General features: G+C 63.4%; 58 protein-coding genes and 1 tRNA gene (1 of these 59 cut by a window edge). 25 read left to right on the top strand and 34 right to left on the bottom strand.

Annotation, left to right across the window (positions count from 1 at the left end; all coding sequences use genetic code 11):
- From B6V75_RS11635 to B6V75_RS11605, 7 genes are all read right to left on the bottom strand, one after another.
- Nucleotides 1-487, bottom strand: the 5' portion of a protein-coding gene (locus B6V75_RS11635) for a trimeric intracellular cation channel family protein (protein ID WP_088719807.1). The gene continues 170 nt to the left of window position 1, outside the view; 487 of the gene's 657 nt are visible here — the first part of the coding sequence; the start codon lies at nt 485-487; its stop codon lies beyond the left edge, outside the window.
- On the bottom strand, nt 484-948 hold the full coding sequence (rnhA, locus tag B6V75_RS11630) for a ribonuclease HI (protein WP_075775464.1): 465 nt from the start codon (nt 946-948) through the stop codon (nt 484-486). The genes B6V75_RS11635 and rnhA overlap by 4 nt, the downstream gene beginning before the upstream one ends.
- Nucleotides 941-1,546 carry a glutathione S-transferase family protein gene (locus B6V75_RS11625; protein ID WP_088719806.1) on the bottom strand — a complete coding sequence of 202 codons (606 nt, stop codon included), beginning with the start codon at nt 1,544-1,546 and terminating at the stop codon, nt 941-943. The genes rnhA and B6V75_RS11625 overlap by 8 nt, the downstream gene beginning before the upstream one ends.
- Before the next feature lie 4 nt (nt 1,547-1,550).
- Entirely contained in the window at nt 1,551-1,979 is a 429-nt protein-coding gene (locus B6V75_RS11620; RefSeq protein ID WP_077701026.1) for a DUF3429 domain-containing protein, read from the bottom strand.
- Nucleotides 1,979-2,926 (bottom strand): 4-hydroxy-3-methylbut-2-enyl diphosphate reductase, encoded by a 948-nt coding sequence (ispH, locus tag B6V75_RS11615; RefSeq protein WP_088719805.1) that lies wholly within the window; start codon nt 2,924-2,926, stop codon nt 1,979-1,981. The genes B6V75_RS11620 and ispH overlap by 1 nt, the downstream gene beginning before the upstream one ends.
- Before the next feature lie 60 nt (nt 2,927-2,986).
- Nucleotides 2,987-3,433, bottom strand: a complete 447-nt coding sequence (locus B6V75_RS11610; RefSeq protein WP_075775402.1) for a YqaA family protein — start codon at nt 3,431-3,433, stop codon at nt 2,987-2,989.
- A 111-nt stretch (nt 3,434-3,544) separates the two neighbouring features.
- Nucleotides 3,545-4,108 (bottom strand): NYN domain-containing protein, encoded by a 564-nt coding sequence (locus tag B6V75_RS11605; protein WP_075775403.1) that lies wholly within the window; start codon nt 4,106-4,108, stop codon nt 3,545-3,547.
- A gap of 150 nt (nt 4,109-4,258) precedes the next feature.
- Here B6V75_RS11605 and folK point away from each other — a divergent pair, with 150 nt between their 5' ends.
- From folK to B6V75_RS11585, 4 genes are all read left to right on the top strand, one after another.
- Nucleotides 4,259-4,819, top strand: coding sequence for a 2-amino-4-hydroxy-6-hydroxymethyldihydropteridine diphosphokinase (gene folK / locus B6V75_RS11600; protein ID WP_088719804.1), 561 nt, complete (start codon nt 4,259-4,261; stop codon nt 4,817-4,819).
- Between the two features lie 98 nt (nt 4,820-4,917).
- Nucleotides 4,918-5,274: a DNA-directed RNA polymerase subunit omega gene (rpoZ, locus tag B6V75_RS11595; RefSeq protein ID WP_075775405.1), complete on the top strand. Its 357-nt coding sequence runs from the start codon at nt 4,918-4,920 to the stop codon at nt 5,272-5,274.
- A gap of 27 nt (nt 5,275-5,301) precedes the next feature.
- Nucleotides 5,302-7,434 carry a bifunctional (p)ppGpp synthetase/guanosine-3',5'-bis(diphosphate) 3'-pyrophosphohydrolase gene (locus B6V75_RS11590; protein WP_075775406.1) on the top strand — a complete coding sequence of 711 codons (2,133 nt, stop codon included), beginning with the start codon at nt 5,302-5,304 and terminating at the stop codon, nt 7,432-7,434.
- 34 nt (nt 7,435-7,468) lie between these two features.
- A complete protein-coding gene (locus tag B6V75_RS11585; protein WP_075775407.1) occupies nt 7,469-8,140 on the top strand; it encodes a DUF2062 domain-containing protein in 672 nt (223 codons plus the stop codon).
- Nucleotides 8,141-8,159: 19 nt separating this feature from the next.
- Here B6V75_RS11585 and B6V75_RS11580 read toward each other — a convergent pair whose 3' ends face one another.
- The 3 genes from B6V75_RS11580 to B6V75_RS11570 form a co-directional block, all read right to left on the bottom strand.
- Complete coding sequence (locus B6V75_RS11580) at nt 8,160-8,405, bottom strand: WGR domain-containing protein (RefSeq protein WP_075775408.1); 246 nt, start codon at nt 8,403-8,405, stop codon at nt 8,160-8,162.
- Nucleotides 8,406-8,509: 104 nt separating this feature from the next.
- Complete coding sequence (locus B6V75_RS11575; protein ID WP_075775409.1) at nt 8,510-9,220, bottom strand: response regulator transcription factor; 711 nt, start codon at nt 9,218-9,220, stop codon at nt 8,510-8,512.
- Nucleotides 9,217-11,121 carry a PAS-domain containing protein gene (locus tag B6V75_RS11570; RefSeq protein WP_088719803.1) on the bottom strand — a complete coding sequence of 635 codons (1,905 nt, stop codon included), beginning with the start codon at nt 11,119-11,121 and terminating at the stop codon, nt 9,217-9,219. Before B6V75_RS11570 ends, B6V75_RS11575 begins: the two co-directional genes overlap by 4 nt.
- Before the next feature lie 211 nt (nt 11,122-11,332).
- Here B6V75_RS11570 and B6V75_RS11565 point away from each other — a divergent pair, with 211 nt between their 5' ends.
- The 9 genes from B6V75_RS11565 to B6V75_RS11525 all read left to right on the top strand — a co-directional run bounded on the left by B6V75_RS11565 (nt 11,333) and on the right by B6V75_RS11525 (nt 21,860).
- The gene (locus tag B6V75_RS11565; RefSeq protein WP_088719802.1) at nt 11,333-13,309 is read left to right on the top strand and encodes a long-chain fatty acid--CoA ligase; all 1,977 of its coding nucleotides are present in this window, start codon (nt 11,333-11,335) and stop codon (nt 13,307-13,309) included.
- Nucleotides 13,306-14,127, top strand: a complete 822-nt coding sequence (locus tag B6V75_RS11560; protein WP_088719801.1) for an ABC transporter ATP-binding protein — start codon at nt 13,306-13,308, stop codon at nt 14,125-14,127. The genes B6V75_RS11565 and B6V75_RS11560 overlap by 4 nt, the downstream gene beginning before the upstream one ends.
- A 38-nt stretch (nt 14,128-14,165) precedes the next feature.
- Nucleotides 14,166-15,155, top strand: a complete 990-nt coding sequence (locus B6V75_RS11555) for a branched-chain amino acid ABC transporter permease (RefSeq protein ID WP_075775413.1) — start codon at nt 14,166-14,168, stop codon at nt 15,153-15,155.
- 148 nt (nt 15,156-15,303) lie between these two features.
- On the top strand, nt 15,304-15,486 hold the full coding sequence (locus B6V75_RS11550) for a hypothetical protein (protein WP_075775414.1): 183 nt from the start codon (nt 15,304-15,306) through the stop codon (nt 15,484-15,486).
- A 40-nt stretch (nt 15,487-15,526) separates the two neighbouring features.
- A complete protein-coding gene (locus tag B6V75_RS11545) occupies nt 15,527-16,603 on the top strand; it encodes a branched-chain amino acid ABC transporter permease (protein ID WP_075775415.1) in 1,077 nt (358 codons plus the stop codon).
- Nucleotides 16,604-16,676: 73 nt separating this feature from the next.
- Nucleotides 16,677-17,963 (top strand): ABC transporter substrate-binding protein, encoded by a 1,287-nt coding sequence (locus tag B6V75_RS11540; protein ID WP_075775416.1) that lies wholly within the window; start codon nt 16,677-16,679, stop codon nt 17,961-17,963.
- Between the two features lie 58 nt (nt 17,964-18,021).
- On the top strand, nt 18,022-18,846 hold the full coding sequence (locus B6V75_RS11535; protein WP_075775417.1) for an ABC transporter ATP-binding protein: 825 nt from the start codon (nt 18,022-18,024) through the stop codon (nt 18,844-18,846).
- 89 nt (nt 18,847-18,935) lie between these two features.
- On the top strand, nt 18,936-20,156 hold the full coding sequence (locus B6V75_RS11530) for an AMP-binding protein (RefSeq protein WP_088719800.1): 1,221 nt from the start codon (nt 18,936-18,938) through the stop codon (nt 20,154-20,156).
- Nucleotides 20,157-20,210: 54 nt separating this feature from the next.
- Nucleotides 20,211-21,860, top strand: coding sequence for a peptidoglycan-binding protein (locus B6V75_RS11525; protein ID WP_168174474.1), 1,650 nt, complete (start codon nt 20,211-20,213; stop codon nt 21,858-21,860).
- 95 nt (nt 21,861-21,955) lie between these two features.
- Here B6V75_RS11525 and ykgO read toward each other — a convergent pair whose 3' ends face one another.
- Together ykgO and B6V75_RS11515 are read right to left on the bottom strand one after the other, a co-directional pair.
- Nucleotides 21,956-22,081: a type B 50S ribosomal protein L36 gene (gene ykgO, locus B6V75_RS11520; protein WP_038074920.1), complete on the bottom strand. Its 126-nt coding sequence runs from the start codon at nt 22,079-22,081 to the stop codon at nt 21,956-21,958.
- 81 nt (nt 22,082-22,162) lie between these two features.
- A tRNA-Val gene (locus tag B6V75_RS11515) sits at nt 22,163-22,237 on the bottom strand.
- A gap of 179 nt (nt 22,238-22,416) precedes the next feature.
- On the opposite strand from B6V75_RS11515, the gene B6V75_RS11510 reads away from it, so the two are divergent.
- On the top strand, nt 22,417-23,283 hold the full coding sequence (locus tag B6V75_RS11510; protein WP_088719798.1) for an N-formylglutamate amidohydrolase: 867 nt from the start codon (nt 22,417-22,419) through the stop codon (nt 23,281-23,283).
- Nucleotide 23,284: 1 nt separating this feature from the next.
- On the opposite strand, the gene B6V75_RS11505 is transcribed toward B6V75_RS11510, so the two are convergent.
- Together B6V75_RS11505 and clpB are read right to left on the bottom strand one after the other, a co-directional pair.
- On the bottom strand, nt 23,285-24,547 hold the full coding sequence (locus tag B6V75_RS11505; RefSeq protein ID WP_088719797.1) for a DNA polymerase IV: 1,263 nt from the start codon (nt 24,545-24,547) through the stop codon (nt 23,285-23,287).
- Nucleotides 24,548-24,707: 160 nt separating this feature from the next.
- Entirely contained in the window at nt 24,708-27,329 is a 2,622-nt protein-coding gene (clpB, locus tag B6V75_RS11500) for an ATP-dependent chaperone ClpB (protein WP_075775422.1), read from the bottom strand.
- A 212-nt stretch (nt 27,330-27,541) separates the two neighbouring features.
- On the opposite strand from clpB, the gene B6V75_RS11495 reads away from it, so the two are divergent.
- Complete coding sequence (locus tag B6V75_RS11495) at nt 27,542-27,751, top strand: hypothetical protein (RefSeq protein ID WP_075775423.1); 210 nt, start codon at nt 27,542-27,544, stop codon at nt 27,749-27,751.
- 80 nt (nt 27,752-27,831) lie between these two features.
- Nucleotides 27,832-28,533, top strand: a complete 702-nt coding sequence (pyrF, locus tag B6V75_RS11490) for an orotidine-5'-phosphate decarboxylase (protein WP_075775466.1) — start codon at nt 27,832-27,834, stop codon at nt 28,531-28,533.
- 12 nt (nt 28,534-28,545) lie between these two features.
- On the opposite strand, the gene B6V75_RS11485 is transcribed toward pyrF, so the two are convergent.
- From B6V75_RS11485 to def (B6V75_RS11455), 8 genes are all read right to left on the bottom strand, one after another.
- Nucleotides 28,546-28,785 carry a hypothetical protein gene (locus B6V75_RS11485; RefSeq protein ID WP_088719796.1) on the bottom strand — a complete coding sequence of 80 codons (240 nt, stop codon included), beginning with the start codon at nt 28,783-28,785 and terminating at the stop codon, nt 28,546-28,548.
- Nucleotides 28,786-28,942: 157 nt separating this feature from the next.
- Nucleotides 28,943-29,266, bottom strand: coding sequence for a hypothetical protein (locus B6V75_RS11480; protein WP_075775425.1), 324 nt, complete (start codon nt 29,264-29,266; stop codon nt 28,943-28,945).
- Nucleotides 29,267-29,382: 116 nt separating this feature from the next.
- The gene (locus B6V75_RS11475) at nt 29,383-29,661 is read right to left on the bottom strand and encodes a hypothetical protein (RefSeq protein WP_077701024.1); all 279 of its coding nucleotides are present in this window, start codon (nt 29,659-29,661) and stop codon (nt 29,383-29,385) included.
- The gene (locus B6V75_RS11470; protein WP_075775427.1) at nt 29,658-30,539 is read right to left on the bottom strand and encodes an SPFH domain-containing protein; all 882 of its coding nucleotides are present in this window, start codon (nt 30,537-30,539) and stop codon (nt 29,658-29,660) included. The genes B6V75_RS11475 and B6V75_RS11470 overlap by 4 nt, the downstream gene beginning before the upstream one ends.
- Nucleotides 30,540-30,560: 21 nt before the next feature.
- Nucleotides 30,561-30,719 (bottom strand): hypothetical protein, encoded by a 159-nt coding sequence (locus B6V75_RS18700; protein ID WP_157771525.1) that lies wholly within the window; start codon nt 30,717-30,719, stop codon nt 30,561-30,563.
- Nucleotides 30,720-30,814: 95 nt separating this feature from the next.
- Nucleotides 30,815-31,711, bottom strand: coding sequence for a methionyl-tRNA formyltransferase (gene fmt / locus B6V75_RS11465; RefSeq protein ID WP_088719795.1), 897 nt, complete (start codon nt 31,709-31,711; stop codon nt 30,815-30,817).
- A gap of 3 nt (nt 31,712-31,714) precedes the next feature.
- Nucleotides 31,715-32,215, bottom strand: a complete 501-nt coding sequence (def, locus tag B6V75_RS11460; protein ID WP_075775429.1) for a peptide deformylase — start codon at nt 32,213-32,215, stop codon at nt 31,715-31,717.
- Entirely contained in the window at nt 32,215-32,760 is a 546-nt protein-coding gene (def, locus tag B6V75_RS11455; RefSeq protein WP_075775430.1) for a peptide deformylase, read from the bottom strand. The genes def (B6V75_RS11460) and def (B6V75_RS11455) overlap by 1 nt, the downstream gene beginning before the upstream one ends.
- 129 nt (nt 32,761-32,889) lie before the next feature.
- On the opposite strand from def (B6V75_RS11455), the gene B6V75_RS11450 reads away from it, so the two are divergent.
- Nucleotides 32,890-34,065 carry a MalY/PatB family protein gene (locus B6V75_RS11450; RefSeq protein WP_088719794.1) on the top strand — a complete coding sequence of 392 codons (1,176 nt, stop codon included), beginning with the start codon at nt 32,890-32,892 and terminating at the stop codon, nt 34,063-34,065.
- Nucleotides 34,066-34,111: 46 nt separating this feature from the next.
- Here the strand turns inward: B6V75_RS11450 and B6V75_RS11445 are convergent, their stop codons facing one another.
- Nucleotides 34,112-34,483: a hypothetical protein gene (locus tag B6V75_RS11445; protein WP_075775432.1), complete on the bottom strand. Its 372-nt coding sequence runs from the start codon at nt 34,481-34,483 to the stop codon at nt 34,112-34,114.
- A gap of 171 nt (nt 34,484-34,654) precedes the next feature.
- Between B6V75_RS11445 and B6V75_RS11440 the strand changes: the two genes are divergently transcribed.
- Nucleotides 34,655-35,833 (top strand): lytic murein transglycosylase, encoded by a 1,179-nt coding sequence (locus B6V75_RS11440; protein ID WP_088719792.1) that lies wholly within the window; start codon nt 34,655-34,657, stop codon nt 35,831-35,833.
- An 18-nt stretch (nt 35,834-35,851) separates the two neighbouring features.
- Here B6V75_RS11440 and B6V75_RS11435 read toward each other — a convergent pair whose 3' ends face one another.
- Both B6V75_RS11435 and B6V75_RS11430 read right to left on the bottom strand, forming a co-directional pair.
- Nucleotides 35,852-37,186, bottom strand: a complete 1,335-nt coding sequence (locus tag B6V75_RS11435) for an HlyD family type I secretion periplasmic adaptor subunit (protein ID WP_168174473.1) — start codon at nt 37,184-37,186, stop codon at nt 35,852-35,854.
- Nucleotides 37,183-38,946: a type I secretion system permease/ATPase gene (locus tag B6V75_RS11430; RefSeq protein WP_088719790.1), complete on the bottom strand. Its 1,764-nt coding sequence runs from the start codon at nt 38,944-38,946 to the stop codon at nt 37,183-37,185. Before B6V75_RS11430 ends, B6V75_RS11435 begins: the two co-directional genes overlap by 4 nt.
- Nucleotides 38,947-39,172: 226 nt before the next feature.
- On the opposite strand from B6V75_RS11430, the gene B6V75_RS11425 reads away from it, so the two are divergent.
- Nucleotides 39,173-39,937: a VacJ family lipoprotein gene (locus B6V75_RS11425; RefSeq protein WP_088719789.1), complete on the top strand. Its 765-nt coding sequence runs from the start codon at nt 39,173-39,175 to the stop codon at nt 39,935-39,937.
- Complete coding sequence (locus B6V75_RS11420; RefSeq protein ID WP_088719788.1) at nt 39,900-40,523, top strand: ABC transporter substrate-binding protein; 624 nt, start codon at nt 39,900-39,902, stop codon at nt 40,521-40,523. The genes B6V75_RS11425 and B6V75_RS11420 overlap by 38 nt, the downstream gene beginning before the upstream one ends.
- 92 nt (nt 40,524-40,615) lie before the next feature.
- Here the strand turns inward: B6V75_RS11420 and B6V75_RS11415 are convergent, their stop codons facing one another.
- Nucleotides 40,616-42,820 carry a transglycosylase domain-containing protein gene (locus B6V75_RS11415; protein WP_088719787.1) on the bottom strand — a complete coding sequence of 735 codons (2,205 nt, stop codon included), beginning with the start codon at nt 42,818-42,820 and terminating at the stop codon, nt 40,616-40,618.
- 270 nt (nt 42,821-43,090) lie between these two features.
- On the opposite strand from B6V75_RS11415, the gene B6V75_RS11410 reads away from it, so the two are divergent.
- Together B6V75_RS11410 and B6V75_RS11405 are read left to right on the top strand one after the other, a co-directional pair.
- A complete protein-coding gene (locus B6V75_RS11410) occupies nt 43,091-43,429 on the top strand; it encodes a P-II family nitrogen regulator (protein ID WP_075775438.1) in 339 nt (112 codons plus the stop codon).
- Nucleotides 43,430-43,453: 24 nt separating this feature from the next.
- Nucleotides 43,454-44,791, top strand: a complete 1,338-nt coding sequence (locus tag B6V75_RS11405; protein ID WP_088719786.1) for an ammonium transporter — start codon at nt 43,454-43,456, stop codon at nt 44,789-44,791.
- 72 nt (nt 44,792-44,863) lie between these two features.
- On the opposite strand, the gene B6V75_RS11400 is transcribed toward B6V75_RS11405, so the two are convergent.
- The 6 genes from B6V75_RS11400 to smpB form a co-directional block, all read right to left on the bottom strand.
- The gene (locus B6V75_RS11400) at nt 44,864-46,426 is read right to left on the bottom strand and encodes a DHA2 family efflux MFS transporter permease subunit (RefSeq protein ID WP_088719785.1); all 1,563 of its coding nucleotides are present in this window, start codon (nt 46,424-46,426) and stop codon (nt 44,864-44,866) included.
- 3 nt (nt 46,427-46,429) lie between these two features.
- Nucleotides 46,430-47,560 carry an HlyD family secretion protein gene (locus tag B6V75_RS11395; protein WP_075775441.1) on the bottom strand — a complete coding sequence of 377 codons (1,131 nt, stop codon included), beginning with the start codon at nt 47,558-47,560 and terminating at the stop codon, nt 46,430-46,432.
- Nucleotides 47,553-48,005 carry a MarR family transcriptional regulator gene (locus B6V75_RS11390; protein ID WP_075775442.1) on the bottom strand — a complete coding sequence of 151 codons (453 nt, stop codon included), beginning with the start codon at nt 48,003-48,005 and terminating at the stop codon, nt 47,553-47,555. The genes B6V75_RS11395 and B6V75_RS11390 overlap by 8 nt, the downstream gene beginning before the upstream one ends.
- Nucleotides 48,006-48,146: 141 nt before the next feature.
- The gene (locus B6V75_RS11385; RefSeq protein ID WP_088719784.1) at nt 48,147-49,328 is read right to left on the bottom strand and encodes an amino acid aminotransferase; all 1,182 of its coding nucleotides are present in this window, start codon (nt 49,326-49,328) and stop codon (nt 48,147-48,149) included.
- Nucleotides 49,328-50,185, bottom strand: coding sequence for a 3-mercaptopyruvate sulfurtransferase (gene sseA / locus B6V75_RS11380; RefSeq protein ID WP_088719783.1), 858 nt, complete (start codon nt 50,183-50,185; stop codon nt 49,328-49,330). Before sseA ends, B6V75_RS11385 begins: the two co-directional genes overlap by 1 nt.
- A gap of 83 nt (nt 50,186-50,268) precedes the next feature.
- A complete protein-coding gene (gene smpB / locus B6V75_RS11375; RefSeq protein ID WP_075775444.1) occupies nt 50,269-50,742 on the bottom strand; it encodes an SsrA-binding protein SmpB in 474 nt (157 codons plus the stop codon).
- A 104-nt stretch (nt 50,743-50,846) separates the two neighbouring features.
- Here smpB and B6V75_RS11370 point away from each other — a divergent pair, with 104 nt between their 5' ends.
- The gene (locus B6V75_RS11370) at nt 50,847-51,296 is read left to right on the top strand and encodes an ion channel (protein WP_075775445.1); all 450 of its coding nucleotides are present in this window, start codon (nt 50,847-50,849) and stop codon (nt 51,294-51,296) included.
- A 45-nt stretch (nt 51,297-51,341) separates the two neighbouring features.
- On the opposite strand, the gene B6V75_RS11365 is transcribed toward B6V75_RS11370, so the two are convergent.
- Entirely contained in the window at nt 51,342-51,794 is a 453-nt protein-coding gene (locus tag B6V75_RS11365) for a DUF302 domain-containing protein (RefSeq protein ID WP_075775446.1), read from the bottom strand.
- A 166-nt stretch (nt 51,795-51,960) separates the two neighbouring features.
- Here B6V75_RS11365 and msrP point away from each other — a divergent pair, with 166 nt between their 5' ends.
- Both msrP and msrQ read left to right on the top strand, forming a co-directional pair.
- Entirely contained in the window at nt 51,961-52,890 is a 930-nt protein-coding gene (gene msrP / locus B6V75_RS11360) for a protein-methionine-sulfoxide reductase catalytic subunit MsrP (protein ID WP_088719782.1), read from the top strand.
- Nucleotides 52,890-53,495, top strand: a complete 606-nt coding sequence (msrQ, locus tag B6V75_RS11355; protein ID WP_088719781.1) for a protein-methionine-sulfoxide reductase heme-binding subunit MsrQ — start codon at nt 52,890-52,892, stop codon at nt 53,493-53,495. Before msrP ends, msrQ begins: the two co-directional genes overlap by 1 nt.
- A gap of 140 nt (nt 53,496-53,635) precedes the next feature.
- On the opposite strand, the gene B6V75_RS18780 is transcribed toward msrQ, so the two are convergent.
- Nucleotides 53,636-53,932 (bottom strand): hypothetical protein (locus tag B6V75_RS18780; protein ID WP_206198490.1); only part of this gene is annotated, 297 nt, incomplete at its 5' end.

The following is a 53,932-nucleotide window of genomic DNA, read 5'->3' as shown; positions in this document are numbered from 1 at the left end:
ACAGGTAAAGCTCGCCCTGTTTGAGGACCAGCGGCACCTCGTTGCAAACCACGTCGCGCATCAGGCCCCCGAAGGTGCCGGTGGCGATGCCCATGATCAGGACGATCACTGGGCCATGTTCCAGCCGCATCGTGATCGCCACGCCCGCCGGTACCGCCACCGCCAATGCGCAGGCATCCAGCCACAGCAGTGCACGATATCGGCTTTCCAGAAGATGCGCGGTGAAGAACACGACCACCGCTGCCCCCGCCGCGATAAGCACATAGGTGGGATCGCCGACCCAGAAGACCGGGTCACGGCCGAGAAGCAGGTCGCGCAGGCTGCCGCCGCCGATAGCAGTCAGCGCGGCAACGAAGATGAAGCCCACGAGGTCGAGCTGCTGGCGCGAGGCGACCAGCGCCCCGGTCAGTGCGAAGACCAGCACCGAAGCGTAATCCAGCGCCGCACCCACGGGAAAATCTCCCAGCCATGCGGGCAGGGCGGTCATTTTTGCTTGGCCGGTTTGAAGGGCTCCATCCCGGCGCGGGCCAATTCATCGGCGCGCTCGTTCTCCGGGTGGCCCGCATGGCCCTTGATCCATTCCCAGGTCACGCGATGGCGGCGCTGCGCCTCGTCGAGCCGCTGCCAGAGATCGACGTTCTTCACCGGTTTCTTCGCCGCAGTCTTCCAGCCGTTGCGCTTCCAGCCGTGGATCCAGCCGGTCACGCCGTTCTTCACGTAGGCGGAGTCTGTGGTGATCGTGATCGCGGTGTCGCGGGTCAGGGCCTCCAGCGCGTTGATCGCGGCCAGAAGCTCCATCCGGTTATTGGTGGTCTCGGCCTCGCCCCCCTTGAGCTCGCGCTCCTTGACGACCGCTTCGCCGTCCATCGCGCGCATCAAGACGCCCCAGCCGCCGGGGCCGGGATTGCCGCTGCACGCGCCATCCGTCCATGCGTAAAGCTTAGCCATCGAGACCCACATAGCCGTCGAGCTTAGCGATCCGGTCGAGCCAGCGGCGCAGCGCCGGGAAGGGCTCGAGATCATAGCCGCCGCGCGTGTCGGCGGTGTGGGTATAGGCGTAGAGGCAGATATCAGCGAGGCTCATCTTGTCGCCTGCGAGCCAATCGGCCTGCTCCAGCCGCTGCTCCATGATGCCCAGCAGGACGTGGCCGCGCACTTCCAGCGCGTCAAGCGTCTCCTGCGTTCGCTCATGGGCGCGATGCGGATAGCAGAGGATCGCGGCGCGCACGGCGATGACGCCCTCGTGCTGGTTCTGCTCCCAGAACATCCAGGACAGCATCTGCGCCCGGGCGAAACGATCCTCCGGCACGAAGCGCGAGCCTTCGCCGAGATAGGTCAGGATCGCGTTGGATTCGCCCAGCACCCGCCCGTCATCGAGTTGGAGCGTGGGTGCTTTGCCGAAGGGAAGGGCCCCGCTTTCATGCGCCTGAGCCAATGCGTCGCTGTCATATTCCACATCGACCCGGTCACAGCTCTCGCCCAGCAGCGCCATCAGCAGACGCACCTTGTAGCTGTTGCCTGAGGAGGGCATCGAATAAAGCTTCATCTCGTTACGTCCTTACGATCGCGATCAGGCAGGCGACGACGACTGCCGTCAGGCCGATGCGCAGTTTCAGCCACCAGAGCGGCGTATGACCGAACTTCTGGAACAGCCAGTCGAGCGGCAGCAGGGCGAGGAAGCCGAGAAGCAGCACGAAATTCACCGGCATCCCGAGCGCCACGAAAGCGATGAAGAAGAGGACCGGGGCCACGGCGAGGAAATAGCCCGTCTCCCATTCCGCCCGCGCCGCGAAGCCCCAGAGGCTGCCTGCCATGAAGCAGAAGATCATCAGGCCATAGGCGAGCACGGCTACACGCGGATCGGCGACGAAGGCGAATTGCCCGGTCTGCACCACCAGCACGCCCCAAAGGAACGGGATCAGCCCGGCAAGGCCGAGGATCAGCGCGCCGCCGGGGATTTTCGGACCCATACCGCGCATCACGAGGCTTCCCGCAATACGCGCGGCACCTTGAACTCGATGTCCTCGCGGGCGGTTTCGATCTGGTCGACCGTCAGGTCAAAGCGTTGGCGGAAAGCGTCGATCACCTCGTCGATCAGCACTTCCGGTGCTGACGCGCCTGCGGTCACGCCGACCGTCTTCACGCCTTCCAGCGCGCGCCAGTCGATATCCTCGGCGCGTTGCACGAGTTGCGAATAGGCGCAGCCCGAAGCCTTGCCGACCTCGACGAGACGCCGCGAGTTGGACGAGTTCGGCGCGCCGATCACCAGCAGCGCGTCGATCTGATCGGCCATCGCCTTCACCGCCGCCTGACGGTTCGTGGTGGCATAGCAGATGTCTTCCTTGGCGGGGCCGACGATCTTCGGGAAGCGGTCCTGCAGGGCCTCGACGATTGCTGCCGTGTCATCGACCGAAAGCGTGGTCTGGGTGATGAAAGCCAGTTGGTCGGGATCGCGCGGTGTGATCTTGGCCACGTCTTCGACCGTTTCGACCAGTAGCACCTCGCCTTCAGGCAGTTGCCCCATCGTGCCGAGAACTTCCGGGTGGCCGGCATGGCCGATCATGACCATCTGCAGCCCCTCGTTCGAGTGCCGCTCGGCTTCCTTATGGACCTTGCTCACCAGCGGGCAGGTCGCGTCGACATAGATCATCTCGCGCCGCGAAGCCTCGGCGGGCACCGATTTCGGCACGCCGTGGGCCGAGAAGATCACCGGTCGGTCGTCGGGGCATTCGTCGAGCTCTTCGACGAAGACGGCGCCTTGGTCGCGCAGGCTGTCGACGACGTATTTGTTATGCACGATCTCGTGGCGCACATAGACCGGGGCGCCCCATTTCTCGAGGGCCATCTCGACGATCTTGATCGCCCGGTCGACGCCCGCGCAAAAGCCGCGCGGGGCTGCGAGATAGAGTGTCAGGGAGGGTTTCATCGCGCGCTCCTTTGTTCGGGTTCAGACGTAAAGCTCCACCAGCCTCGCGTCCAGAGGCGATCAGCTTGCAAGCCCGATGGCCTGTGCCGTCAGCCATGCCAGCACCGCGTAGCGTCCCGCCTTCGCGAGGAAGACCAGCGGCAGGAACAGCCACATCGACATCCGCAGGATGCCCGCGACGAGGCAGATCAGGTCGCCTCCGGGCGCCCAGCTCAGCAGCAATAGCCCGATCCCCCAGCGCTCGAACCAACGGTGGCCGCGCGCGAGCTGCGTCTCGTTCGCGGGAAACCATTTGCGATCTTTCCAGCGGGTCACGCCGAGACCGATCGCATAAGTGACGAGCGAGCCGATCGTATTACCCACGGCGGCGACGAGGATCATCAGCCAGATATTCTGGGTGCCGAGGGTCTGCAGCGCCACGAAAACCACTTCCGACTGGAAGGGGATCGGCGTGGCGGCCAGAAGGGCCGAGACGAAGAGGCCGAGCAGGGAGACGTTTTCGAGCATCAGGGCTTTCGTGAAAAGCAGCCGGGAGAACGATCCCGGAAAAGACGAAGGGCGCGCAGGTGATCCGCACGCCCCTTCAATCACGAATTACGGCCCGCGTCAGGCCCCGGATCAGCTCTCGCTGCCGTCTTCGCCTTCGCGCGGCTCGCGCGGCGGGCGCCCGATAACTTCGCGCAGCGCGTCGAGTTCGATGAAATTGTCGGCCTGACGACGCAGTTCGTCGGCGATCATCGGTGGCTGCGAGCGGATCGTCGAGACGACCGAGACACGGCAGCCCTGACGCTGAAGGCTTTCGACCAGCGGCCGGAAATCGCCATCGCCAGAGAACAGCACGATATGATCGAGGCGCGGTGCGAGCTCCATCGCGTCGACGGCAAGCTCGATATCCATATTGCCCTTCACCTTTCGGCGGCCCATGGAATCCGTATATTCCTTCGCGGGCTTGGTAACCATCGCGAAGCCGTTGTAATTCAGCCAATCCACTAGCGGACGGATCGGCGAATATTCTTCGCTCTCCAGGAGGGCTGTGTAATAAAACGCGCGCACGAGTTTGCCGCGGCGCTCGAATTCTTGTCTCAACAGCTTGTAATCAATATCAAAGCCAAGCGCCTTGGCGGCCGCATAAAGATTAGATCCGTCTATGAACAGGGCGAGTCGTTCGTCCTTGTAGAACATACAGTCCTCTTGCACAGGTGGGGTGGACCAGATCGCTCATGTGCCGATACGGAAAGGATTAACCGTATCTTAGTCTTGCACAGGCGGGGAGGGCCGACCAGATTTAACTAGGACATATCGCATTTCGCGAGGGAAACGGAATCTGTCTTTATGGACACTAACTATTTGGTCGCTTTAGGGGCGAATTTACCGAGCCAATATGGGTCTCCTCGCGAAACGCTCTGCGCCGCTTTGGAGCGCTTGGAGCAACTGGGTTTTTCCATGGTGGCAATTAGCCGCTTCTGGTCGACGCCCGCCGTTCCCGCTGGGGCCGGTCCCGACTTCGTGAACGCTTGTTGCAAAATGCGATGCAATTTGCAACCTCGCGATGTCCTCGCGCAACTTCATGTCTTGGAAGAAGAATTTGGCCGCGTGCGGGAAGGCCGCTGGAGCGCGCGGGTCATTGATGTTGACCTGATTGCATCAGAGGAGCGGGTTCTGCCGGATCGCGACGCCTTCTTGCGCTGGCAGAATCTTCCGCAGGACGCGCAGCAGCGCGAGGCCCCGAGCGAGCTGATCCTGCCGCATCCGCGCTTGCAGGACAGGGCTTTCGTGCTGATTCCCCTTGCCGAAATCGCGCCGCTCTGGCCCCATCCGGTGACGGGGCAAAGCGTGATGGAGATGCTTGCAGCGCTTCCGGAAGCGGGAAAATCGTCGATTTCTCCGCTATGAGGGGGGCAAAACCCTGCGGGCGGGGTGGATGGGCGCTTGTGTTTCCGCACTGCAAAGCCTAAGTAGGGCCCTCAATCCGAGTTCTTCTGGAGAGATTCATGGCCCGCGTGACGGTTGAAGATTGCGTTGACAAGGTTCCGAACCGCTTCGAGCTGGTAATGCTCGCTTCGCATCGTGCCCGCGAAATCGCTGCTGGCGCTCCCATCACGGTCGAGCGCGACAACGATAAAAACCCCGTCGTCGCTCTGCGCGAAATCGCCGAGGAGACCCAATCGGCCGAGGATCTGCGTGAGCGTCTCATCGAGAGCAACCAGACCCAGATCGAGGTCGACGAGCCCGAAGAGGACTCGATGGCGATGCTCATGGGTGGCGAATCTCCCGATCGTGCCGTCGAGGACGACATGAGCGAAGAGCGCATGCTGCGCGCGCTGATGGACGCGCAAGGGCGCGAGTAATCCACTGATTGGCCGGAACGAGCGCGAATGATCGACGTCGAAGACCTGATCGCGCTCGTCCGCAATTATAATCCCAAGACCGATGCGGATCTGATCCGGAAGGCCTATGCCTACGGTAAGGACATGCATGAAGGGCAGTTCCGGCATTCGGGCGAGCCCTATTTTTCGCATCCCGTCGCGGTGGCGGCGATTCTGACCGAACAGCGTCTGGATGATGCGACCATCGTCACCGCCCTTCTGCACGACACGATCGAAGACACGCGCTCGACCTATGGCGAGGTCGCCGGGATGTTCGGCGAGCAGATCGCCGAGCTGGTCGACGGCGTCACCAAGCTGACCAACCTGCAACTCTCGAACGCGGCCTCGAAGCAGGCGGAAAACTTCCGCAAGCTGTTCATGGCGATGTCGAAAGACCTGCGGGTGATCCTCGTGAAGCTCGCCGACCGCCTGCACAACATGCGCACGATCCGTTCGATGCGGCCGGAAAAGCAGGCTCAGAAAGCGCGCGAGACGATGGAGATCTACGCGCCGCTCGCAGGCCGGATGGGTATGCAGTGGATGCGCGAGGAACTCGAAGACCTCGCCTTCAAGGTACTCAACCCCGAGGCGCGCACCTCGATCATTCGGCGCTTCGTCAGCCTGCAAAAGGAAACCGGCGATGTGATCCCGAAGATCACCGCCGACATCCGTGCGCTGCTCGAAGACGAGGATATCGACGCCGACGTGTTCGGTCGCGCGAAGCGGCCCTATTCGATCTGGCGCAAGATGGAGGAGAAGCAGCTCACCTTCTCGCGCCTGTCGGATATCTACGGCTTCCGCGTTATCACCCGCACCGAGATGGACTGCTACCGGGTCCTCGGGCTGATCCACCACCGCTGGCGTGCGGTGCCGACCCGCTTCAAGGATTATATCAGCCAGCCGAAGACCAACGGCTATCGCTCGATTCACACCACGGTGTCGGGGCGCGACGGCAAGCGCGTCGAGGTGCAGATCCGCACCCGCCAGATGCACGAAGTCGCCGAGGCAGGCGTCGCGGCGCATTGGTCCTATCGCGATGGCGAGCGCGCGCAGAACCCCTTCGCGGTCGATCCGGCGAAATGGTTGGCCTCGTTGAGCGAGCGGTTCTCGGACCCCGATGGCGATGGCGATCACGACGAGTTTCTCGAGAACGTCAAACTCGAGATGTATTCCGATCAGGTCTTCTGCTTCACGCCGAAAGGCGATGTGGTGAAGCTGCCGAAAGGCGCCACTCCGATCGATTTCGCCTATGCGATCCACACGCGTATCGGTAATAGCTGCGTCGGCGCCAAGGTCGACGGCATTCGCGTTCCGCTCTGGACGCGCTTGAAAAACGGCCAGTCGGTCGAGGTGATCACCGCCTCGGGCCAGCGTCCGCAGTTGACCTGGCTCGATATAGTGGCGACCGGGCGCGCCAAGGCAGCGATCCGCAAATCGCTGCGTGAGGAAGATCGCGACCGCTTCATCAAGCTGGGTCAGGAATTGGCACGGGTGGCGTTTGAGCATGTCGGCCGCCGCGTGACCGACAAGGCGCTGCGCACCGCCGGCAAGGCGCTGGGGATCGGCGATCAGGACGAGGTTCTCGCGCGGCTCGGCTCTGCGGAACTGGCGGCCTCGGACGTGTTGGACGCGCTTTACCCGGAGCTCGCGCAACGCCGCGAAGGCGCCGAGATCGAGCCGACCCGCGCCGTTCTGGGGCTCGCCGCCGATCAGAGCTTCCGCCGTGCCGATTGCTGCCAGCCGCTCCCGGGAGAGCGGATCGTCGGCATCACCTATCGCGGTAAGGGCGTGGTGATCCACGCCATCGATTGCCCCGCTCTCGAAGAGTTCGAGGATCAGCCCGAACGCTGGGTCGATCTGCATTGGAAAACCGGGCAACACCCGCCTGCCTATACCGCGACGCTCAAGGTCACGATCTCGAACGACGCGGGCGTGCTGGGACATATCTGCACCTTGATCGGCCAGCAGAAGGCAAATATTTCGGACCTCAACTTCGTGGAGCGCAAGCCGGATTTCTATTCGGTGCTCGTAGAGGTCGAACTGTGCGATGCGGAACATATGCATCGCTTGCTTACCGCCCTTGAGGCGGAGAGCGACGTGGCGCAGGTGGAGCGGATCAGGAACCTGTCGCGCAAACCCTGACGCACACGGCGCAGGGGGGAGAAAGGACGGCGGCGTGGTCTTCAGGCGGCGCGAAAAAAGGGGGCTTCTGGCCAACCTGCGCGAGGCGATCTGGCCGCGTTCGGGCTGGTCCCGGGCTTTCCAATACGTCAAGCACCGCGTCAACCGACTGCCCGACCGCCCGCATCGCATCGCCCGCGGCGTCTGGGCCGGGGTCTTGGTCTCGTTCACGCCGCTCTTCGGATTTCACTTCGTCAGCGCGGCGGCCGTGGCCTGGATCATGCGCGGCAATATCCTCGCGGCGATCCTCGCCACCTTCTTCGGCAATCCGGTCACCTTCCCGATCATCGCTGTCTTCTCGACGAAGCTTGGGCACAAGATCCTGGGCGACCGGCTCGATCACGGCGGAGAGCCCGAAAGCCTGCTGCAGACCTTTCAGGCGGCGAGCCACGATCTGCTGCATAACTTCTGGGCGATGTTCACCCCCGAACATGCCGAATGGAGCGGTTTGGAGCGGTTCTTCACCGACGTCTGGCTACCCTACTTGATCGGCGGAATCGTTCCCGGCGTGATCTCGGCGACCATCTGCTACTACGTGTCCTTGCCGATCATCACCGCCTATCAGAACCGGCGGCGTAGTCGGCTCAAGGCGCGGCTCGAGAAGATGCGGGCGAAGATCAAGCGCGAGGAAAGGGCGGCGGCGAAGGCCGAGAAGTCCGAGGATTGAACCGATCCGGCTCGCCGCGTCAGCTTTGCGTGCCGCCTGCGTCCGCCGCGCTCAGCGCGTAGCCGCGCCGTTGCGCCCGGCGGCGAAACCGCTCGGCGGCATGGACCGCTTCGCGCAGGTTGGAGAACCAGCGTAGGCAGGAGGCGCCGGTCTGACCTTGCAGCCCCCATTCGCGCAGCACGGTATATTCCCCGAACAGGTTGTCGGAGACTTCCACGCGATAGAACCGTCGCGATGTCGGCGTGTGTAGAAGGAGATTGAGCATGGCAGTGCCCCTGTATCCCGATTTCGTGAAGTGAATCAGAGCGGAGCGGTTTTGGCCAGCAAAAAGAGGTTAATGCCTTGCTGCCCGCAGCGCGGGCTATGTCCTCAGCTCCAGCGGACTTCGCCCAGGAAGATGTACCCAGCGCCGTATATCGTTTTGATAAGGCGTGGGTTTTTTGGATCTTCGCGAAGCTTCGTGCGCAGCCGAGAGATCCGCACATCCATCGCCCGGTCGAAGCTCTCGCCCGCCGCGCCGCCCAAGCTTTCCTGCATCTGCGCACGGGTGATAAGCCGGTTCGGGCTTTCGAGAAACAGCCGCAGCACTTCCCCCTCGGCATGGGAGAATGAGGTTTCGGCCCCATCTTCCGCGACGAGGAGGTAGCGGTCGAAATGCGCGGTCCAGCCTGCGAAACGGGCGGTTTGCGCCTGCGCGGGACTTTCGCTCCGCCCCTTGCGCAGGCGGGCGCGGATGCGCGCCACGACCTCGGCGGGATCGAAGGGCTTGATGATGTAATCATCCGCACCAAGCTCCAGCCCAGTCACCCGGTCCTGCACCTGCGCGCGGCCCGAGATGATGATGATCGCAGCGCCGGATTCCAGCGCCAGCCGATGCACCAGCGCCAGTCCGTCGCGATCAGGTAGCCCCAGATCGACGAGGCAGACATCCGGCGAAGAGCGCTTCAGCCCAACTTCGAACTCGGTCGCGCGGGCATAGCAGGTCGTGCGAAACCCGGCCTCTTCGAGCGCATCGGAGAGCATCCGGCGAATTTCGGGCTCGTCGTCGAGGATCGCGACAAGGGGATGGTCGGCACTCATCGAGGCACTCCCGCAAGCAACGCCGCAAGCTGCGCGGCGGTAAAGGGTTTCTGAAGGACCGGGCAGGGGGCCTGCGCGCGCAGCGCATCGCCCGGTGGCAGCGAGGTCATCAGGATCATTGGAACCTGATCGCCGATACTGCGGGCAAGATCCACCCCGCTGCGCGGTCCGGGCAGCTGGATATCCGACAGGACCAGTTCAATGTCGGGCAGGTTCAGAAGCGCCTCGGCCTCGGCGATCGTACCCGCCTCTACGACCGTATGGTCGAGGGCGCGGAGCATGTCTCGGGTGCTGGCGCGGATGTCCTCGTCATCCTCGACCAGCAGAACCATCATCGGGTCGGCTTGCCGGGCGGCGGCTTTCAGCGGTAGCCGCATCGTTACGCGCGCTCCGTCCTCGGTGTTCTCCAGCCGCAGCGTGCCGCCCGCGAGCTTGGTCTGGTCATAGACCATCGACAGGCCGAGCCCGGAGCCCTCCTTGCCCTTCGTCGTGAAGAACGGGTCGAGCGCGTGTTCGAGCGCCTCGTCCGAGAATCCTCCGCCCTGATCGGTGACGATGATCTCGACCCAGGTGTCGCGCACTGCGCGGGCCTCGATACTGATCGTGCCGCCCTTCGCCCGCATTGCGTGATTGGCGTTCAGGATCAGGTTCAGAAGGCTGTCCTGCAGCGGCCCGGGATCAAGCAGGATCGGGTCGCTCAGACCGTTATTGGCGAAGTCGAGCGTCACCGGATCGTGCAGCGTCGGCCCCGCCATCGCGGCGAGATCGTCGAAGAGATCGTCCAGCACCACCGCCTGCGGGCGCAGCTCGCGCGGGCCCGAGATCGCGGCGATCCGGTCGAGAAGCGTGCCGCCGCGCCGCGCCGCGCCAAGGGTCGCGCGGATCGCCTCCTGCGCCTCCGCAGGCAGCCCCTCCATCCGTTCGAGCCGCCCCTGCAACCCGAGGATGATCGTCAGCAGATTGGCGAAATCATGCGCCAGCCCCGAGGACAGCTGCGCGGCCAATTCGCGCTTCGCCGTTTGCGCCAGCGCCGCGCGGACCTGCGCTTCGTGCGTGACATCGGTGGAGAGGATATAGATCCCGGTTACCTTGTCTTCGCCCGCGAGATCGGGGGTCAGCGCCACGCGGATGCGGCGGCCCGACGGGTCATGGGTGATCTCGACCACGCTCGCCTCGCCGGCAAGCGCGCGGCGAAAGCAGGGGGTGATCTTGCGATAGGTCTCGGGGCCGAGCGCCTCGCTCGCATGGTGGCCGACCGCATTGGCGAGCGAGCCGGGCATCACGGTTGACAGACGCCGGTTGGAATAGGTGTAGATCAGGTCGCGATCGACCCGCGCGATATGGGCAGGCATCATCTCGGTCACCTGCCGGGTGCGTGCCTCGGTGATGGCCAGTTGGCGCGAGGTTTCCTCCAGCGCCATGTTGGTCGCGGCGAGTTCGCGGTTCGCCGCCGCGAGCGCCTCGGCATGGTCGAGGAGCTGACCCGACAACTCTTCGGATCGCGCGCGCAACAGTGCCTCCTGCCGCTTCACCGGCGTGATATCGGTATAGACCGTGACCCAGCCGCCTTCGGGCAGAGGCGCGCCCTCGACCGAGATCGTGCGCCCATTCGCGCGTTGCCGCTCCATGTAATGGGCCTCGAAGGCGCGCGCGGTCTCGACCCGTTCGCGGACGGCGGCCTCGATATCATCCACCTCGCCGTACTCGCCCCGCGTCACGAGGAAGCGAATCGTATCCTCGAAGGTGGTGCCGGGTCGGGTCAGCGCATCGGGCAGGTCGAACATGAGCTGGTATTGCCGGTTCGACACGGCCAGCCGCAGATCGCTGTCGAAGATCGACAGCGCCTGTCCGATGAGGTTCAGCCCCGCCTGTGTCAGCCGCTCGCGGCTTGTTTCGCTCACCTTGCCCCTCCCGCTCCTTGGCTTTTGCTACCACCGGCGGACGGCGCGGCAAAGCGCGTTTCGCTGCGCAGCGAAGTCGTAAGAATTCGTTACAATCACGAAAAGATCACGAAAACTTTGACAGAGACTGTCGAACCATGCCGAACTGTGCGCGGAGGAGCGCCCAGAGCGGTCGAGGGACGCCGGACATACCGGCGCGAGGGAGGAAAATTTGGCTGACGCAGTCGCGAAGGGGCAGGACTCTGCCCAATCGATTCCTGCGCTATTGGCGCGGAACGTGGCCCGATACGGTGGCTACCCCGCCTATCGCGAAAAGGAATTCGGGATCTGGCAGAGCTGGAGCTGGGCCGAAGCGGCCGAGGAAATCCGCGCCATGGCGCTGGGTTTCCTGAGCCTCGGCGTGGAGCGGGGCGATCATGTCGCCATCATCGGGCGCAACCGCCCCATGCATTACTGGTCGATGGTCGCGGCGCAGATGTGCGGCGCGATTCCGGTGCCGCTGTATCAGGACGCGGCGGCCGAAGAGATGGCCTATGTGATGGAGCATTGCGGCGCGCGCTTCGTCGTCTGCGGCGATCAGGAGCAGGTCGACAAGATCGTCGAGATCGAGGACCGCATCCATGCGATCACCCATGTCACCTACACCGACAAGCGCGGCATGCGGAAATACGACCACTCGCGGATGAACGCGCTGGAGGACGTGCAGGCCGAAGGCCGCGCGGGCCATTCGCGCTACGAGGCCGAGCTCGACAAGCGCATCGCCGAGCTGACCTATGACAGCACCTGCGTGATGCTCTACACCTCGGGCACGACGGGCAAGCCGAAGGGCGTGGTCCTGTCGAACCGCAACATCATCGAGACCGCGAAGGCGTCCTCGGAATTCGATCACCTGAACCATAATGACGAGGTTCTGGCCTACCTGCCGATGGCATGGGTGGGCGATTTCATCTTCTCGATCGGGCAGGCCTATTGGTCGGGCTTCACCGTGAACTGCCCGGAAAGTCCCGAGACGATGATGATCGACCTGCGTGAGATCGGGCCGACCTATTTCTTCGCGCCGCCGCGGGTCTTCGAGAACCAGCTGACCTCGGTGATGATCCGCATGGAAGATGCGGGCAAGCTGAAGAAGAAGCTGTTCGACCATTACATGAAGGTCGCGCGCGATGTCGGCCCCGACATTCTCGACGGCAAGCCCGTCAGCTTCGGCAAGCGGATGTCCTATGCGCTGGGCAATTTCTTCGTCTATGGCCCGCTCAAGAACACGCTGGGCTTCTCGCGCATCCGCGTGGGTTACACGGCGGGCGAGGCGATCGGGCCGGAGATCTTCTCCTTCTACCGCTCGCTCGGGATCAACCTGAAGCAGCTCTACGGCCAGACCGAGGCGTCGGTCTTCATCACCCAGCAGCCCGATGGCGAAGTCCGCGCCGATACGGTGGGCGTGCCGTCGCCGGGCGTCGAGGTGAAGATCGCCGACAATGGCGAGGTTTTCTATCGCAGTCCCGGCACCTTCGTGGAGTATTACAAGAACCCGGAAAGTACGGCCTCGACCAAGGACCCGGAAGGCTGGGTCGCAACGGGCGATGCGGGCTTCTTCGAGGAAGACACCGGCCATCTGCGGATCATCGACCGCGCGAAGGATGTGGGCAAGATGGCCGACGGTCGCCTGTTCGCGCCGAAATATGTCGAGAACAAGCTGAAGTTCTACCCCTCGATCCTCGAGGCGGTGGTGTTCGGCGCAGGGCGCGATCGCTGCACGGCCTTCATCAATATCGACCTCACGGCGGTCGGCAACTGGGCCGAACGCAACAACATCTCCTACGCCTCCTACCAGGAGCTTGCGGGCCACCCGCGCGTCTACGAGATGATCCGCGAACACGTCGAAGAGGTGAATGAAAGCATCGCCGAAGACCCGATGCTCTCGGGCTGTCAGGTCCATCGCTTCCTGATCCTGCACAAGGAACTCGACGCCGATGACGGCGAGATGACCCGGACCCGCAAGGTGCGCCGCAACGTGATCGGCGCGAAATTCGCCGACCTGATCGCGGCGCTCTATGACGGGCGCGACGAGATCTACACCGAAACGGAAGTGACCTACGAGGACGGGCGCAAGGGCTCGATCAAGGCGACGCTGAAGATCGCCGACGCGAAGGTCGTGGCCCCGAAACAGATGGCGGAGGCGGCGGAATGAAAGACATGCAAGACGGATACGTCACCGCCGACGGCCGCCAGATCGGCGGGGTCATCATGGAGATGAAGAACATCACGCTGCGCTTCGGCGGGGTGGTGGCGATCAAGGATATCTCCTTCGACATCCGCGAGGGCGAAATCCGCGCGATCATCGGTCCGAACGGCGCGGGGAAATCCTCGATGCTGAACGTCATCTCGGGCTTCTATATCCCGACCGAGGGCGAGGTGTTCTACAAGGGCATCAAGCGCGGGCCGATGAAACCCTATCAGGTCGCGCGTCTCGGTATCGCACGCACCTTCCAGAACATCGCGCTGTTCGACGGCATGTCGGTGCTCGACAACATCATGACCGGCCGGCTGACCCATATGAAGAAGGGTCTCGTGTCGCAGGCGGGTTGGTGGTGGACCGGTGCCGCCGCCGAGGAACACGAGAACCGCGAGAAGGTCGAGAAGATCATCGACTTCCTCGAGATCCAGAATATCCGAAAAACGCCGGTGGGGCGTCTGCCTTACGGCCTGAAGAAGCGGGTGGAACTGGCGCGCGCGCTTGCCGCGGAGCCGAAGATCCTGCTGCTCGACGAGCCGATGGCCGGGATGAACGTCGAAGAGAAAGAGGACATGAGCCGCTTCATCCTCGACGTGAACGACGAATTCGGCACCACCATCGTCCTGATCGAACACGATATGGGCGTCGTGATGGATCTCTCCGACCGCGTGGTCGTGATGGATTACGGCAAGAAGATCGGTGACGGCTCGCCCGACGAGGTGCGCAACAATCAAGACGTGATCGACGCCTATCTGGGGGTGGCCCATGACTGAGTCCATCCGCTTCGCAATTCAGACATCGGAGGCGCGTCATGCCTGATATCGTTCTCTACGCCGCCGAGGTGACGCTGAACGGCCTGATGGCCGGGGTGCTCTACGCGCTTGTGGCTCTGGGCTTCGTGCTGATCTTCAAAGCTTCCGGCATCTTCAACTATGCGCAGGGCGTGCTCGCACTCTTCGCGGCGCTGACGCTGGTCGGCATCCAGAAGGGTCAGGTGCCCTTCGCCCATCTCATCAACGCGATGACGGGCAATCACTACACGAACTTCCCGTGGGAGATTCCGGCGATCGTCGCGATACTGCTTGCGGCGGGCGTGATGGTGATCCTCGCGATCATCATCGAAAAGCTGGTGCTCAAGCATCTGGTCAACCAGGCGCCGATCATCCTCTTCATGGCGACAATCGGGATGGCCTATTTCCTCGAAGGCTTCGGGGACGTGATGTGGGGCTCGGACATCAAGACGCTCGATGTGGGGCTGCCGCAGGGCATCAACGAGACCATCGACACCGTCACCTACAACATGTTCGGCTACGGCTTCTTCATCGACAATCTCGATATCGTCGCGGCCATCGTCGCGGTGCTGCTGGTGGCCGCGCTGACCGTTTTCTCGCAATACTCCAAGCAGGGCCGGGCGTTGCGTGCCGTGGCAGACGATCACCAGGCCGCGCTTTCGGTCGGGATATCGCTGCGCTTCATCTGGATCCTCGTCTGGTCCATCGCAGGCTTCGTGGCGCTGGTCGCGGGCATCATGTGGGGCTCGAAATCGGGCGTGCAGTTTTCGCTTTCGCTGATTGCGCTCAAGGCGCTGCCGGTGCTGATGCTGGGCGGCTTCACCTCGATCCCCGGCGCCATCGTCGGCGGTCTGATCATCGGTGTGGGCGAGAAACTGTTCGAACTGCTGATCGGGGCGCCCTTCCTTGGCGGCGCGACCGAGAACTGGTTCGCCTATGTCCTCGCGCTCGTCTTCCTCGTGTTCCGGCCGCAGGGTCTGTTCGGCGAGAAGATCATCGAGAGGGTCTGACCGATGATCACGATGCTGTCACGGCAAGGTGAGAAAAATCTTGATCGCGTCGCAGGGGTGCGACAAGCTGCCGCATATCGTGGCGTCAACGGGAGGGGAGCCCAGTGTCGTCGCGCTGATGTGACGATCATTGGGAGGACCGTTACCGATGAAGACCTGCGCAACCGTGTTCACGATTGGCTGGGGAGCTGCGCTCGCGTTCGGATGGATCGCGCTGGCCGCGCCGCCGGAAGAACCGACCACCTTGCAAACACTGAATATCGTGCTGGCCGCCCTGGGGGCGGGTGCCGGGCTCTGGGCCTGGGTGAGGATTCGGCGCGGCGACTGCTGACGGGGGACGACGCGCTCTCCCTGGCGAAAGGGAGAGGCTGATGTTTTACCGCGAAGCAGGTGATTTCAAGACATCCTACCGGGAGGACAGCCAGACCTTCCCGATCAAGTTCGACCGGCTGCGCTATTACGCGGTGCTGGTGGTCGCTTTCGGGATCGTGCCGCTGTTCATCAACGACTACTGGGCGAACGCGGTCGCGGTGCCCTTCCTGATCTACGCCATCGCGGCGATCGGGCTGAACATCCTCGTGGGCTATGCCGGGCAGGTCAGCCTTGGCACCGGCGGCTTCATGGCGGTGGGCGCCTATTCCGTCTACAAGCTGATGACGGCCTTCCCGGACATCAACATCTTCTTCCACGTGATCATCGCGGGGTTCATCACGGCAGCAGTCGGCGTGATTTTTGGCCTGCCGAGCCTACGCATCAAGGGTTTCTACCTCGCGGTGGCGACGCTGGCGGCGCAGTTCTTCCTCGTCTGGCTCTTCAACAAGGTGCCGTGGTTCTACAATTACTCGGCCTCGGGTCAGATCAACGCGCCCGAGCGCACCGTGTTCGGCGTCTTCGTGACTGGCGCGCAGACCTCGGCGATGGCGAAATACATGTTCTGCCTCGTGATGCTGACGCTGGTGGCGCTGGTCGCGCGCAACCTGACGCGTGGCACCGTGGGGCGAAAATGGATGGCGATCCGCGACATGGATATCGCCGCCGAGATCATCGGGGTGAACCCGCTGACGACGAAACTGTCGGCCTTCGCGGTCAGCTCCTTCTTCATCGGCATCGCGGGTGCTCTGTTCTTCGCGGTCTACCTTGGCGCGGCGGAAGTGGGCGAAGCCTTCGGCATCCAGAAGTCCTTCCTGATCCTCTTCATGGTGATCATCGGCGGTCTGGGCTCGATCTTCGGCTCGTTTGCGGGTGCTGCCTTCCTCGTGCTGCTGCCGGTCTTCCTCAAGAACGTGCTCGTCGGCACCTTCGGTTGGCCCACGGATCTCGCCGCGCATATCGAGCTGATGATCGTGGGCGGGCTGATCGTGGCCTTCCTGATCGCGGAACCGCACGGCCTCGCACAGCTCTGGCGCGTCGCGAAAGAGAAACTCCGGCTTTGGCCCTTCCCGCACTGAGGGCCGGGCCGCCCAACACAAAGAACCGGGAAACGCCCGGCGCAAAACTCGAACATTCTGGGAGGAGAACCGAATGAAGAAGACCCTAACCGCATTGGTCGCGGCGGCGATGACGCTGACCACGGCCCCGGCTTTCGCCGAACTGGTGGTGCCGAACCTCAGCTATCGCACCGGGCCCTATGCCGCGAACGGCATCCCCTACGCCGACGGCTTCAACGACTATTTCACCCTGCTCAACGAGCGTGACGGCGGCATTGGCGGTGAGATGGTCAAGACGCCCGAATGCGAAACCGCCTATAACACCGAGAAGGGCGTGGAATGCTATGAGTCCACCAAGGGCGAAGGCGCGCTGGCCTATAACCCGCTCTCGACCGGCATCACCTATCAGCTGATCCCGAAGGTCACCGCTGACGGCATCACGCTCTACACCCCGGGCTACGGCCGCACTTCGGCCGCGAACGGCAAGGTGTTCAAGTGGGTCTTCAACTTCCCGGCCAACTACTGGGATGGCGCCTCGGTCGCGATCAAACACATCATTGACCAGGAAGGTGGCGACATCAAAGGCAAGAAAATCGCGCTGGTCTACCACAACTCCGCCTACGGCAAAGAGCCGATCCGCACGCTCGAAGAGCTGTCCAAGAAGCACGGTTTCGAGCTGTCGACCCTGCCCGTGGACCATCCCGGTCAGGAGCAGAAGTCGCAGTGGCTGCAGATCCGTCGTGACAAGCCCGACTATGTCCTGATGTGGGGCTGGGGCGTCATGAACCAGGTCGCCATCCAGGAAGCCGTCAACATCCGCTTCCCGATGGATCACTTCATCGGTGTCTGGTGGTCGGGTTCGGAGAACGACGTGGCTCCGGCAGGCGACAAGGCCTCGGGCTACAAGGCGCTCTCGTTCCACGGCACCGGCATGGACTACCCGGTCTATGACGACCTGAAGAAATATGTCGTCGATGCCGGCAAGGCCTCGGGTGCGGGCGACGAGGTCGGCACGATGCTCTACTCGCGCGGCATGTACGCGGCGATGATCATTTCGGAAGCGATCCGCAAGGCGCAGGAAATGACCGGCAAGTCGAACGTCAACGCCGCCGAAGTGCGCGACGGTTTCGAGAACCTCGACCTCACCGAAGCCCGTCTGGAAGAGCTCGGCCTGCCGAACTTCGCCCAGCCGATCAAGGCGAGCTGTGAGAACCACGGGGGCCCCGGCTCCGCCAAGGTCTTCCAGTGGGATGCCGCTGCGAAGAAGTGGAACGAAGCCTCCGACTGGATCGAATCCGACAAGGACGTGCTCAACCCGCTGATCGAAGAAGATTCCGCAGCCTTCGCTTCGGAAAACGGCATCACCAACCAGTGTAACTGATCGAAAACGGCCTCCGGCGCGCGCCGCCGGGGGCCACCCCAACGTCCCGGAGAGAACCATGCTCGACGCTTCGAAATCCGACACGACCCTGCTCGAGGTCAACAATATCGAGGTGATCTACAATCACGTCATCCTCGTGCTCAAAGGGGTCAGCCTGAGCGTGCCCAAGGGCGGGATCACCGCTCTTCTTGGCGGTAACGGCGCGGGCAAGACGACGACGCTCAAGGCGATCTCCAACCTGCTCAAGTCCGAACGCGGCGAGGTGACGAAAGGCTCGATCACCTATCGCGGCGAACGGGTGCAGGACGGCTCCCCCGCCGATCTGGTCCGCAAGGGCGTGATCCAGGTGATGGAGGGGCGGCATTGTTTCGAACACCTGACCGTCGAGGAAAATCTGCTGACCGGTGCCTATACTCGCAAGGACGGGCGCGCCGCGATCCAGGACGATCTGGAGATGGTCTACACCTATTTCCCGCGCCTCAAGGAGCGCCGCAAATCGCAGGCGGGCTATACCTCGGGCGGGGAGCAGCAGATGGTCGCGATGGGCCGCGCGCTGATGAGCCGCCCCGAGACGATCCTGCTGGACGAACCTTCGATGGGTCTCGCGCCACAGCTGGTGGAGCAAATCTTCGAGATCGTGAAATCGGTCAACGAGAACGAAGGCGTCACATTCCTTCTGGCCGAGCAGAACACCAACGTCGCGCTCCGCTATGCGCATTACGGCTACATTCTGGAGAGCGGCCGCATCGTGATGGACGGTCCCGCAAAGGAATTGCGCGAGAACCCGGACGTGAAGGAATTCTACCTCGGCATGTCCGACGAAGGCCGCAAGAGCTTCCGCGACGTGCGCAGCTATCGCCGCCGGAAACGCTGGCTGGCGTGACGCTAACCTACTGATTCAATTAAATTGCTGCGCAGCATTTTCGGCGCGGCACAGGGGCGGTCTGTCCGCTGAACGGAAAGGGTCGAGAGATGCGCGAACATTTCGACGAATTGGAAACCCGCAGCGCCGACGCGCGTGAGGCCTCTCTGGCGGAGTGCCTGCCGGCTCTGATCGGCGCGGCGATGACGGCTCCGGGGATCGCGGCGCATCTGCAAGGCGTCGACCCGAGAGCTGTCACATCGCGCGAGGCGCTCGCGAAGCTACCGGTGCTACGCAAGTCCGACCTCGGCTCTGCGCAGAAAGGCGCGCCACCCTTCGGCGGGCTGGTCATGAAACCCGCACATGCCTTCGCCCATATCTTCCAGTCGCCCGGTCCGATCTACGAGCCCGGCGATGTCAGTTACAATTGGTGGCGGCTGGGGCGCTTCGTACATGCCGCAGGCGTGGGTCCGGGCGATATCGTGCAGAACTGCTTTGGTTACCACCTCACCCCGGCGGGGATGATGTTCGAAAATGCCGCGCGCACGGTCGGCGCCGCCGTCCTGCCCGCAGGCACCGGCCAGACGGAGCTGCAGGTCCGCGCCGCCGCCGATATCGGCTCGACGGTTTACGCGGGCACGCCCGATTACCTTCGCATCATCCTCGAGAAAGCCGAAGAGATGGGCGAGGCTCTGAAAATCACCAAGGCCACCGTGTCGGGCGGCGCACTCTTCCCGAGCCTGCGCCAGAGCTATGCCGACCGCGGGATCTCCTGCCTGCAATGTTACGCCACCGCCGATCTGGGCAACATCGCCTATGAGAGCGCCGCGATGGAGGGGATGATCGTGGACGAAGGCGTGATCGTCGAGATCGTCCGCCCCGGCACCGGCGATCCGGTGGCCCCCGGCGAGGTCGGCGAGGTCGTCGTGACCACGCTCAATCCCGACTACCCGCTGATCCGCTTCGCCACCGGCGATCTCTCGGCGGTGATGGAAGGCGTCAGCCCCTGTGGGCGCACCAACATGCGCATCAAGGGCTGGATGGGCCGCGCCGATCAGACCACCAAGATCAAGGGCATGTTCGTACGCCCCGAACAGGTGGCGAGCTTCGTCTCCGCCCATGCAGAGGTGCAGAAGGCCCGCGTCATCGCCACGCGCGACGGCGAGATGGACGTGATGACCGTGCAGATCGAAACTGAGGCCGACGACCCGACGCGTTTCGACGGCGGCGTGCGCGCGGCGCTCAAGATGAAAGGCGTGATCGAACTGGTGGCGCCGGGGTCGCTTCCGAATGATGGTAAGGTCATCGACGACCAGCGCAGCTACGACTGAGGAACCCAGCCGCGATCTCAGGGGTTTCCTCGCGTAAGAGAGATGGAGGACCCCATGCGTAAACTTCTTCTGACAGGTGCCGCGATCGCGGCGCTAGGCCTTCCCGCCCATGCCGCCGATCTGGCGTTGCTTCTGGGCAATTCCAATTACCAGCGGATCGACGATCTTCGCTCGGGCACCGCGCTGACAGATAGCGAAGCGAAGCTGCAGACGGCAGGTTTCTCGGTGCTGATCGAGGATGACGCCGACGCCGCCGAGATCCGCTCCCGCTTCCGCGACTTTGTGACCCGCGCGCCCGAGGCCGACCGGCTGGTCGTGGCGCTCTCGGGCCGCTTCGCCCATTCCGACGGCGACACGTGGTATCTGCCGGTCGATGTCCGCGACACCTCGCTGCCCGAAGCGGTGAGCGAGGCGTTGCCGCTGTCCGCCGTGATGACGGTTCTGGCCGCGCATCCGGGCCGCGCGGTGCTGCTGCTCGGCGCGGCGGATGACGCGGGCAACGGCAACGGCCTGACCCAACCCGGGATCGGCACGCTCGACATTCCGCAAGGTGTGACGGTGCTGCGCGGCAGCCCGAAAAACGTCGCGAGCCTGATGTCGGGCAATCTGACCGAGCCTGGCGCCTCGCTGATGCGGTCGGCGCAATCTGCGGACCTGACCGCCAGTGGCTACATCGCGCAAGATCTCACCCTGGTCACCGAGCCGACGGGGAAGAAACCCGCCCCGGTGAAGACCCCCGAAGCAGACCCGTCTGCCCCGTATTGGGACATGGCGCGCTCCGAGGATTCGATCACCGCCTATCAGCTCTATCTCGACCGCTACCCGAATGGCGCGAATGCCGCTCAGGCTAAACAGCGCATCCAGCAACTGCGTGACGAACCGCAGCAGAAAGCGAAGGCCGCGGAGGAGACGCTGAACCTTAGCCGCGACCAGCGCCGCGAGGTGCAGCAGTACCTGACGATCCTGAAATTCGACCCGAAAGGCGTCGACGGCATCTTCGGGCCGGGCTCGCGCGGGGCGATCGCGCGCTGGCAGAAGGCCAACGGCTTCGACGATACGAGCTACCTGACCCGCGCACAGCTCACCGCGCTCACGGCGCAGGGCGAGAAGCGCGCCGCCGAGCTGAAGGCAGAGGCCGAGGCGCGTCAGGCCAAGATCGACCAGCAGGACCGTGCCTATTGGGAGCAGACCGGCAAGGCGGGCGATGAGGCGGGGCTGCGCGCCTATCTCAAAAAATATCCCGACGGTCTGTTCGCGGAACTCGCGCAGGAGCGTCTCGACAAGATCGAAGCGGATCGCCGCTCCGAGGCTCAGGCTGCGGATCGCGCAGACTGGGACGCCGCGCGCAAAGCCGACACCATCGCCAGCTACCGGGATTATCTCGCAAGCCGCTCCGACCCGGCCTTCAAAGCCGAGGCCGAGGCACGCATTGCCGAGCTGCAGCAACAGAATCAGCAAAGCGACGCGATGGATGCGGCCGCTGCGAAAGAGGCCGCCCTCAACCTGCCCGGTGTCGCGAAATCGCTGGTGGAACAACGTCTTGCCCAGATGGGCCTGAAACCCGGCAAGGTCGACGGTGTGTTTGACAAGGATACGCGCCGCGCGATTCGCCGCTATCAGACCGCAGGCGGGCTGGAAGCCACCGGCTATCTCGATCAGGCCACCGTGGCGCAGCTTCTGGCCGGGGCGATCGGCGTGCAATAAGCGCCGATCCCGTTCAGCCTCGAAGCGCTGAACAAAGAAAAAGGCCGCGCCGGGAAATCCTTGGCGCGGCCTTTATTCGTTTCGGCTCGGCTGCCTCAGCCCTGACGGGCTTTGAAGCGCTTCTGCGTCTTGTTGATCACGTAGACGCGGCCTTTGCGGCGCACGACCTGGCAATCGCGATGACGCTGCTTGAGCGAGCGGAGCGAGTTGCGGACCTTCATCGGCCTTCTCCTGTATCGCGGCGCGCGGTGCGCCTTGAAAAACGAATGCCCCGGGCTTGCAAGCCGGGGGCGGTGAATAGATGGTGGGCGGTACTGGGATCGAACCAGTGGCCACTACGATGTCAACGTAGTGCTCTACCGCTGAGCTAACCGCCCACACCCGTTCGACCCCGTTGGTGCCTTTGATTCGCGCTTGCGGCTAGGCCGCGAAGGGAACCGAAAGGCGCGGTGTCGCGTCGGTCTGGGGGTCTATATAAAGAGTCGAAACGGCTTTCAAGAGGCTTTTGGCGCGAAAGCGTTCCGGTGTAGGATATTAAGCGATCATAAGAGGTTTCATGTCCGACATCCCAGCCCTTTTGCCGCCGTTCCGGCTGGATCGCCCCAAGGCGTTGCGGACCGCTGCGGTCTTCGCCTCGCCCCATTCCGGTGCACACTACCCGCATAGCCTGCAGGAACGCGCCGTTCTGGACATGCTGCGCCTGCGGTCTTCCGAAGACGCCTTCGTCGATGAGTTGCTGGCGGATGTGCCGCAATTCGGCGCCCCGCTTCTTTGTGCGCAATATCCGAGGGCGTGGGTCGATCTCAATCGGGCGGAGGACGAGCTTGATTCGGCGCTGATCGCCGGGCTGGACCGGGCGCATCCCGGACCGCGCGTCGCGGCTGGTCTCGGGGTGATTCCCCGCGTGGTATCCGGTGCGCGGGCGATCTATCGCGGCAAGATTCCGTTGATCGAGGCCGAGGCGCGGATCAACCATGTCTGGCGGCCCTATCACGCGCAGCTCGAGGCGCTGATGGCCGAGGCGCATGGCGCTTTCGGGCAGGCAATTCTGCTCGATATGCATTCGATGCCCTCCGAGGCGCTGGCCACGAGTGGCCCGCGTCGCGCGGAAATCGTGCTCGGCGATCGCTACGGCACCAGCGCCGACCGGGAGATCGTGCGCGAGATCGAACTGATCTTCGAAGGCGAGGGGCTGAACGTCGCGCGCAACAGCCCCTTTGCCGGTGCCTATATCACCCAGCGATACGGGCATCCGCGCGAGGGCTATCACGCGATCCAGATCGAGATCGACCGCGCCCTCTACATGGACCAGCACCGCATCGCGCCAAACGAGAATTTCAATGCGTTCGCTGCGCTGATGAGCCGGGCGGCGCGTCAGATTGCTGATCTAGGGGCACATCCGCTGCGCCACGCAGCGGAGTAAGTCACTCCCCGTCCCAGCCGCGCCCGTTGCGGATCGCATCCGCCCCGAATCGCGCCCGGATCGCATCTTTGGCCCGCTCCGCGCTTGCGCGCTTGCCCGCATAAGGGTCGAGCAGGTCGCCTGCCGGATCGCGCCCATCCGCCGCCATGAGGTCCGAGAACCCAATCCCGATCAGTCGGTAGGCCTGCCCCTTCGGCAGCTTGTCGAACAGCGTCTCCCCCGCCCGATAGAGCGTGTCGGCCAGCTGGCTCGGCTCTTCCAGCCGGGTCTGCCGGGTCACCGTCGCGAAATCCGCCTTTTTCAGCTTCAGCGTCACGGTCCGCCCCGCCAGATCGCGCGCCTTCATCCGGGCCGAGACCTTCTCGGCCAGATGCCACAGCTTGCCCATCAGTGCCTCGCGATCGGCGATGTCAGTGTTGAAGGTGGTCTCGTTTGACACGGATTTCATCGGCGAGTCGGGAGAGACCCTGCGGGCATCATGGCCGTTCGCCAGTTCGAACAGGCGCCGCCCAGACGCGCCGAAGCGATCCTCCATCCGCGACAGCCCCGCGCGGCGAATGTCGGCAAGCGTGCGGATGCCCGCACGCCCCAGGGCCGAGCGCGTTGCCGCCCCCACGCCCCAGAGGATCGACACCGGCTTGTCGCGCAGGAACTCTTCCGTATCGCCGCGCCCGATCACCGAAAACCCGCGCGGCTTGTCGAGATCCGAGGCGATCTTGGCGAGGAACTTGTTATGCGAAAGACCGACCGAGGCGGTGACCCCGATCTCCGTCTCGATCTCGCGCGCAAGCCGCGCCATCAGGAGGGCAGGGGGCGCATGGTGCAGCCGCTCCGTGCCGCCCAGATCGAGGAACGCCTCGTCGAGCGAGAGCGGCTCGATCAGCGGCGTCAGCTCCACCATTTTCGCCCTGATCTCGCGCGAGACGCTGGCGTAATGCTCCATCCGCGGCTTGATGATCACCGCATCGGGGCAAAGCTTGCGCGCCTGAAACATCGGCATCGCCGAGCGCACCCCTGAGATTCGCGCGATGTAGCAGCAGGTCGTCACCACCCCGCGCGTGCCGCCGCCCACGATCACCGCTTGCGAAGACAGCTCCGGATTGTCGCGCTTCTCGACCGAAGCATAGAAACTGTCGCAATCGATATGTGCGATGGGCAGGTCGAACAGCTCCGGATGCGCCACGATGCGGGCCTTGCCGCAGGCGGGGCAACGCTTCGGTGCCTCGTCAAAACTCTTCAGGCAATGGCGACAAAGGGCAGGCATGGGCTCTCGATCCGGGGGTGTATCCCTTAGATACTCTCTCTTCGCCTTGGCGGAAATATCCCGGGCTGAATTGGCGCAGCCAAGGGGGGGCAGCGCCCCTTGATGTTAACGAAAAAGGGGCGGATCGCTCCGCCCCTCTCAATCCGTCTTCAGGTGGCTCTTAGTGCAGCGGCACGCCATCGGCGGGTTTCGTGCCACCCAAGGGGGCCACGTGACCGCCGACGATCAGCCCGTTCGGGCCAGCCGTGACTTCGACCGTCGCGCCGTCCATAACTTCGCCGCCAAGGATCGCCTCGGCCAGCGGATCCTGCAGCGAGCGCTGGATCACCCGCTTCAGGGGGCGCGCGCCATAGACCGGGTCGTAGCCTGCATCGGCGAGCCACTTGTGAGCCGACTCGTCCAGATCCAGCGTGATCTTGCGCTGTGCCAGACGTTTCTCCAGCCGCTTGAGCTGGATTTCCACGATCCCGTCCATGTCCTTGCGGTTCAGGCGATCGAAGATCACCATCTCGTCGAGACGGTTCAGGAATTCGGGGCGGAAATGCGCCCGCACCGCATCCATCACCTGACGCTTGGCCTCGCCTGCATCCGAACCATCCGGCAGCTGGCTGAGCGCTTGCGAGCCGAGGTTCGACGTCAGCACGATCAGCGTCTGCTTGAAGTCGACCGTGCGGCCCTGACCATCGGTCAGCACACCATCGTCGAGCACCTGCAGCAGCACGTTGAACACGTCCGGATGCGCCTTCTCGACCTCGTCGAACAGCACGACCTGATAGGGACGCCGCCGGACCGCCTCGGTCAGAACGCCACCCTCGTCATAGCCGACATACCCGGGCGGGGCACCGATCAGCCGGGCCACGGAGTGCTTCTCCATGAACTCGGACATGTCGATCCGCACCATCGCCTGATCGTCGTCGAACAGGTAGTTGGCGACCGCCTTGGTCAGCTCGGTCTTACCCACACCGGTCGGGCCGAGGAAGAGGAACGAGCCCAGCGGGCGGTTCTCGTCGTTGAGCCCCGCACGTGCACGGCGCACGGCGTTCGACACGGCGGTGATCGCTGCATTCTGACCGACAACGCGCTTGTGTAGCTCGTCTTCCATCTTCAGCAGCTTCTCGCGCTCGCCCTCCAGCATTTTGGAGGTCGGGATGCCGGTCCAGCGTTCGACCACTTCGGCGATCTGCTCGGGGCGCACTGATTCCTCGACCATCAGCTCTTCGCCTTCGGCCTCATCGGCCGCGGCGAGCTGCTTCTCGAGGCTCGGAATGATGCCGTAGCTCAGCTCACCGGCGCGGGCGAGATTGCCTTCGCGCTTGGCCTGATCCAGTTCGGCCCGGGCCTTGTCGAGTTGCTCCTTGAGGTTGCGGCCCGATTCCAGCTTGTCACGCTCGGCCTGCCACTTGGCAGTCATTTCCGAGGCGCGATCCTGCAGATCCGCCAGTTCCTTCTCGAGCTTCTCGAGACGGTCCTTCGAAGCGGTATCGTCCTCTTTCTTCAGCGCTTCCGCTTCGATCTGCATCTGCAGGATCTGACGGTCGAGCGCATCGAGCTCCTCGGGCTTGCTGTCCACTTCCATGCGCAGACGCGAGGCGGCCTCGTCCACGAGGTCGATCGCCTTGTCGGGCAGGAAGCGGTCGGTGATGTAGCGATGCGAGAGTGTCGCAGCCGAGACCAGCGCCGAGTCGGAGATCTTCACCCCGTGGTGGAGTTCGTATTTCTCCTTGATACCGCGCAGGATCGAGATCGTGTCCTCGACCGTCGGCTCTTCCACCATCACGGGCTGGAAGCGCCGAGCCAGTGCCGCGTCCTTCTCGACATATTTGCGATACTCATCAAGCGTCGTGGCGCCCACGCAGTGCAGCTCACCACGGGCCAGCGCCGGCTTGATCAGGTTCGCCGCGTCCATCGCGCCGTCGGATTTCCCAGCGCCGACGAGCGTGTGCATCTCGTCGATGAACAGGATGATTTCACCCGCAGCGGCCTCGATTTCCTTGAGGATCGCTTTCAGACGCTCTTCGAACTCACCGCGATATTTCGCACCGGCGATCAGCGCGCCCATGTCGAGCGCGAGAAGCCGTTTGTCGCGCAGCGATTCCGGTACGTCGCCGTCGATGATGCGCAGCGCGAGGCCTTCCGCGATCGCGGTCTTGCCCACGCCGGGTTCACCGATCAGAACCGGGTTGTTCTTGGTCCGACGGCTGAGCACCTGCATGGTGCGCCGAATCTCGTCATCACGACCGATGATCGGGTCGATCTTGCCTTGCTCGGCAGCCTCGGTCAGATCGCGCGCATATTTCTTGAGCGCCTCATAGCCCTCTTCGGCCGAGGCCGAATCCGCCGTGCGGCCCTTGCGCAGGTCGTTGATCGCGGCGTTGAGCTTCTGCGCCGTCACAGCGCCCGCATCGAGCGCGTCCTTGGCGCGCGTGTTCACCATGGCCAGAGCCATCAGAACACGTTCGACCGGCACGAAGCTGTCGCCCGCTTTCTTGGCGATCTTCTCGGCCTCGTCGAGCACGCGCACGAGGCTTTGCTCGACATAGACCTGCCCGTCGCCGCCCGACACTTTCGGCAGTTTCGACACCGCCAGATCGACGGCCTCGAGCACGCGGGCAGGCTCGCCACCGGCGCGCTTGATCAGATTGGCCGACAGCCCCTGATCGTCATCCATCAATGCCTTCAGAAGATGCTCGGGCACCACACGTTGATGACCCTCGCGCATCGCGATCGTCTGCGCGGCCTGAAGGAAGCCGCGAGACCGCTCCGTGAACTTCTCCATGTTCATCGGCATTCTCCTTTTTTAAAGCCCCCGGGATGTGTCTGGCCCTGTATTAGGCGCCGTCCTGGCCGGGTCTCGCTATGAAAAATGGGATGTGGCATGCGCCGCTTCAAGTCTTTTCGATGGACCATTTCGCCGCAGGAGGAAACCAGATCGCAAGGTTTAGCGTTTACGTGAAGACAAGCATAGAGGACGACCACAGAGGAGGGTCCGGGTCCATGCACCATGGCAACGCCACGCATATCGCGCGCCTGATCTACAATGCCGCGCAACGCCGTTTCGAGGCGATCGTAGAATTCTTCATCCCCGGGGTCGCGCAGCCGCTGCGGGTGCCCGTCAGAATCGAAGCCAGCCAGAACATCCCACATCGACAGCTTACTCGCGCGCTGACCCGCGAAGCGCAGCGCCGTGGTATCGGCGGGCTGTGAACCCGCGAACGGCTTGACGTAGCGGTGATTGATCCGCATCAGGGGGCGATCTTGAAAAGGAGCGCTCCGCGATGACCGACATGACCCTGCCCGCCGACGACCGTCTCATCGTCGCCCTCGACGTGCCGAGCGCCTATGAAGGCCTCGTGCTGGCAAACCAGTTGGGCGACTCGGTGTCCTTCTACAAGATCGGTCTGGGGATGCTCACCGGCGGTGGCCTCGCGCTAGCGAGCGAGCTGAAGCAGGATCAGGGCAAGCGCATCTTCCTCGACATGAAGCTGTTCGATATCGGTGCGACGGTGGAAAACGCGGTGCGCGGTCTGGCGCAGTTCGACCTTGATTTCCTCACCGTGCATGGCGACCCCTATGTGGTTAAGGCCGCGAAGGAAGGCGCCGCGGGCACCGACCTGAAAATCCTCGCCGTGACAATCCTGACCTCGCTCGACCGGGAAGACCTGAACGGCGCGCTCATCAAGGAGGGTGCGATCAGCGATCTCGTCGCCGAACGTGCGGGCCGTGCATTCGACGCGGGTGCGGATGGCGTGATCGCTTCGCCGCAGGAAGCGGCGATGATCCGGGCGCTGCCCGAGGCAACCGGCAAGCTGATCGTGACGCCGGGCGTGCGCCCGACCGGGGCCGACCTCGGCGACCAGAAGCGGATCGCGACCCCGGCAGCCGCCGTGGACGCAGGCGCTGACCATATCGTCGTTGGCCGCCCAATCCACCGCGCGCCCGATCCGCGCGCCGCGGCGGAAGCGATCCTCCAAGAGCTTCGGGGCTGACTGGCGCTTAGGTCACTGGCCATCGCCGCCGGTGGCCGGGCCACTCGTCTTCGAGTCGGGCGCGACTTCGACCTTCGCGGCATTCGGATCTGACATCTGCTGTTCGCTCGGTGGATCGGTGGCGGCCTCGTCGCCGCCGTCAACCGGCGTATCCGCAACCAACCAGACCACGACACCCAGCGCCGCGACCAGCGCCACAAGGGTGAGTATCAGGCCGCCGATACTGCTTTGTCGGTTCGAATCCCTGGCCATTTCTGCTCGCCTCTTCGCTTTGGTCCCTCGGTAAAGGAAACGCGAGGCAATGGCCTGCGTTCCTCCTCCTGTCCTCAGATAGGCGGAGCGCGGCGCAAAATGAAACGGCGCCCCGCAGGACGCCGCTTCACTTGCGCGTGATCCAGAAGGGCGGAAATCAGTTCGATCCGCCGCTCTGCGTGGTGGCCTCGGCAGCAGCGCCGCTGGTGTCGGTGCTGCCGCTGTCGCTAGCCGCGGTATCGCCCGCCGCAGCATCGCCCGAGGCGGTCGCGCCCGACGAATCCGCCGGGGCAGCGGAGTCGCTGTTTTCGATCGTGACCGAAGTGGAGCTTGCGTCGCTTTCTGCGGGCGCGGTGGTGGCGCTTTCATCCCCGGGCGCCATCATCAGCCAAAGGACGATACCGAGCGCAACAACGACCGCGCCCAGAACGAAGTAGATGCCGCCCAGACCCGAGCGTTCGTGATTATGTGTGTCAGACATGATGATCTCCTGTCGATTTTCATCTCTCTCTGCGTATTGGCGAGAGAACATCGATAGGCCGCTTCCAGTTCCCGGGGTGCGCGGGAACCCGCCGGACGCGGTTTCGTCACACGGGGTCAGTTCTCGTTGATATCGTCATGCCAGTGCTTCACCTGACCGCGTCGCACGCCCATCAGCTTGCGCAGCGCGAGCCATGCGATGATCGACAGAATCGCGAAGGTGATCAGCGTGATCGGAACCGAATTTCCGACGATGCCGATCCAGACGAGCGCGCCCGTGACGACGGCCCCGATCGAGAAGCCGAGGAAGATGAAGCCGGGGATGATCATCTCTGCGACGCCCAGCACAAGACCGGCGACGACCCAGACCCACGGGAGTTGCCACAGGTCCATCATGCTTTCCTCAGCAGTTGGAAAGCGTCGGTGAAGGCTTCGAGGGCTGCGGCGGGCAGTATCACGGTCTGCTTGCCTTCGCCCTTGGCCACCTGCGCCAGCGCATCAACCTGTTTCAACGCGACCTGATATTGCGCGGCCTCGAGCCCGTTCTTGGCGATCGCCTGCGCAACCACCTCGGTCGCATAAGCTTCGGCATCCGCCGAGATGCGGCGGGCTTCGGCCTCTTTCTGCGCCTGGAACAGTTGCGCTTCGGCGGCGAGCTCGACCGCGCGCTTCTTGCCCTCGGCCTCGGTCACCTGCGCCCGACGCGCGCGTTCGGCGTTGAGCTGCTGCAGCATCGCGGCTCGGGTCGCCTCGTCCAGATTGACGTCGAGAATCTCGGCACGGGTCACCTCGATCCCCCAATCGTCGACCATCACGGCAACCTGCTCGCGGACCTTCTCGATCAGACGGGCACGGTTCGATTGCACTTCGTCGAGTTCGATCACCCCGATCTCGGAGCGCACGATCCCCGCCACCGTCGTCGCGATGGCCGCATCGACATCGCGGATACGATAGACGGTCTTCTCCGGCTCGGTAATTCGGTAGAAGACCGAGGTCTCGACCTTTACCAGCACGTTGTCGGCGGTGATCGCATCCTGCATCGCATTGGGCAGCTGGCGCTCGAGGATCGAGATCTTGTGCGGCACGCGGTCGAGGAAGGGCACGATGAAGTTGATGCCGGGGCCGAGCACCGCGCGCAGCCGGCCGAATCTCTCCACGACATGTTTTTCAGATTGCGGCACGATCCGGACGCCGAGGAAGACGGACAGGATCAGCAGCATCGCGATGGCGATCATCACGATATCGCTGCCGCTCAGGGAATTAACGAATAACATCTGGGCCTCGACCTTCTGAACTCAAACTTGGTGACCGGGAAACACGCGCAAGGCGAGCAGTGTCAGCACCACGAGCACGGCCCAGCCTCCCGGGCGCGCGAGCAGCCAGATGGCGAGTGCGAAGCCAATCCCGACGATGCGGCTGCCTGCCGTCGCGAGAAAGCCGAACAGAACGCCCATCAGGCGAACTCACTCATGCGGGGGGCCATCGACTGCTCCTTGTGGTTTTCCCGCAAGTCTGCCGCAAGTTGTGCGTTTTGGGAAGGTAGTTGCGCTCAGCTGAGGCGAGCGGGCAGGCGCAGGCCGCGCAAGACGTCGTCGCCCGACATCGGACGCTTGCCGGGGCGCTGCGCCTCGAGGATTTCCAGCGCGCCAGTGCCGCAGGCAATCGTAAACCCGTCGAGGATTTCGCCCGGCGCGGCACTGCCCTCTGCCGGGGCGGCGCGCAGCAGCTTGATCCGTTCACCCGCGATCTCGGTCCAGGCGCCAGGGAAGGGCGAGAGGCCGTTGATATGGCGGATCACCTCGTCGGCCGGGCGTGTCCAATCGACCTGCGCTTCGGCCTTGTCGATCTTCGCGGCATAGGTGACGCCATCCTCCGGCTGAGGCTGAAGGATCAGCGAGTCGATTTCGGACAGCGCATCGAGGATCAGCCGGGCGCCCATCGCGCTCAGCCGGTCATGCAACTCGCCGGTGGTCTCAGTCGCGCCGATCTCGGTCGCTTCGCGCAGCATAACCGGCCCGGTATCGAGCCCGGCTTCCATCTGCATGATGCAGATGCCGGTCTGGCTGTCGCCTGCCATGATCGCCCGGTGGATCGGCGCGGCCCCGCGCCAGCGCGGGAGCAGCGAGGCGTGGATATTCAGGCAGCCCTTCGCGGGCGCATCCAGAATGGCCTGCGGCAGGATCAGCCCGTAGGCCACGACGACCGCGATATCGGCATTCAGCGCGGCGAAGGCTTCACGATCCTCGGGTGCTTTGAAATTCCGCGGGGTGCGCACCTCGATCCCCAGTTCCTCGGCCTTGGCATGGACCGGTGAGGGGCGCTCTTTCTTGCCGCGACCGGCGGGGCGGGGCGGCTGGCTGTAGACGGCGACAACCTCATGCGCGCCGGCCAGCGCCTCCAGAACGGGGACGGAGAATTCCGGCGTTCCCATGAAGATGACGCGCATCGCTTAGCCTTTCGCGAGTTTCTTCGACTTCTGCACCAGCATCTTGCGGCGCAGAGGCGAGAGATGATCGACATACATCTTGCCGTTGAGATGGTCGATCTGGTGCTGGACGCTCGTCGCCCAGAGGCCCACGAAATCGCGGTCCTCCATCTCGCCGTCTTCATTGAGGAAGCGCACCGTCACAGCGCGGGGCCGCTCGATCGGGGCGAAAACGCCGGGCAGGTTCGGCGAGGCTTCTTCATGCTTGCGCATCTGCACCGACGCATGCAGCACTTCGGGGTTCGCCATCCGCACGGCCTGACCGCGCTTGTCCGACGCATCGACGACCGCAAGCCGCATCATGATGCCGATCTGCGGCGCGGCGAGGCCGACGCCGGGCATCGCGTCCATCGTCTCGACCATGTCGTCCCAGATCATCCGGACGGTTTCGGTGATCGTCTCGACCGGCTCGGCCGGGCGATGCAGGCGGCGGTCGTCATAGGGGATGAACGCGCGCGCAGCCATCAGAGGATCGGATCCTTGGCCGCGCCCGCACGGGCGCGCTCGCGCTTGAGCTTCTCCATCTTGCGGGTGATCATCTTGCGCTTCATCGGACCGAGATAGTCGATGAACAGCTTGCCGTTGAGATGGTCGAACTCGTGCTGAGCGCAGGTCGCCCAAAGCGCGTCGAACTGTTCCTCATGGCTTTGCCCGTCGAGGCCGAGCCACTTCATCCGCACCTCGGAGGGACGCGTCACCTCGGCATATTGATCCGGGATCGAGAGGCAGCCTTCCTCGTAGACATTGGTCTCTTCCGAAGTCCAGCTGATCTCGGGATTGATCAGGACCATCGGCTCGGGGGCCGCTTCCTTGTCCTTCACGCAATCCATCACGAAGATCCGCTTCATCACGCCGACCTGCGGCCCGGCCAGGCCGATGCCGGGCGCGTCATACATGGTCGCGAGCATGTCATCGGCGAGCTTGCGGATCTCGTCGTTAACTTCGGGCACCGGCTCGCAGACCTTTTTCAGGCGCGGATCGGGATGGATCAGGATCGGTCGTAGCGTCATGGGCAGGGATTTAGGCGAAGCAATGCCTCTGTGCAATGGCGGCGGTGATTGTGCCAGTGACAAAACGCCGTTTGTAACCCGGCTTCGCTTTTGCTCAGATGCGCCCAATCCGACCAGAGAGAGGCGCAAATGAGCAAACCCGACTTCGACGAAATCATCGACCGCGTAGGCACCCATTCGCAGAAATGGGACGCGATGGAAAAGGTTTACGGCGTGTCGCCCGAAGACGGGATCGCGATGTGGGTCGCGGATATGGATTTCCGCCCGCCCGTCTGCGTTCAGCGCGCGCTCGAGGAGATGGTCGGGCAGGGCATCTATGGCTATTGGGGCGGCGAGGACGAGTACCGTGCCGCGATCCAGTGGTGGATGCGCGAACGGCACGGCTGGGAGATCGAACCGGACTGGATCTTCACGACCCATGGGCTGGTCAACGGCACGGCGCTCTGCGTCGACGCCTATACCGATCCGGGCGATGCGGTCGTTCTGATGACGCCGGTCTACCACGCCTTCGCGCGGGTCATCCGTGCGGCCGGGCGCGAGGTGCGCGAGTGCCCGCTGAAGCTGGTCGATGGTCGCTACGAGATGGATTTCGACGCCTGGGACGGGCTTATGACCGGCTCCGAGAAGATGCTCGTCCTCTGCTCGCCGCACAACCCCGGCGGCCGCGTCTGGACCCGTGCAGAACTGGAAGCCACGGCCGAGTTCGCGAAGCGCCACGGGCTGGTGCTGGTCTCGGACGAGATTCACCATGACATCGTGATGCCGGGCGAAACGCATATCCCGATGGCGAACGCCGCGCCCGATCGGCCGCTGGTGATGATGACGGCCACCACGAAGACCTTCAACATCGCGGGCACCCACACCGGAAACGTGATCATTGCGGATCCGGACCTGCGCGCCCGATTCGCAAAGCGGATGGCTGCCTTGGGGATTTCGCCCAACAGTTTCGGCATCGCGATGGCGACGGCAGCCTACAGCCCCGAGGGCGCCGCGTGGGTCGATGCGCTGAACGCCTATCTCGACGAGAACCGGCGCATTTTCGATCAGGGGATCGCAGAGATTCCAGGGCTGCATTCGATGCCGCTCGAGGCGACCTATCTTGCTTGGGTCGACTTCTCCGGCACCGGAATGGAGCCCGAGGAATACCAGTCGCGCGTTCTGAAAGAAGCGAAGATCGCGGTGAATCTCGGTGCGACCTTCGGAGCCGGGGGCGAAAGGTTCCTGCGCTTCAACCTCGCCACGCCGCGGGCGCGGGTGCGCGAGGCGGTCGACCGACTGCAGGCGGCCTTCGCTGATCTGCAATGAAAAAGGGCCGGTTTTCCGGCCCTTTCCTTTGAAATCTCTAGCTCGCTCAGAGCTTCGTCAGGTAGCCCGAGAGCGTCGGCGCTTCCTGCACGAAGTCCAGCGCTGCGCGATCGCTGACCGCGGTTTCCCGCTTCACGGTGCAGATCAACTCATGTCCCTGAATCTCCGACGCCACGATCAGGCAAGTCGCGACATGGGTCTCGCCGTCGTAAAGATCGACATGACCGCGCAGATGCGTGACCTCGTCCGCGTCCAACGCGAATCCGCCTGGAACCCGGCGCAGCACCGGCCAGATCTGGCCGCCCGCGAGAACCCGCAGGCGCGCCTTTTTCGCCGCATCGCGCTTCTGCGCGGCGCGCAGTCCTTCAAGGACCTCCTTGGGCAGGAATTCCATGACATCCTCCAACAGCTTCCCCATGCTCCATGCTGATCACACCAATGTAAAAAGCAAGTTAACCATTTAGATGATCCGATGCTGCGTCTGCGAAGAGTGCTGAAATTGCAACGGCTTGCACGGCTGGCCCATCGGGTTGTCGCTCTGGGTCGCCCAAGATAGCGTTGAGGGTAACCGCGCAACCCGGAGGCTCCCATGCGTAAGGCTTTGCTCATTCTGACCCTCGCTTTCTCGCCCATGCTCACCCCCGGCTTGGCCCATGCGCAGTGCGGCGGGAGCTGGTCCGGTTTCCTGTCCGGAATTCGCAGCGATCTGCAGTCGGCTGGACTGAACGCGCAACAGGCTGATGCGTTCCTCGCCGGTGCGCGGCAGAGCCCGGCCGTGCTGCGGGCGGACCGGGCGCAAGGGGTGTTTCGCAAGACATTCCTCGAATTTGCGAGCGCGGTGATCAGCAAGAATCGGATGGTTAACGGGGCAAAGAACGCCAAGCGCTATGCGAAGACCTTCGACCGGATGGAGCAGACCTATGGCATCTCGCGCGGGGTGCTGCTGGCGTTCTGGGCGCTCGAGACGGATTACGGCGCGGTGCAGGGCGATTTCAACACCCGCGACGCGCTTCTGACGCTGGCCCATGATTGCCGTCGGCCCGCGCTGTTCCGCCCGCAGGTGATCGCTGCGGGCAAGCTTTTCCGGCGCGGCGATTTCGATCCCCAGCGAACCACCGGTGCCTGGGCGGGAGAAATCGGGCAGGTGCAGATGCTGCCGGACGACATCCTCCGCAACGGTGTCGACGGCGATGGCGATGGGCATGTGCGCCTGAAGACGTCCGCCCCCGATGCGCTGATGTCGGGAGCGAATATGCTGCGCGATATGGGTTGGCGGCCGAACGAGCCGTGGATGCAAGAGGTCACGGTGCCTGACGATCTTGATTGGTCCAAAACCGGGCTGACGACTGAATTGCCGGTCTCCGATTGGAAGGCACGCGGGGTGCGTGCGCGGCAAGGGCAGCTTGCCAGCAGCCTGCGCGGATCGGTCCTTTTGCCGATGGGGCGCAAGGGGCCCGCCTTTATCGTCTATCCGAATTTCCGCGTGCTGTTCGAGTGGAACAAGAGCTTCGTCTACGTCACCAGCGCGGCCTATTTTGCCACACGCCTCGAAGGAGCGCCGCGCCTCGATCCCGGCGCGCCGGAACCGGGACTGAGCGTGGCGCAGATGAAGCGGCTGCAGCAAAAACTCGTTGCGAAGGGCTATGACGTGGGTGCGGTGGACGGCATCCTTGGCGCGAACACTCGTAACGCAGTCCAGACGGCGCAGGAAAAGCTTGGACTGCCTGCGGACGGTTGGCCGACGCGCGCCTTGCTCGATCGGTTGTGACCGTGTCGGGGCGAACCTTCATCCTGCCGCTCCCCCAAGTGCGAAGAAATCGAGGAAGGGGCTGAGCAGGTAGCGGATCGGCGAGACCGGCTCGGTTTGCAGGAAGACCTCTGTGGGCATCCCGGGAACCAAGAGGGAGCTTTCCTCCGTGTCGAGCTGCCCAAGGTCGAAGGTGACCTGCACTTGATAATAGCTCTCCCCCGTCACCGGGTCGGTCAGAGTATCGGGGGAAATCCGGGTGAGCTTTCCGATCAAATCGCTGGATATTCGCCGCGACAAACCGGGGAAGCGCAGGATCGCGCTCTGGCCCGCTGCGACGCCATCGACGTTGATCGGATCGATCCTGGCATTGATAACAAGCGGCCGTCCGGTTTCGACGATCGCCATCGCCATTTCCGCCGGGCGCAGCACCGCGTGCGCGCCGCGCAGACGTACGTCGTGCACCGTGCCGTTGACCGGGGCGCGCAGGGTGCGCCGCGCCAGTTCGCGGCGCAGATGGGTCGCGCGCGCCGAGAGTTCGATGGCACGGGCGTTGCGGGACTCGAGTTGCGATTCGATTTCCTCCCGTCGTTGCGACTGCAGCCGCGACGCGGTGAGTACCACGCCGCCGCTTTGCACCGTAAGTTGCGTTTTCTGGGCGCGCAGCGCGCCGAGTTGTCGCTCCAGCGAAACCTGTTCGCGGGTGAGGGCGAGGATTTGCGCCGAGGTCGCAAGTCCACGATCCTTTAGCCGTTCGCGGAGGGACAGTTCCTTTTCGATCAATCGCTCCTCGCGTTCCAAGGCCGAGACCTGAGTGTCGATTCCGTCGCGCTGGGCGCTGATTTGCTGGATCTGCCGCGCCATATCCGCGCGTTGCTGGGCGAAAGATTGTTTGCGGGCCTCGAAAATAGCCTTCTGCCCCTCGACCAGCTTCGCGACATCTTCGCGGTGCTTGGCCGCCTCCCACAGGCTTGCCGGATAAGCGATCCTTTCGGTCCCGTCTCGTTCGGCCTGCAGACGCGCCCGCTGGGCCTGAACCGCGTACTCCGAGGCTTCCACGATAGCCAGCTCGGTGCGGATATCATCCGCATCGAGCCGTATAAGCACTTGGCCGCGGGTGACGTGATCGCCGCTTTTGACGTAGACTTTATCGATGATCCCACCCGTCGGATGCTCGATCACGTGTCGGGAACTATCGACTTCGATGCGGCCCGAGGCTTGGATCAGTCCGGCGAGCCGCGTGAAGGTCAGCCATATGGCGCATCCGATGAACAAGGCGACGATCGCCGCGAGACCGCAGCCGATCGGAACGCGATGGAGCGAAGAGGCCTGGCGTCGGCTCTCCTGTCCTGAAGGGACGTCCGCGTCACTCACGCCGCACTGTCCGCGGCGGGCACAACACGGGATTTGGTGGCCGAGGCTATCATGCGCTTGAGAACGTCGTCGCGCGCGCCGAGCGCGCGCTGCGCACCTCGATCGAGCACAAGGATACGGTCGCATTCAGCGAGTGCCCCGGGACTGTTGGTCATCACGATCGCCGCGCCGCCATGCGCTTTCAGATCGCTCAGCATCGCCTGCAGGCCCGGCCCGGCATCACCGTTCAACAACAGGTTGGGCTCGTCGAGAACGAGGAGTATCGGATCGTGATAGAGCGCGCGCGAAAGCGCGACGAGCTGGCGCTGACGATCGGAAAGCGATGCTCCCTCGAACTCGATCGGCGTGTCATATCCGGCGGGCAGTTTGAGAATCATCTGGTGCGCGCCAGCACGTTTTGCGGCGGCGATGACCCGGTCCTTGTCCGGCGCTGGATCGAGCCGGGCGATATTCTCGGCTACCGTGCCGGGGAAAAAGGAGATCGATTGCGGCAGATAACCGATCAGCCGCCCGAGGTTGTCGCGGTCGTATTGGTCGAGCGGCACATCGTCGAGGCGGATCGTGCCGGCGCTGGGACGGTGGAAGTTGCACAGGCTGCGCGCGAGAACTGATTTGCCCGCACCGAGCGGACCGATCACCCCGAGGGCTTCGCCGGGTTCGAGTGAGAAGCTGATCATGTCGAGCGTCGCGCGGTCGGACGTCGCATGGCGAATGGTGAGGCCTTCCACGGTGAGCTGGGGCTTCGGCGTGATCCATTCGGAGCCCTTTCGCTCCGGCGGGTGGGCGCCGAGAAGGGCGGCCAGCCGGTCGCGAGCAAGGCTGGCGCCCTGCCATTGCGTCCAGCCGCCCACGGCGAGTTCGACCGGCGCGAGCGCACGGCCCATCAGGATCGAGGCTGCGACCATCGCCCCGGCGCTCACCTCACCCTGCAGTACCAGGTAGGCGCCGAGGGCGAGCATCGAGGTTTGCAGGAGCAGCCGCAGGGCGCGCATCACGGCGTGGAAGCTGCCGCTGACATCCGTGGTGTGAATTGCGTTGTTCATGGATTCGTGCCGCGCCGCCTGCCAGCGCTTGAAACCGCTTTCGCGCATGCCAAGCGAAACGATGGTTTCGATCTGTCGAAGAAAGTCGTTTCCCAGGTAGCGGGCCTTGTTCTCCAGCTGCGCCGTCTCATCCAGCCGCGCGCGCGTGACGAATTGCGTCGCGAATGAAAGCAGGATCAGTGCGGCGCCCCCGGCGAAAGCCAATGCGCCGAGCCAGGGATGGAAGACGAACAGCACCCCGAGATAGAGCGGCGTCCAGGGCAGATCGAAAACCGCTGCCGCGACTGGGGAGGCATAGTAACGCTGTAGAATTTCCAGATCGCGCAGGGCGTTGTTGGACGACCGCTCCTGCGTGCTGACCGTCGCGTCGACGATGGCGGCGTCGAACACGCGCCTTTCGAGGCCGCGCTGATGATCCGCGCCGATCCGGGCGAGCAGGCGGCCCCGTGCCCAATCGAGCACGCCCATCATCATGAACAGAAAGGCCACCAGCAGGAACAGGTTGATCAGCGTCGGCAGCGACCGTGCGGGCAGCACGCGGTCGTAGACCTGCAACATGAACAGGGGCCCGGCGAGAACGAGTACATTGATGAAGGCGGCGAATATCGCGACCAGTGCAAATTGCCCACGCACCCCGCGCAGCAGGCGGGCCATTTCGCGTCGGCCCTTGATGATGTTGCGTTTGATGACCGCTTCTTCGGTGTTGGAATATGGCATCGTGCCCTCCCCGAGATGGGGGCGCTGCTTGGAGCGCCGCGCATGTCGAGAGTGGCGCACGCGCGCTGAACAGGGCGTTAATTCCCTCGATCTTTTTCGTTCAATTCTATCGAACGGGTCCGGAACTCCGGAGTTCTGCGTGTCTCGCGTTGCGACAAGGCCGGATGCGCTCTATCTATTTCAGGACTGAAGCCGCAACGAAGGGGGAGCGACTTTGGCGCAGTGGATGGAACAAAGAGCTTCGGCGCGTCCGCGCGCGCTACGGCCTGCGGTGGCTTTGATTGCGGCGCTCGCGCTGGGGATGGCCGCCTGCGCGCCTGCACCGCCCGCAACGGGTATTCACGACCCCTACGAGGCCACCAATCGCAAGACCCACGCGTTCAACAAGCAGCTTGATTCGACGTTCTTCCGGGGCGATCCAGCCGATACGAGCCCGCCCGGTCCGCTCACGAAGACGCTTTATAACGTCGGCAGCAATCTCAGCCTTCCGGGCAAAGTGCTCAACTCGCTCCTGCAAGGGCGCCCCGAGCCGGCCGTGAAGAACACTTTCCGCTTCTTCATCAACTCGACGATCGGGCTGGGCGGCATCTTCGACCCGGCGGGGACTGATTTTTCGCTGCCCGAGACGGATACCGATTTCGGCGAGACGCTGCATGTCTGGGGCGTGGGCGAAGGAAATTACCAGGAATTGCCGATCTTCGGCCCGTCCACGACGCGCGATACGGTCGGGATGGTGGTCGATTTCGTGATCGATCCGCTGAACGCACTGCCTGACAAGGAGCGGATCGCCGCGGGCGCGCTGCGCTTCGGCGGCAAGATCGCGAAGCGCGACACGTATGGCACGACTGTCGATTCGATCCTGTACGATAGTGCCGACAGCTATGCCCAGAGTCGGCTTCTGTATCTGCAGAACCGGCGCTACGAACTCAACGGCGAGGAGGCCAGCGATGCGAATGCCTACGATCCCTACGAAGACTTACTGCCGCAGTAGGCGACATGTTCTGGGCCTCGGCGCGGCGGGTGTCGCGGCGGCGCTGTTGCCGGAGTCGGCTTTCGCGCTGACGGATGCACAGGCGCGGTCGCTGATCCAGAAAGCGGTGAACGATGTAAATGCGGCCATCGCTTCTGGTCGCACCGGTTCCGCCCTCTACGCGATGTTCGAGCGGATTTTCGCGAGATATGCCGATGTGAACGTCATCGCGCGCTCGGCGCTGGGTGTCGCGGCGCGGCAGGCGAGCCCGGCGCAGCTCTCGGCCTTCACAAAGGCGTTCCAGGGCTATCTCTCGCGCAAATACGGCAAGCGCTTCCGAGAGTTTCAGGGGGCGAAGTTCCAGATACAGGGCGCGCGTCCGGTCAAGACCTTCTACGAGGTCAAGACGCTCGCGAGCTTGCCGGGGCAGGCGCCGTTCGAGGTGCTGTGGCAGGTCTCCGATCGCTCGGGCAGCGACAAGTTCTTCAACCTGATCGTCGAAGGGGTGAATATGCTCGCCTCCGAGCGTGCGGAGATCGGTGCGATGCTCGACCGGCGCCGCGGCAATATCGACGCGATGATCGAGGACTTGAAGCGGGCCGGGTAAGCGGTTCGGGTTTCGGCCCGGCTGAGCGCCTGTCGAAAAGAAGAACGCCCGGGCCAGCGGTCCGGGCGTTCTTCTTTTTCGGGTCTGCTCGCTCAGTTGCTGCCGAAGATGTTGAGCAGCTCGTTCAGGATCGACTGAGACGGGTCGCGGCGTTGCCGTTGCGGCTGTCGCTGGGCAGGGGCTTGCCCCGCACTCTGGTTTTGGCCCTGATATTGCTGATCCGGCACCTGCCAGTCGCCCGGATGGGCCATCGGCAGCGGCTTGGGATCTTCGCCGTCGAGCACGCGCTTCATCGTCTCGTGGAAGATCTCGGCGGGCAGGCCGCCTCCGGTGGTGCCTTTCAGCGGCGAGTTGTCGTCATTGCCCATCCAGACGCCGACCACGTAGTCGGAGGTGAACCCGATGAACCAGGCATCGCGGGCGCTCTGCGTGGTGCCGGTCTTGCCCGCGATCTCGTAGCCGTCGATATTGGCGCGGCGGCCGGTGCCGTGCAGCACGACCTGGCGCATCATGTAGGTCAGCTCCTGTGCGGCTTTTTGCGAGATTACCCGCTCACCGATCCCGCCGGGTTTGCCGAAGAGCGGTTGGTCGTCGCCCTTCAGTGTCAGCGAGGTCAGGCCATAGGGTTGCACCGAGGAGCCGCCGTTGAGGATTCCAGCATAGGCCCCCGTCATGTCGAGCAAGTCCGATTCCCCGACGCCGAGCGCCACCGAGGGCAGGTTCGGCAGGTCCTGCGCGAATCCGAGGCCTTCCGCGACCTTGATGACGTTCTCACGGCCAACGGCCTCGGAGACGCGCACGGTCGCGACGTTCACCGAATGCTCCAGTGCGGTCGTCAGCGTGATCGGCCCCATGTAGCTGCGCTCGTAGTTGCGCGGGCTCCAATCGGGCGAGCCGGGCATCTTCACCGTGACCGGCGCGTCATCGACCATCGAATCCGGCGTGTAGCCCAGATCTAGCGCGGTCGCGTAGACGAAGGGCTTGAATGTCGAGCCGGTCTGGCGTTGCGCCATCGTGGCGTGGTTGAACGCTCCCGAGACCTTCGTGGCCCGACCGCCAACCATGCCCCGCACGGCGCCATCCGCGCTCATCACGACGATCGCGGACTCGGCTTTTGACCCCTTCGAGACCTTGTTCTCGTAGACCGATTTCATCGCGTCTTCGGCGGCAGACTGGATGCGCTGATCGAGCGTGGTGTTGATGACCACGTCCTCGGTCGTGTCGCGCGACAGGAAGTCGGGGATGGTGTCCATCACCCAATCCGCGAAATAGCCGCCTGCGCGTTTCTGCGCCGCTTGGCTCAGCGTCGCGGGGTTGTTCTTCGCGTCCAGATATTGACGATCCGTCAGGTAGCCCTGCTCATGCATCAGGCTGAGCACGGTCGCGGCCCGCTCCTGCGAGCGCTTCAGGCTGGAGGTCGGGGCGTAGTAGCTCGGCGCTTTCAGAAGGCCCGCCAACATTGCAGCCTGCTGCGGATCGACATTCGCTGCCGAGATGCCGAAATAGCGCTCGGACGCGGCCTCGAAGCCACGCGCGCCGGCCCCGAGATAGGCGCGGTTGAGATAGATCGAGAGGATTTCGTCCTTGGAGTATTTCAGCTCCAGCGCGAAGGCGTAAGGGACTTCCTTGATCTTGCGGCGCAGACCGCCCGACCGGCAGTCGTTTTCGTAGGCGGCTTCGTTCTTCCACTTCTTCGGGTCGAACTTCACGCCGAGGCAGAGAAGCTTGGCGGTCTGCTGCGTGATGGTCGAGCCACCGTTGCCGTCAAACGGGCCACGCCCTTCGCGCATGTTGATGGCCATCGCCGAGGCGATGCCGCGCGGCGAGATGCCGAAATGATGGTAGAAGCGGCGGTCCTCGGTCGCGACCACGGCGTCGCGCAGATAGGGGGAGACGTTCTTCGCGTCGATCTGCCCGCCGAAGGTTTCGCCGCGCCAGGCGAAGACCTTGCCCTGATCGTCGAGCATAGTGACCGAGCCGCGCGTGCGGCCGTCGAGCAGCTTCGTGTAGTCTGGCAGGGTCGAGTAGAAATACAGGGTCGCCGCGCCCACCACGAGCGCGACGATCATCGCGAGTCGCCAGCCGATTCCCCAGATCACGCGCCAGATCAGCCGCGCGAGGCCGATGATCAGGCCGGTGACCGGTCCGTGCCGCCGGGGAGGCTTGCCACCGCCGCCGCCGCCACGGCGCGCGGTCTTGCGCGGCTTGGCGGGTTTCGATGCCTTGGGTTTCTGCTTCGAAGAGGAATAGCGTTTGTCGGCCACGAGGCGCCCGCGCCCTCCGCCTTTCTGAGTCATCTGCCTGTTCCGCTGCCTGCGTTTTAATTTCGCGCAATCTACACGGGCCGACCCGAGATGTGGACCCGCGAAAAATCACGTTTCAGATTTGCAATGTGGCTAAAAATTAGGCAACGCGCACAAATTGTGCAAATTAGGGCCGGAATCCGCTGAATCTGCCAGTCGGACGGAACCTCGTTTCCTTGTGCGAAAGGGGCGCAGAGGGCCTCTTATCACCGTGCGATGTCGCCAAGCGGGCATCGAAAGGGCTGAACAAGGAAGGGATGTCAGGTGAAACTCATCATTGCAGCAATCAAGCCGTTCAAGCTGGAGGAGGTGCGCGAGGCGCTCACCACCATCGGCGTACGCGGAATGATGGTGACCGAGATCAAAGGCTTCGGTGCCCAGTCGGGTCACACGGAAATCTATCGTGGCGCCGAATACGCCGTGAACTTCGTGCCGAAGGTCAAACTGGAGATCGTGGTCGCTGACGGCCTCGCCGACGAGGTGGTCGACACGATCATGAAAGCCGCGAAGACCGACAAGATCGGCGACGGCAAGATCTTCGTTCTCGATGTCGGGCAGGCGGTTCGCGTGCGCACCGGCGAAACCAATGACGACGCGCTTTAAGACGCGACAGGGGAAAGTAGGAAAATGAACAAGCTTTCGAAAATCACCGGCCTTGCGGTCGCACTGACCGCGGTGGCTCTGCCGGCGCTGGCCCAGGATGCCGCCGCGCCTGCGGCGATGGATCCGCCGGCCAACGAGATCGGCTTCATCCTGAACACTTTCATGTTCCTCGTCACCGGTTTTCTGGTGATGTGGATGGGCGCGGGCTTCTCGATGCTCGAGGCTGGCCTCGTGCGCTCGAAGAACGTGACCATGCAGTCGCTCAAGAACATCGCGCTCTTCGCGATCGCGGCGATCATGTACTATCTGATCGGCTACAACCTGATGTATCCGGGCGACGGCTGGTCGATCAACGGCGTGCTCGGCGCTTTCTCGACGACCTCGCTCGAGCCTGTCGGCGTCGGCGCGGATTCGGTCGACCTGACCTACGCCTCGGTCGGTTCGGACTTCTTCTTCCAGCTGATGTTCTGCGCCACCACGGCGTCGATCGTTTCGGGTACCCTGGCCGAGCGCATCAAGCTGTGGCCGTTCCTGATCTTCACCGTGATCCTCACGGGCTTCATCTACCCGATCCAGGCTTCGTGGAAATGGGGCGGTGGCTTCCTTGACGCCGATTTCGGCTTCCTCGACTTCGCCGGCTCGACCGTCGTGCACTCGGTCGGTGGCTGGGCAGCTCTCGCTGGTGCTCTGATCCTCGGCCCGCGCATCGGCAAGTACAAGGACGGCAAGGTCCAGGCGATGCCCGGTTCGAACCTGACGCTCGCCACGCTCGGTACCTTCATTCTGTGGCTCGGCTGGTTCGGCTTCAACGGCGGTTCGCAGCTCTACATGAACACCGTGGGCAACGTCGCCGATATCTCGCGCATCTTCGCCAACACCAACACCGCAGCAGCCGGTGGCGCGATCGCTGCGCTGATCCTGACCCAGATCCTCTACAAGAAGCCGGATCTGACCATGGTTCTCAACGGCGCTCTGGCTGGCCTCGTGTCGATCACGGCCGAGCCGCTGACCCCGAGCCTCGGTGCTGCGACTATCATCGGCGCGATCGGCGGTATCATCGTGGTCCTGCTGGTTCCGATGCTCGACAAGCTGAAGATCGACGACGTCGTGGGCGCCATCCCGGTCCACCTCGGCGCGGGTATCTGGGGCACGCTGGCGGTTCCGATCACCAACCCCGACGGCACCTTCTACGGTCAGATCGTCTCGATCATCATCGTCGGCATCTTCGTCTTCGTGGTCTCGGCAATCATCTGGTTCATCCTCAAAGCCGTCATGGGCATCCGCGCTCCGGCCGAGGACGAGATGATGGGTCTCGACAAGGCGGAACTCGGCATGGAAGCCTATCCGGAGTTCGTCAACTAAGACGCCGCATCCAAGACAAGCGAAAGGCCCGGGAGCGATCCCGGGCCTTTTTCCATTGCGTCTGATGTCGGCTTACTCGGTGACCGGAGCGCCTTGTTGCGTCTGCTGTCCGCCTCTGTTCTGGTAATCCGGCTTGCGCAGGAAGAAGACCAGCGGGATGGCCGCGAGTGTGACCCACATCATGAACTTGAAATCGTCCACGTAAGAGATCATCGCCGCCTGTTGCGTCGCGAGGTTGTTGAGCACCTCGAGCGCGGCCTCTCTCGAGATGCTGCCTGCACCGTTCATCACGCCCGAAAGGTTCTGCGGATTGATCGCAGAGACGATCTCGGCATGGTTCACCGCGATGTTGTGCGTCAGCAGCGCGGTCACGATCGAAATCCCGATGGACGAGCCGATATTGCGCAGCAGCGAGAACAGCGCCGTGCCGTCGCCGCGGTACTTGGGGTCGAGCGTGGCAAAGGCCAGCGTCGAGATCGGCACGAAGACCGAGCCCAGCCCGAAGCCCTGGATCACGCCTGAGACGATGATCCATTTCGGACCCATCTGCGGCGAGAAGGTCGACATCATGTGCAGCGAGTAGGCAGTGAAGGACAGCCCGACGACCACGAGGATGCGGAGGTCGATGACCTTCACCAGCCGCCCGATCAGCAGCATCATGATCATCGCCCCGACCCCGCGCGGGGACATCACCAAGCCCGTCGTCAGCGTCGGATAGCCGAAGATATTCGACAGCATCGGCGGCAGCAGCGCCAGCGAGGCGAGCAGGATGATCCCGATCACGAAGATGAACAGCAGCCCCATCGAGAGGTTGCGGTCGAGGAACATCTTCGGTTCGAGGAAGGGCTTTTTCGCGCTGAGAATCCAGACGATGAAGACCCAGAACCCGCTGATCGCTAGCGCCGCCTCGATCCAGATTTCGCGCGAGGCGAACCAGTCGAGATCGGAGCCCCGGTCGAGCATCATCTGCAGCGCGCCGATCGCCACCGCCAGCGCCGCGAAGCCGAAGAAGTCGAAGCCGATCTTCTTCTTGGGCGTTTCAGGCAGGAAGAAGAGCGACCCCGCGATGGCGATCATGCCGAGCGGCACGTTGATGTAGAATACCCAGCGCCAGTTGATCACCTCGGTCAGGTAACCGCCGAGCGTCGGGCCGATGATCGGGCCGAGCATGATGCCCGCGCCGAACATCGCCATCGCCTGCCCGTGCTTCTCGCGCGGGTTGATGTCGAGCATGAAGTTCTGCGCGAGCGGCACGATGGCCGCACCGAACACGCCCTGCATGAGGCGGAAGATCACCATCACGTCGAGCGACCACGCGATCCCGCAGAGCATCGAGAAAACCACGAAGCCGATCACCGCGACCATGAAGATCTCGCGCCGCCCGAAGCGATTGGCGAGCCAGCCCGACAGCGGCGTCACGATGGCCGCGGCCACGATATAGGAGGTCAGCACCCAGTTGATCGTGTCGCGCGACGCGCCGAGATCGGCGCGCATGTCGGGCAGGGCCACGTTCGCGATGGTGGTATCGAGCACCTGCATGATCACCGCCAGCATCAGCGACGCCATGATCAGCGCGCGATGCGGGACGTTATGCGGGTCGATTCCCTTGGGTTCCTTTTCGGCGGCGTCAGCCATGGCTTACTGCCCCTGTTCGGTCGTGCCCGCCACGGCGGCCGAGCTGTTGGCCTTGTCGAGGATACGCTTGTAGCGCGGTTGCGAGGCGGTATCGACGGTGACGCTGGCCGAGAGACCCGCGCGCAGGCCATCGAGGTTTGCGCCATCGTCGAGCCGCAGGCGCACCGGCACGCGTTGCGTCACTTTCACCCAGTTGCCGGTCGCGTTCTGCGCCGGAAGGATCGAGAACTCCGCCCCGGTGCCTGCGCCGACGGCCTCGACCGTCGCGTGATATTCGCGATCGGGGAAAGCGTCGAATTCGACGGTGGCCGACTGGCCTTCTTGCATGTGGGTCAGCGCGGTTTCCTTGAAGTTCGCGATCACCCAGACATCGCTGGTGTCGACCAGCGTGAAGAGGCTTGTCCCCGCGCCGACCATCTCGCCCGCCTTGAAGGAGGCGGCCTGATAGATGATGCCGTCGGTGGGCGCATCGACCTCGGTCTGCGAGAGATTGTATTTGGCATCGTTCACCGCCACGATCGCCGATTTCACCGAGGGGTGTTCGTCGACCGGGATCTCGGGATTGCCGTCGAGGGCGACCTTGGCTGAGGCCACCTTCTGCTTGGCGGCGGCCAGCGTGTTCTGCGCGGCTTGCGTGGCCGTGCGCTGCTGGTCGAGCGCCTGCTGCGTGGTGGTGCCGGATTTGATCAGCTTCTCCTGACGGGCGAGCTGTTTCTCCTGATAGGCGGCATTGTCGGCAGCCTGTTTCTCGTCGGCGAGCGCGGCCTTGTAGGAGGCGCGCAGCTGCTCGACCTGCAGGCGGGCTTGCGAGAGCGCGGCCTGCGCCTTGGCCAGTGCCAGCTCGTAGGGTTTCTTGTCGATCTGGAACAGCGGCGCGCCTTTCTCTACGTGCTCGTTGTCATGCACGAACACCTCGGTCACGCGGCCCGAGATCTGCGAGGCTACCGGGATTCGCGCCATCTGATAATTGGCGTTGGCGGTGCTTTGCGAGCCACCGGCGCTGAGCCAGTACCACGCGCCACCCAGTACGATCAGGGCGGGCACGAGAATGAGGAGCCAGAATTTCGGCCCCTTCTTCTGTTTCTGTTTCGATTGGGTTTCCGCGCTCTCGGCGGTCGGGTTCTGGTCACTCATGATGTGTCTCTGACGTGGAGGAGGTGTCTTCGGAGAGGTTACGGATGATCTGGCGCAGGGTGTTCAATGCGGTCGCGATTTCGTCATCGCTCAACCCGGCCAGCGCCTGTTCATAGATGTCGTCCGCGATCGAGCGCGCATCCTCAAAGGCGTTGCGCGCCTTGACCGAAGGGTGCACGAGCTTGACGCGGCGATCATTCGGATCAGCTTTGCGGCAGACCCAGTCGGCTTCTTCCATGCGGTCGACGAGGCGCGAGACCGAAATCGGTTCGATCTCGAGCAGCTCGGCCAGCCGGGCCTGCGCCAGCGCGCCTTCCTTCTTGAGGTAGACGAGCAGCCGCCACTGCGCGGTGGTCAGGCCGAATTCGTTGGCGCGTGCCTCGAAGCGACGGCGGATCAACCGCGTCGCGTCGTGCAGGAGAAAACCTAGGCTCTGATCGGGCATCCGGAGCTCCGTTGAAATTAAAGTAAGCCTCTATATTATGAGCCTGCTTATTATTTCAAGGGCGCAAGGCGGAAAATTCCGCTACGAAAAACGGCGACCCGAAGGGGCCGCCGTTTTGAATTTCTATTCTGTGGTAGGTGCTTAGACGCCTGCGTCGATCAGTGCGCGGGCCAGCAGCGGCACGCTGTTCTTGTTCAGCCCCGCGATGTTGATCCGCGAGTCGCCGACCATGTAGATCGCGTTGCCTTCCTTCATCGCGGCGACCTGCTCGGGCGTGGCGCCAAGGCGCGAGAACATGCCGCGATGCTCTGCCACGAAGTCGAAGCGGTCCGAGTTCGACAGCTTGCGCAACTCGTCCGCGAGTTGCTGGCGCAGTTCCAGCATGCCGGTGCGGACATCTTCCAGCTCGGCTTCCCAATCGGCGCGCAGTTCGGGATCGGTGAGCACGCGGGTGACGAGCGCCTGCCCGTGATAGGGCGGAAAGGAGTAGGTCTGACGGTTGAGATAGGCTAGGTTGCCCTGCACGGTCTTCTTGGTCTCTTCCGAGCCCAGAACCATCAGGCAGCCGGTGCGCTCGCGATAGATGCCGAAGTTCTTCGAGCACGACGCCGCAATCAGCACTTCCGGCAGACGCTCGGCGATCAGGCGGGTGCCTGCCGCATCCGCTTCCAGACCGTCCCCGAAGCCCTGATAGGCGAGGTCGATCATCGGCACGGCGCCGGTTTCCTGAAGCAGATCGGCGACCTTGCCCCATTGCTCGAGCGTCAGGTTCGCCCCGGTCGGGTTGTGGCAGCAGCCGTGCAGCAGCACGATGTCGCCTTCCTTGGCGCCCTTCAGGTCTTCAATCATCGCGTCGAAATCGACCGAGCGGGTCTCGGAATCGAAGTAGCGATAGGTGGTGAAGTCCTGATCCATGAATTTCAGGATAGAGAGGTGGTTCGGCCAGGTCGGATCGGAGACCCAGATCTTGGTGTCGGGATTCGCCATCCGCGCAAGCTCGAAGCCCATGCGGCAGGCGCCGGTGCCGCCCACGGTCGACAGGCAGGCCAGACGGTCGGTCGGGTAGCCCTTGCCCAGAACCATCTCGGCCATCGCCGCGTGGAATTCCGGCTGGCCGGCGAGGCCCGCGTATTTCTTGGTGGTCTCGTTTTCCCAGACCTGCTTTTCCGCCTTGTGGACGGCGCGCATGATCGGGGTTTCACCTTCGGCGTTCTTGTAGACGCCGACGCCGAGATCGACCTTCTGGTCGCGCTCATCGGCGCGGTATTCTTCCATCAGCGCGAGGATCTTGTCCGGCGCCTGCGGCTTGAGATTGTTCAGCATCATGCTTCTCCCGTTGCGACCTTGAGGTCGTTATACATGCCCCATTCCGACCAGGACCCGTCATAGAGCGACCAGTCCGACTTGCCGATGATCTCGAGCGCGAGCGCGAGAATCGCGGCGCTGACGCCGGAGCCGCAGGTCGTGATCGCGGGCTTCGACAGGTCGACACCGGCGGCCTCGAACAGGGCCTTGATCTCGTCGGGGGATTTGAAGGTGCCCTCGGGGGTCAGCAGTTCGCCGAAGGGCAGGTTGCGCGAGCCGGGGATGTGACCCGAACGCAGTCCCGGGCGCGGCTCGGTGCCGTTGCCGAGGAAGCGATCGTTCGGGCGCGCGTCGATGATCTCGTGATCGCCAAGCTTGCTGGCATGAGCGACTTGTGTGACGTCCTTCACCAGACCGGACTGGCGCTGCACCGTCATGTGACGGTCGCGGACCATCGGCGGCATGTCTTCGAGCGGACGGCCTTCGGCCTCCCATTTCGGCAGCCCGCCATCGAGGACCGCCACATCCGTCTTGCCCATCAGGCGGAAGGTCCACCAGACGCGCGGCGCGGAGAAGACGGAGTGCTGGTCGTAGATCACGACCTGATGGCCGTCGCCCACGCCCATCGCGCGCATCCGCGAGATGAATTTCTCGGGCGGCGGCGCCATATGCGGCAGGTCCGAGCGGTTGTCGGAGATTTCGTCGATGTCGAAGAAACGCGCGCCGGGGATATGCTTGGCCTCGTAGGTCGCCTTTGCATCTCGCTCCATCTGCGGCAGGAACCACGACGCGTCCAGAATGCGCAGGTCGGGATCCTTCAGATGGGCTGCGAGCCAATCCGTCGATACGAGCGTTTTCGGGTCATCCATCGTCATGCGCCTCTTTTGCCGGTCGGGATTGCTTAGACTCAGCGGTGCGCAAGACGCAAGGGCAGGGCGGGCAAATCCGCCCTGTGTCCCTAGTAATTCTGCTTGAGAAGGCGCTGTTTCTGGCGGTTCCAGTCGCGTTTCGCCTCTGTTTCGCGCTTATCGGCCTGTTTCTTGCCCTTCGCGATACCGATCAGGATCTTCGCGATGCCCTTCTCGTTGAAGTACATCTTCAGCGGCACGATGGTCATTCCCTCGCGCTGGGTCGCATTCCAAAGACGTGAAAGTTCGCGCTTCGACACGAGCAGTTTGCGCTTGCGGCGCTCCTCATGGCCGAAATGCGAGGCCTGGTTCAGGCTCGCGATATAAGAGTTGATCAGCCACAATTCGCCATCCTCGACGGAGGCATAGCTTTCCGCGATGTTCGTCTGCCCGACGCGCATCGATTTCACCTCTGAGCCTTGCAGCACGATGCCCGCCTCCAGAGTATCCTGGACGGCGTAGTGATAACGGGCCTGCCGGTTCTCGGCGATCAGCTTGGAATTGGGGTCTGAATGCTTTGCCATGGTCGCATCGAGATAGGGCAGGCAAGCGGCTGTGTCCAGTGCGGCACCGCTGCGCTTGACGTGGGTGCGGCGGCGCGAAATAGCTAGGGCAGGAGGAGACGCCCATGACCATTCAGATCGCGATCGGTTCGGTGATGATGCTCTTGACCGTATGCATCGCCGCGCTCAGCGCCTGGGCGATCGAGGCGACATTCGCGCGGCTGCACTGGTGGATGCTGCGCGAGCCGCACCGTCCGAAACTGATGCTGATGGTCGTCGTCGCCGCGCTCTGGGCCTTGGCGATGGTCACTGCCGGCGTCTGGCTCTGGGCTTTCTGCTTCCGCCTCCTCGGCGTGTTCCACACGATGGAGCAGTCGGTCTATTTCTCGCTCGTGAGTTTTACAACGCTGGGCTATGGCGACATTCTGCTGACCCATCAATGGCGCATCCTTGGCGGGATGGCCGCGGCGAACGGGCTGCTGAACGTGGGGCTTCTGACCGCGCTGCTGGTCGAGGTGATCCGCCATGTCCGCAAGAGCCAGCTGGAGGCGCGGGCCGAGCGAGGCGCGAGTTGAGCGGAGCGCTCGCGCGCGCGAGTGCGCACGCGGGCTATATATCGGTCAGTCGAGCATCAGCGCATCTTTGACGATCCCGGTCAGAAGATCGGTCACCGGTTGCATTGATTCCTGCTCGTAGGAGCGGAAGCCGACGGTCACGTGATCGGTGTCCTCGGGGGTCTGGTAGACGAAGATCGTGTAGGGGCAGAACTGAAAGTTGGTGATGTCCGCCTCCATGACCTCGCGCGAGGTCTGCGCCGAGCAGAAGGAGAAGACGTCCGCGCCGGTGAACAGCGTCTTGGTGCCGCCCACGGCGTCTTTCGTGCGTTCCAGCATATCACCAGTATGGCTGACGTGATCGACCACGAGCCCCGCCCCGATGATCGCGTTCTGCACCGCGAAGGTGACGTTGTCGAACGTGTCTTCGGTGGTCCAGGTGTGGGCTTCCTGAGCCGTTGCCGCGCTCGCGCCCACGGTGATGACCGCCGCGAGTGCGGCGCCGATGAAGCGTTTCATCTCTCTCTCCCTTGTCTCCCGATCGGGCGCCTTGGCGGCGCCCGTTGATCCAGTCTCGATAGTGGCGCGTATTTTTATACGTGCCTAGAGGTAACAATGTCGCTGTAAGTTCCGAAGTGTAAGCGACGGGCACCGCTCCATATGTAGGGGCAGAGAGGAGATTTCCATGCGCAAGACGAGACCAACCGACCCGAGCTGGGCCGATGTGACTCCCAAGGCCGACTTCCTGAACCGCCGCCAGATCATGGCGGGTGCCGGGGCAATGGCACTTGGTTCGATCGCCGGACCGAGCTTTGCCAGCATCGACGCGAAACCGTCGAAATTCTCGACCGACGCCAAGCCGAACACCCTCAAGGAGATCACCTCCTACAACAATTTCTACGAGTTCGGCTGGGACAAGTCCGACCCCGCGCAGTATGCGGGTCAGCTGGTGACAGACCCGTGGTCGATCGAGATCGACGGCATGGTCGACAAGCCCGGCTCCTATCCGCTCGACGATATCCTCAAGCCCGTGACGCTCGAACAGCGCATCTACCGCTTCCGCTGCGTCGAGGCATGGTCGATGGTCGTGCCTTGGATCGGGTTCGAGCTTTCGAGCCTGCTGAACCGCGTCGGCGTGCAGCCGTCCGCGAAATACGTGGCCTTCCAGACGCTCTACCGTCCCGAGCAGATGCCGGGCCAGAAACAGGGCGGCATCGACTGGCCCTATGTCGAAGGCCTGCGCATCGACGAGGCGATGAACCCGCTGACAATTCTGGCGACCGGCCTCTATGACGAAGAGATGCCAAACCAGAACGGCGCGCCGATCCGTCTGATCGTGCCGTGGAAATACGGGTTCAAGTCGATCAAGAGCATCGTGAAGATTTCGCTCACGGATAAGCAGCCGCCGACGACCTGGAACAAGTTGCAGCCGCGCGAATACGGCTTCTATGCCAATGTGAACCCGAAGGTGGATCACCCGCGTTGGTCGCAGGCCACCGAACGGCGCGTGGGCGCAGGTCTCTTTGCAGGCCGTCAGGAGACGCTGATGTTCAACGGCTACGGCGAAGAGGTCGCGCAGCTCTACAAGGGCATGGACCTCGCGAAGTACTATTGATGAACAGCGCAACGCTCTCCGCCCCGATCAACACCGCGCTGCGTCGCGTGCCCAGCTGGTTGGTCTATCTCGCCGGGCTGATCCCGCTGGCATGGGTGGTCTGGCTGACACTGACCGGCGGCATCGGTGTCGATCCCGTGAAAGGGATCGAGCATCGTCTGGGCAAGATCGCCTTGTGGTTCCTGATCGGCGGGCTGGCGATCACGCCCGCGCGCCGGTTCCTCGGTCTCAACCTGATCAAGTATCGCCGTGCGATTGGCTTGCTGGCCTTCTTCTACGTGGCGCTGCACCTGATCGCCTGGGCGGTGCTGGATATGGGCATGCTCTGGGGGCAGGCGGCGCGCGATCTGATCAAGCGCCCCTACCTCTTCTTCGGCATCTCCGCCTTCGTGCTGCTGATCCCGCTGGCGATCACTTCGAACAACGCTTCGGTCCGCAAGCTGGGCAAGACGTGGCGGCGGATTCACATGCTGGTCTATCCGGCCGTCGCGCTGGGTGTGATCCACTACCTCTGGCAGATGAAGGTCATCTCTAATGAGGGTTGGCTCTGGCTCGGGGTGTTCGCCGTCCTCATGGCTGTCCGATTTCGTTCATTTCGTTGGTGACTCGGTTTGGTTTGCGGGGTGCCCTTGGGGCATGCCTGGCAGGAGGTTTCGCGTGGGTGGGTGATTTGCGCAAGATTCTTCCCTGCGCTGTTTTGGCGTGAGTTGAGTGCATTTGCGGTAGTGTAGAAAGTGTAGATATTTCAGTGTGTTGAGTGATTTTTCGGAGAAAAGCGAAAGTTTTTTGAAAAAGGCACTTGCGACTCCCCGGTGTGATCCGTAAATACCGCCTCACCGAAGCGGAACACACCGCAACGGGGCGCCGGAAAGGCTCGCAAGGGACTGACGGCGAAGGAAATTTTGGAGATACGGTTGGCAGGTAGCGCCCCAAGGGATTGAGGCGATGCCGGTTGATTTTGTCTCCGCGCTCTTTGACATTGATAGATATCTGAAGAGATATGCGGGCGGTTTGGTCGATGATCGATGCGGACCGGAGCATA

The organism is Thioclava sp. F1Mire-8 (assembly GCF_002213165.1).
Classification (GTDB): domain Bacteria; phylum Pseudomonadota; class Alphaproteobacteria; order Rhodobacterales; family Rhodobacteraceae; genus Thioclava; species Thioclava nitratireducens.
Note: the sequence above shows the minus strand (reverse complement) of the source record. Positions and strands in the feature narration are given on the sequence as shown.

Excerpts from the sequence above, each read along its gene's own strand:
- rnhA (WP_075775464.1), bottom strand. The coding sequence starts at position 948 with ATGGCTAAGCTTTACGCATGGACGGATGGCGCGTGCAGCGGCAATCCC.
- B6V75_RS11625 (WP_088719806.1), bottom strand. The coding sequence starts at position 1,546 with ATGAAGCTTTATTCGATGCCCTCCTCAGGCAACAGCTACAAGGTGCGT.
- B6V75_RS11620 (WP_077701026.1), bottom strand. The coding sequence starts at position 1,979 with ATGCGCGGTATGGGTCCGAAAATCCCCGGCGGCGCGCTGATCCTCGGC.
- ispH (WP_088719805.1), bottom strand. The coding sequence starts at position 2,926 with ATGAAACCCTCCCTGACACTCTATCTCGCAGCCCCGCGCGGCTTTTGC.
- B6V75_RS11610 (WP_075775402.1), bottom strand. The coding sequence starts at position 3,433 with ATGCTCGAAAACGTCTCCCTGCTCGGCCTCTTCGTCTCGGCCCTTCTG.
- B6V75_RS11605 (WP_075775403.1), bottom strand. The coding sequence starts at position 4,108 with ATGTTCTACAAGGACGAACGACTCGCCCTGTTCATAGACGGATCTAAT.
- folK (WP_088719804.1), top strand. The coding sequence starts at position 4,259 with ATGGACACTAACTATTTGGTCGCTTTAGGGGCGAATTTACCGAGCCAA.
- rpoZ (WP_075775405.1), top strand. The coding sequence starts at position 4,918 with ATGGCCCGCGTGACGGTTGAAGATTGCGTTGACAAGGTTCCGAACCGC.
- B6V75_RS11590 (WP_075775406.1), top strand. The coding sequence starts at position 5,302 with ATGATCGACGTCGAAGACCTGATCGCGCTCGTCCGCAATTATAATCCC.
- B6V75_RS11580 (WP_075775408.1), bottom strand. The coding sequence starts at position 8,405 with ATGCTCAATCTCCTTCTACACACGCCGACATCGCGACGGTTCTATCGC.
- B6V75_RS11575 (WP_075775409.1), bottom strand. The coding sequence starts at position 9,220 with ATGAGTGCCGACCATCCCCTTGTCGCGATCCTCGACGACGAGCCCGAA.
- B6V75_RS11560 (WP_088719801.1), top strand. The coding sequence starts at position 13,306 with ATGAAAGACATGCAAGACGGATACGTCACCGCCGACGGCCGCCAGATC.
- B6V75_RS11555 (WP_075775413.1), top strand. The coding sequence starts at position 14,166 with ATGCCTGATATCGTTCTCTACGCCGCCGAGGTGACGCTGAACGGCCTG.
- B6V75_RS11550 (WP_075775414.1), top strand. The coding sequence starts at position 15,304 with ATGAAGACCTGCGCAACCGTGTTCACGATTGGCTGGGGAGCTGCGCTC.
- B6V75_RS11545 (WP_075775415.1), top strand. The coding sequence starts at position 15,527 with ATGTTTTACCGCGAAGCAGGTGATTTCAAGACATCCTACCGGGAGGAC.
- B6V75_RS11540 (WP_075775416.1), top strand. The coding sequence starts at position 16,677 with ATGAAGAAGACCCTAACCGCATTGGTCGCGGCGGCGATGACGCTGACC.
- B6V75_RS11535 (WP_075775417.1), top strand. The coding sequence starts at position 18,022 with ATGCTCGACGCTTCGAAATCCGACACGACCCTGCTCGAGGTCAACAAT.
- B6V75_RS11530 (WP_088719800.1), top strand. The coding sequence starts at position 18,936 with ATGCGCGAACATTTCGACGAATTGGAAACCCGCAGCGCCGACGCGCGT.
- B6V75_RS11525 (WP_168174474.1), top strand. The coding sequence starts at position 20,211 with ATGCGTAAACTTCTTCTGACAGGTGCCGCGATCGCGGCGCTAGGCCTT.
- ykgO (WP_038074920.1), bottom strand. The coding sequence starts at position 22,081 with ATGAAGGTCCGCAACTCGCTCCGCTCGCTCAAGCAGCGTCATCGCGAT.
- B6V75_RS11510 (WP_088719798.1), top strand. The coding sequence starts at position 22,417 with ATGTCCGACATCCCAGCCCTTTTGCCGCCGTTCCGGCTGGATCGCCCC.
- B6V75_RS11505 (WP_088719797.1), bottom strand. The coding sequence starts at position 24,547 with ATGCCTGCCCTTTGTCGCCATTGCCTGAAGAGTTTTGACGAGGCACCG.
- clpB (WP_075775422.1), bottom strand. The coding sequence starts at position 27,329 with ATGAACATGGAGAAGTTCACGGAGCGGTCTCGCGGCTTCCTTCAGGCC.
- B6V75_RS11495 (WP_075775423.1), top strand. The coding sequence starts at position 27,542 with ATGCACCATGGCAACGCCACGCATATCGCGCGCCTGATCTACAATGCC.
- pyrF (WP_075775466.1), top strand. The coding sequence starts at position 27,832 with ATGACCCTGCCCGCCGACGACCGTCTCATCGTCGCCCTCGACGTGCCG.
- B6V75_RS11485 (WP_088719796.1), bottom strand. The coding sequence starts at position 28,785 with ATGGCCAGGGATTCGAACCGACAAAGCAGTATCGGCGGCCTGATACTC.
- B6V75_RS11480 (WP_075775425.1), bottom strand. The coding sequence starts at position 29,266 with ATGTCTGACACACATAATCACGAACGCTCGGGTCTGGGCGGCATCTAC.
- B6V75_RS11475 (WP_077701024.1), bottom strand. The coding sequence starts at position 29,661 with ATGATGGACCTGTGGCAACTCCCGTGGGTCTGGGTCGTCGCCGGTCTT.
- B6V75_RS11470 (WP_075775427.1), bottom strand. The coding sequence starts at position 30,539 with ATGTTATTCGTTAATTCCCTGAGCGGCAGCGATATCGTGATGATCGCC.
- B6V75_RS18700 (WP_157771525.1), bottom strand. The coding sequence starts at position 30,719 with ATGGGCGTTCTGTTCGGCTTTCTCGCGACGGCAGGCAGCCGCATCGTC.
- fmt (WP_088719795.1), bottom strand. The coding sequence starts at position 31,711 with ATGCGCGTCATCTTCATGGGAACGCCGGAATTCTCCGTCCCCGTTCTG.
- def (WP_075775429.1), bottom strand. The coding sequence starts at position 32,215 with ATGGCTGCGCGCGCGTTCATCCCCTATGACGACCGCCGCCTGCATCGC.
- def (WP_075775430.1), bottom strand. The coding sequence starts at position 32,760 with ATGACGCTACGACCGATCCTGATCCATCCCGATCCGCGCCTGAAAAAG.
- B6V75_RS11450 (WP_088719794.1), top strand. The coding sequence starts at position 32,890 with ATGAGCAAACCCGACTTCGACGAAATCATCGACCGCGTAGGCACCCAT.
- B6V75_RS11445 (WP_075775432.1), bottom strand. The coding sequence starts at position 34,483 with ATGGGGAAGCTGTTGGAGGATGTCATGGAATTCCTGCCCAAGGAGGTC.
- B6V75_RS11440 (WP_088719792.1), top strand. The coding sequence starts at position 34,655 with ATGCGTAAGGCTTTGCTCATTCTGACCCTCGCTTTCTCGCCCATGCTC.
- B6V75_RS11430 (WP_088719790.1), bottom strand. The coding sequence starts at position 38,946 with ATGCCATATTCCAACACCGAAGAAGCGGTCATCAAACGCAACATCATC.
- B6V75_RS11425 (WP_088719789.1), top strand. The coding sequence starts at position 39,173 with ATGGAACAAAGAGCTTCGGCGCGTCCGCGCGCGCTACGGCCTGCGGTG.
- B6V75_RS11420 (WP_088719788.1), top strand. The coding sequence starts at position 39,900 with ATGCCTACGATCCCTACGAAGACTTACTGCCGCAGTAGGCGACATGTT.
- B6V75_RS11415 (WP_088719787.1), bottom strand. The coding sequence starts at position 42,820 with ATGACTCAGAAAGGCGGAGGGCGCGGGCGCCTCGTGGCCGACAAACGC.
- B6V75_RS11405 (WP_088719786.1), top strand. The coding sequence starts at position 43,454 with ATGAACAAGCTTTCGAAAATCACCGGCCTTGCGGTCGCACTGACCGCG.
- B6V75_RS11400 (WP_088719785.1), bottom strand. The coding sequence starts at position 46,426 with ATGGCTGACGCCGCCGAAAAGGAACCCAAGGGAATCGACCCGCATAAC.
- B6V75_RS11395 (WP_075775441.1), bottom strand. The coding sequence starts at position 47,560 with ATGAGTGACCAGAACCCGACCGCCGAGAGCGCGGAAACCCAATCGAAA.
- B6V75_RS11390 (WP_075775442.1), bottom strand. The coding sequence starts at position 48,005 with ATGCCCGATCAGAGCCTAGGTTTTCTCCTGCACGACGCGACGCGGTTG.
- B6V75_RS11385 (WP_088719784.1), bottom strand. The coding sequence starts at position 49,328 with ATGCTGAACAATCTCAAGCCGCAGGCGCCGGACAAGATCCTCGCGCTG.
- sseA (WP_088719783.1), bottom strand. The coding sequence starts at position 50,185 with ATGACGATGGATGACCCGAAAACGCTCGTATCGACGGATTGGCTCGCA.
- smpB (WP_075775444.1), bottom strand. The coding sequence starts at position 50,742 with ATGGCAAAGCATTCAGACCCCAATTCCAAGCTGATCGCCGAGAACCGG.
- B6V75_RS11370 (WP_075775445.1), top strand. The coding sequence starts at position 50,847 with ATGACCATTCAGATCGCGATCGGTTCGGTGATGATGCTCTTGACCGTA.
- B6V75_RS11365 (WP_075775446.1), bottom strand. The coding sequence starts at position 51,794 with ATGAAACGCTTCATCGGCGCCGCACTCGCGGCGGTCATCACCGTGGGC.
- msrP (WP_088719782.1), top strand. The coding sequence starts at position 51,961 with ATGCGCAAGACGAGACCAACCGACCCGAGCTGGGCCGATGTGACTCCC.
- msrQ (WP_088719781.1), top strand. The coding sequence starts at position 52,890 with ATGAACAGCGCAACGCTCTCCGCCCCGATCAACACCGCGCTGCGTCGC.